The sequence below is a fragment of the Nocardiopsis sp. CC223A genome (assembly GCF_030766825.1).
GTDB lineage: Bacteria > Actinomycetota > Actinomycetes > Streptosporangiales > Streptosporangiaceae > Nocardiopsis.
Genome location: NZ_JASFDV010000058.1, coordinates 1 through 46,559 on the forward strand (window position 1 = coordinate 1; position 46,559 = coordinate 46,559).

A 46,559-nucleotide genomic window follows, 5' to 3' on the forward strand; every position below is an offset into this window, starting at 1 on the left:
ACCCGGGCCCGACCCGGCCTCCAACAGCGGCCCCCTGAGCGGTCCGCACCCGGGTATGGGCGGCCCGAGCGGCCCGTACACCCCGGCGCGGCCGTTCCCACCTCAGGGTCCGACACCCCAAGGCGCGCCCTACGGCCCCTCACAGCCGCAGCCCTACGGGGCGCCCACCGCGCCCTACAACCCATACAGCGCTCCGGGCGCACCGCAGCGGAAGCAGGGCATGTCCACCGGCGCCAAGGTCGGCATCGGCGTGGGCGGGGGCATCCTGGGCCTGATGGTGATCATGGTGGTGGCCGTCGTACTCATCGCGATGTCCGCTGGCGATGAGGGCGGCGGCACCTCGTCCGCCTCCCCCACGGCCTCCCAGACCACCTATCCGGACGCTCCCACCGACACCCCCACCGACGCCCCCACCGAGGCTCTGGCCGAGCCTCCGGCCGAGGGCGGGGTCACCGTGACGGCGACCCACGCGGGCACCGTGAACGGCACCCTCGACCCCGCCGAGACCTACACCGCGCTCGACGTGACGTTCGTGAACGACTCGGGCGAGCCGTTCTCGGTCAACCCGCTGTACTTCACCTTCATCCTGGACGACGGCACCGAGGTCGTCGACTGGGAGCTCTTCGCCGACATCACCCAGTTCGAGGCGGCCGATCTGGCCCCGGGCGAGCAGGTCAGCGGCCAGGTCGCCATCGCGGGCGAGGTGACCGTGGCCGAGGTGCACTACGACCCCTCCTTCGGCATGGAGGAGCCGATCGTGGTGCCCGTCCAGTAGGGGCGGACGACCACGGCAGGCGTCTTCGGGCCCCGGTCCGCGCGGTGCGCGGGCGGGGCCCTTCCCCGTGCCCGGGGTTCACACGCCCAGGGCGGCCAGTGCGGTGACGGCGCCCAGTTCGCGACAGGCGTCGCGGTCGGCGGCGGCCGGGGCGCCTACGACGGAGACCGGCGGCCGGTGGCGGGCCCAGCCCATGCCCTTGGCGATGCCCTCGACGGCGCGCACCGCCCCCGCGGTGTCGTCGTTGCCGTGCACGTACAGGGCGTAGGGCACGGTGCGGCCGGCCGACAGGGCCGGGTAGTAGACGAGGTCGAACCAGTACTTGAGGGCGCCCGACATGTACCCGATGTTGGCGGGCGTCCCCAGGACCACGGCGTCGGCCGACAGCGCGTCGGCGACCGAGGCCGCCAGTGCCGGGCGGGCGACGACCTCCACGTCCTCGATCTCGTCGTCGCGCGCCCCCTCCAGCACCGCCTCCAGCAGTTCCTGGGTGGCCGGGGAGACGGTGTGGTGAACGATGAGCAGTTGTGCCATGCCGTCACCCTAGGGCTTCGCCCGAGGACGCCCCGAGCTGTGGAGGGAAGTATGAAATCCACGCACCGCAAAGCGGTAAAACCTGGATCTTCCTCCAAATAGTTGCACTCAGAAAAAGGACATCCGCCCCTATTGGGCGTTTTTGCGAAATCGTGCAACACGGAGGAATCCTGTTCGCAAGGATGTCGGATATTGACCCGCCATTCCCCTCTCTCTATGGTGCGATTCTCATAGCGCACCGCCCCGCCGACACCCCGCGTGCCAGCAGGGCATACGCGGACGCACCGACCGTTCCGGGCCGACCACGACGGCCACGGAGGAACGAGGGGAACCATGCCGCACATCGTCCGTGCCGCACTCGTCCAGACAGAGTGGACCGGCGACACCGATTCCATGCTCGCCGCCCACGAGAAATACGCGCGCGACGCCGCCGCCCAGGGGGCGCGGATCATCGGCTTCCAGGAGGTGTTCAACGCCCCCTACTTCTGCCAGGTACAGGAGGCCGAGCACTACCGGTGGGCCGAGAGCGTCCCCGACGGCCCCACCGTCACCCGCTTCCAGGCCCTGGCCCGGGAGCTGAACATGGTGATGGTGCTGCCCGTGTTCGAGATCGAGAAGCCCGGGTTCTACTACAACACCGCCGCCGTCATCGACGCCGACGGCACCTATCTGGGCAAGTACCGCAAGCACCACATCCCGCAGGTCAAGGGGTTCTGGGAGAAGTACTACTTCCGCCCCGGCAACCTGGGCTGGCCGGTGTTCGACACCGCGGTCGGCCGGGTGGGCGTCTACATCTGCTACGACCGCCACTTCCCGGAGGGCTGGCGGGCGCTCGGGCTGGCCGGGGCACAGCTGGTGTACAACCCGTCGGCGACCAGCCGTGGCCTGTCCGCGTACCTGTGGCAGCTGGAGCAGCCCGCCTCGGCGGTCGCCAACGAGTACTTCGTCGCCGCCATCAACCGGGTCGGTCGGGAGGAGTACGGCGACAACGACTTCTACGGCACCAGCTACTTCGTGGACCCGCGCGGGCAGTTCGTGGGGGACGTCGCCTCCGACACCGCCCCCGAGCTGGTCGTGCGCGACCTCGACTTCGACCTGATCGACGAGGTCCGCACCCAGTGGGCCTTCTACCGCGACCGCCGCCCGGACGCCTACGGGCCCCTGGCCGAGGGTTAGGGGACGGCCATGGGACGCACCCTCATCACCGGCGGCCTGGTCGTCACCGCCGCCGACGAACTGGAGGCCGACGTCCTCATCGAGGACGGGAAGGTCGCCGCCCTGGCCCTGCCCGGCACCTGGGCCGGGATGGACGCCGAGGTCATCGACGCCGCCGGGCACTACGTCATCCCGGGCGGGGTGGACGCGCACACCCACATGGAGCTGCCGTTCGGCGGCACCTTCGCCTCCGACACCTTCGAGACCGGGACCCGGGCGGCCGCCTGGGGCGGCACCACGACCATCATCGACTTCGCGGTGCAGAGCCCGGGGCAGGCGGTGCGTTCCGGGGTGGACGCCTGGCTGGCCAAGGCCGAGGGCAACTGCGCGATCGACTACGGGTTCCACGCGATCCTGTCCGACGTCAACGAGTCGTCGCTGAAGGAGATGGACGTGCTCGTGGACGAGGGCATCACCTCGTTCAAGATGTTCATGGCCTACCCGGGCGTGTTCTACAGCGACGACGGGCAGATCCTGCGGGCCATGCAGCGCGGCGCCGCCAACGGCGCGCTGACCATGATGCACGCCGAGAACGGCATCGCCATCGACGTGCTCGTCGAACAGGCGCTGGCGGCCGGGAAGACCGACCCCCGCTACCACGGCGAGGTCCGCAAGGCCCTGCTGGAATCGGAGGCCACCCACCGCGCCATCCAGCTGGCCCGGGTGGCCGGGGCGCCGCTGTACGTGGTGCACGTGTCCGCGGGCGAGGCCGTGGAGGAGCTGGCCCGCGCCCGCGACCTGGGGCTCAACGTGTTCGGCGAGACCTGTCCGCAGTACCTGTTCCTCTCCGTGGACGACCTGGCCCGGCCCGACTTCGAGGGCGCCAAGTACGTGTGCTCGACACCGCTGCGGCCGCAGGAGCACCAGGACCTGCTGTGGCGGGCGCTGCGCACCGACGACCTGTCCGTGGTCTCCACCGACCACTGCCCGTTCTGCTTCAGCGGGCAGAAGGAACTGGGCCGGGGCGACTTCTCCAAGATCCCCAACGGCCTGCCGGGGGTGGAGAACCGGATGGACCTGCTGCACCAGGCGGTCCTGGACGGCCGCATCGACCGCCGCCGGTGGATCGAGCTGGCCTGCGCCACCCCGGCCCGCATGTTCGGGCTCTACCCGCGCAAGGGCACCATCGCCCCGGGCGCCGACGCCGACATCGTGGTCTACGACCCGAACGCCGAGCACGTGATGTCCGCCGAGACGCACCACATGAACGTGGACTACTCCGCGTACGAGGGCAGGCGGGTGACGGGCCGGGCCCGCACCGTGCTCTCCCGCGGCCGGGTCGTCGTGGACGGCGGCGAGTACCTCGGCGCGGCCGGGCACGGCCGCTACCTGACCCGCGGCACCTGCCAGTACCTGATCTGAGAGGGAGCACATGGACATCGGACTCGTCCTCCAGACCGATCCGCCCGCCGACCTGCTGGTGGACCGGATGGCACGGGCCGACCGGCTCGGCTTCACCCACGGGTGGACGTTCGACTCGGTGGTGCTGTGGCAGGAGCCGTTCGTCATCTACAGCCGCGTCCTGGAACGCACCGAGAACCTCGTGGTGGGCCCGATGGTGACCAACCCGGGCACCCGCACCTGGGAGGTGACCGCCTCCCTGTTCGCGACCCTGAACGACATGTTCGGCAACCGGACGGTGTGCGGGATCGGCCGCGGCGACTCGGCGATGCGGGTGGCCGGGCGCAGCCCCGCCACCCTGGCCCGGCTGTCCAGGGCCATGACCGCCATCAAGGACCTGGCCGAGGGCCGGGAGGCGGACGTGGACGGGGCGGCCATGCGCATCCCGTGGGTGCGCGACGGGTCGCTGCCGGTCTGGATGGGCGCCTACGGGCCCAAGGCCCTGGAGCTGGTGGGGCGGCAGGCCGACGGGTTCATCCTCCAGCTGGCCGACCCGTACCTGACGGAATGGATGGTCAAGGCGGTGCGGTCGGCCGCGGCCGACGCGGGCCGCGACCCGGACGACATCACGGTGTGCGTGGCCGCCCCGGCCTACGTCACCGACGGGTCGGAGCAGGGGCTGGCGCACGCCCGCGAGCAGTGCCGCTGGTTCGGCGGGATGGTGGGCAACCACGTCGCCGACCTGGTGGCGCGGTACGGGCACACGGGGGCGGTCCCCCAGGAGCTGACCGACTACATCGAGGCCCGGCAGGGCTACGACTACAGCCACCACGGCCGGGCCGACAACCCCGACACCGAGTTCGTCCCCGACAGCGTGGTGGACCGGTTCTGCCTGCTGGGTCCGGTGAAGGAGCACGTGGCCAAGCTGGAGCGGCTGCGCGCGGTGGGCGTGGACCAGTTCGCGGTCTACGCGATGCACGACGACGTGGACGGGGTCATCGACGCCTACGGGCGCGACGTGGTCCCCGCCGTATCCGGGATCTGATCCGCCCGCCCCGGGGTCCGCCGGACCCCGGGGCACGGGATTTCACCGACGGGTGCCCCGCCCGGAACACGCAGGACGTACGGGGCGCGCACAATGCCGGAGCGGGTACGGCGGCCACCGCACTCCCCCGGAACATCCACGGTGACGTGCCGGGATGTCCGACGGTCCGCAACGGGTCCGGCGGACCCCACGCTCCGCCGCGACCCGCGACCCGCCACCGGTGGGCCCGACGCCGTGCCCACCCCCGATCCCCCGTATCACCGAAGAGCAGGTGACCCGTGACCCAAGCCCCACCCTCCCCGGAACCCAGCGCCGTCACCCACCCCGACGGCCGCGTCTCCCTGGCCGAGGGCGCGTCCATGCCCGAGAGCCCCTACGTCAACGAGGACCTCCAACCGGTGCCGATGTCCCGGCGCACCTGGGGAACCGGCAGCTTCACCGCCCTGTGGGTGAGCATGTCGGTGAGCATCCCCGCCTGGACCCTGGCCAGCGGGCTGATCGCCGCGGGCATGGACTGGCGCCAGGCGATGCTCTGCATCCTCCTGGGCAACGTCATCGTGCTGGTGCCGATGGTGCTGACCGGCCACGCCGGCGCCAAGTACGGCATCCCCTTCCCGGTGTTCGCGCGCGCCTCCTTCGGCCTGCGCGGCGCCAACCTCCCCGCGCTGCTGCGCGGCGCCGTCGCCTGCGGCTGGTTCGGCATCCAGACCTGGGTGGGCGGACAGGGAGTGTACGTGCTCGCCGGTCGGCTGTTCGGCGAGGGCTGGCTGGACGCCGCCGAGGTCGGCGGCAACCCGTGGACCCTGTGGCTGTCCTTCGCCGTGTTCTGGGTGGTGCAGGTGGCCATCATCCTGTGGGGCATGGAGGGTGTCCGCAGGGTGCAGGTGTGGGCGGCCCCGCTGATGATCGTCGGCGGCGCGGCCCTGCTGGTGTGGATGGCCGTGGAGGCGGGCGGCGCGGGCGCCATGCTCGCCGCCGCCCCCGAGGGCCTCGACTGGAGCCCGGCGTTCTGGGCGCTGTTCTTCCCGTCCCTCATGGGCGTCATCGGCTTCTGGTCCACGCTGACCCTGAACATCAGCGACTTCACCCGCTTCTCCGGCTCCCAGCGCGCCCAGACGGTGGGCCAGTCCCTGGGCCTGCCCACCACGATGACCCTGTTCTCGCTGCTGGCGGTCATGGTGACGGCGGGCACCGCCGTGGTGTACGGCGAGCCGCTGTGGAACCCGATCGACATCGTGGCGCAGATGGGCAGCGGCCTGGGCCTGCTGTTCGCGATCTTCGTGGTGCTGCTGGCGACGATCTCCACCAACATCGCCGCGAACCTGGTGGGCCCGGCCTACGACCTGGCCAACCTGGCGCCGCGCCTGATCGGCTTCCGCACCGGGGCGATCATCACCTGCTTCCTGGGCGTGCTCATCTTCCCGTGGCGGCTGCTGGAGAACGAGAACATCTACATCTTCACCTGGCTGGGCACCGTCGGCGGTGTCCTGGGCACGGTGGCGGGCATCCTGCTCGCCGACTACTGGGTGGTCCGCCGGACCCGGCTGGACCTGACCGGCCTGTACCGGCGCGGGTCGCAGTACTGGTACGGCGGCGGCTGGAACTGGCGGGCGCTGGCCGCGTTCGGCACCGGCACCCTGTTGGCCGTGGGCGGCTCCCACTCGGGTGTGGACGCGGCCACCGGCGCCCGGCTGGGCCCGTTCCCCGAGGACGGCCTGATCCCGCTGCTGTCCCCGCTGGCCGACTACGGCTGGGTGGTCGGCCTCATCAGCGCCTTCCTGCTGTACTGGGTGCTGAACCTGGTGGCACCGGTGCGGATCACGGACGGCGGCACGGCCGGGGCGGCCCCGGCCGCCGCCGGACCCGGTCAGGGCGAGCCGGAGAAGACCGGCGCCTGACCCTCCCGGGGCACCGCCCCGATCCGCTCCCGCGGGGGCCGCACCGTCCGGTGCGGCCCCCGCGCCGTTCCCCGCCGTCGGGTTCCGTACCGCCGCCTTTCGCGTCACCGTGACGTGGAGCATGCGTTATCCGGTCGTGACCGGTGTCCGAGCGCGGGTACCGTCGAAAACCAGACCACCCCTGGCGGCATCTGACCAGGTCAACAGGGTTTCTCCTCGGGCGACACCCGATGGGGGCCACTCGGCGCGGCGAAGACCCCCATCGACGGCGGACAACCCGCCGACCGGGATCTTCGTCCCATTCACACCGGAACCCGAACAACGGGTTAAGGCGATAGGAACAGCGAACCGATCTACGACGAACGGCGCACGGCGTGCGGCCCCCGACCGGGGGCCGCCCCGTGCCCCTCGACCTCTCGTGCCCGGAACCCGCACGTTTCCCCCAAGGTCGGGCAGTACATCCCCCAACTCTTCGCGAAGAGGGAGACGACCTTGCCTGAGAACAGCACCTTTCCACGGCCCGCGCCCGCCACGAGGACGGTCGCGGTCGTCCTGGCCGGCGGCAGCGGCCAGCGCATCGGCCTGGCGACGCCCAAGCAGTTGCTGAAGATCGCCGGGAAGACGATCCTGGAGCACACGCTCGACGTCTTCGAGCGGGCTCCGCGCGTGGACGAGGTCATCGTGATGATGAACCCCGGCTTCGTGAGCGATGCCGAGGCCATCGTGCGCAAAGCCGGATTCACCAAGGTGACCCGGGTGCTGCCGGGCGGGACCTCCCGCAACGCCACCACCCAGCTCGCCCTGGACGCCCTGGCCCACCTGCCCGTGGACACCACCAACCTGCTCTTCCACGACGCGGTGCGCCCCCTGCTGTCCCAGCGGGTCATCGACGACTGCGTGGACTCCCTGGACCGCTTCACCGCGGTCGACGTGGCGATCCCGTCCTCGGACACCATCATCGAGGTGGACGACGACGTCATCACCGAGGTGCCCACCCGCTCCCGGCTGCGCCGCGGCCAGACCCCGCAGGGGTTCCGGATGTCCGCCATCCGCGACGCCTACGAGCGCGCCTGGGCCGACCCGGGCTTCGAGGCCACCGACGACTGCACCGTGGTCCTGCGCTACTCCCCCGGCACCCCGATCCACGTGGTCGCGGGCGAGGAGCAGAACATGAAGGTGACCCAGCCGGTCGACATCTTCATCGCCGACAAGCTCTTCCAGCTCTCCTCGTCGGACACCCCCGAGTTCACCGACCAGGACCGCGACCGGCTGCTCGGCGGGCGGACCGTGGTGGTGTTCGGCGGCAGCCACGGGATCGGTGCCGAGGTCGCCGACCTGGCGGAGAAGCACGGCGCCCGGGTCTTCCGCTACTCGCGCAGCGCCACCCGCACCGACGTGGCCGACCCCGCCCAGGTCGCCGCCGCCCTGGAGCAGGCGCACTCCGCGACGGGCCGCGTCGACCACGTGGTCAACACCGCCGGGGTGCTGCGCATCGGGCGGCTGGACGCCACCGCCCCGGAGGCGATCGAGGAGGCGCTGCGGGTCAACTACCTGGCCCCGGTGCACATCGCCCGCGCCGCCTTCCCGTACCTGGCCCAGACCGAGGGGCAGCTGCTCCTGTACACGTCCAGCTCCTACACCCGGGGCCGGGCCGAGTACAGCCTGTACTCCTCCACCAAGGCCGCCACGGTCAACCTGACCCAGGCCCTGGCGGACGAGTGGTCCGAGGACGGCGTGCGCATCAACTGCATCAACCCCGAACGCACCCGCACCCCGATGCGGGTGAAGGCCTTCGGCGAGGAGCCCGCCGGGACCCTGCTCAGCGCCGAGAAGGTGGCCCGTACCTCCCTGGACGTGCTGCTGTCCGACCTCACCGGCCACGTCGTCGACGTCCGCCGCGAGGACCCGGTGGCCGCCGCGCGGACACGCGGGACGGGGGAGGCGAAGTGAACCGGCTCCGTCATCTGGGGGTGGACGGCACCGCGCTGGCGGTCCTGGCTGCCATGGGGGCGTCCCTCCTGCTCCAGGCCGTCGAGGTGGCCATGGCACAGGTCTGGGTGTTCGGGGTGCTGGCCCTGGTCCTGTACACCACCGAGTGGCTGGTCGCCCAGCGCGTCACCGTGCTGACCAAGGTGCTCAGCCGCATCCGGGTGGGGCTCACCGTGCGGATGCTGCTACGGCAGATCCTGCTGATCGCCCTGTACGTGTCCGTGGGGGCGATCGGCACCGCCGCCTACTGGTCGACGTTCGCGGGGATGGCCGCGTTCTTCGTCCTGTCCCTGGGCTACGACCTGATGCGGATGCAGATCCTGCGCCGCTCCCGGCTGCCGGTGCGGACCCGCAACCTGGACCTGTCGGCGCTGAACCTGCCCCGGGTCCCCCGGTTCGTGCACGGGCTGCCGATGAACCGCGTCTTCCTCGCCGACATCGCCCTGGTGACGGGCGGGGTGGCGCACCTGGCCGGCGGCCCGGAGTGGCTCGCGATCGGTGGCGCCGCCCTGAGCGCGGGCGCGGTCCTGGTGCTGGCGCTGGCCACCGTGCCGACGTTCCTGGCGCACCTGCGCTTCCCCTCCGACGCGCAGGTCATCGAAGAGGTCAACGAGCGGCTGCGCGCGTACCGGCCCGAGGTGGTCCTGTACTTCACGTTCGGCGTGGGCAGCCAGAACGGCGTCTACCAGGCCAACATGTGGCTGGAGGCGATCGAGCGGCTGGACCGGCGGGCCCTGGTGGTGTTCCGCGAGCACGCCAACCTGCCGCACCTGGAGCCGACGTCCCTGCCGGTCGTGTGCGTGCCGCGCGCCGACGACCTGGCCGCCCTGGACCTGTCCACGGTGCGGGTGGCCCTGTACCCGGGCAACGCGGGCAAGAACATCCACCTGGTGCAGCGCGCCGAGATCAAGCACGTGTTCATCGGGCACGGCGACAGCGACAAGCTGCCCAGCAGCAACCGGGTCAGCCGGATCTTCGACGAGATCTGGGTGGCCGGCCGCGGCGGGCGCGAGCGCTACCGCCGGGTCCGGCACGCCATCGACGACCGCGACGTGGTGGAGGTGGGCCGCCCGCAGCTGGACGTGGTCGAGGGTCCGCGCTCGGCGGCCGAACGGTCGGTGCCCACCGTGATCTACGCGCCCACCTGGGAGGGCGTGGACGACAACAACTACCTGACCTCGGCCGACACCGTGGGCGTGGAGCTGGTGGAGCGGCTGCTGGCCGGCGGCGAGCCGGTGCGGCTCATCTACAAACCGCACCCGCTGCTGGGCAAGCGGTCCCCGCGCGCCGCGGCGGCGCACCGGCGGATCGTGGAGGCGGTCACCGCGCACAACCGCCGCCTGGACCCGGTACCTCCGGAGGCCGAGCGGCTGCTGGCGGAGCTGCGGGCGCGGATCGAGGGGTTCCGGGAGGAGTCCTCGGAGCGGAACCTGACCGGGGCCGACCTGGCCGGATACCGGGACCTGCTGCGGCAGTGGCACGACCTGTACTGGAGGTCGGCCGGGCCGCTGCGCCACCACGTGGTCACCGACCCGTTCCCGACGCTGTTCTCGTGCTTCAACGAGTCGGACGCGATGGTCAGCGACATCTCCAGCGTGGTGGCCGACTTCATCGCCAGCGGCAAGCCGTACGCCATCGCGGACCTGTGGGACACCGCGGACGAGGAGTTCCGCGCACAGTACCCGTCCGCGGGGGCCGGGTACCTGCTGCGGCCCGGGCTGTCCGGCCTGGACGAGGTCCTCTCGGCCGCCCGGGAGCCGGCGGACGACGCCATGGCTCGGCGCCGGGAGATCCTCAGGGAGTACCTGCTGGGCCCGGACGAACCGGACGCCCAGACCCGGTTCTCCGCGGCCGTGGACGACCTGTACGGGCGGGGGCTGCGGGACTTCCCGCCCGGCACCTTCGCCGAGCCGGTCCCGGCCGACCCGTTCCGCGGGGAGGATCCGGGCGAGAGGACGGGCACCGCGGTCCCGGTCAACGTGCCCGACGCGGGGAAAGCGGTCTGAAACCCGTTCCGGAACCGTGATGAGGGGGCCGCGCGAACAGCGCGCGGCCCCCTCTCGTCATCCTCGTCCTCACACCGCTTCCTGTGACCTGATCGTCACCTGAATCGGTCCGTGAGTCATCTAACTCACAAACCACAGGTAAACCCCATATCCTGTTAAAGCGTCTTTTCATCTGCCCGGTGAAGTCTCCCAGAGCAGGGGCCGGTCGTGCATCGACCTCCCCGAGCTTCCCCTGAGGCACCACCCCGCCCTTACTTCCCTTATCGGAGTCCACCCTTGTCCAGTCATGCCACCGAGCCCGTAGCCCGATCCGTGACCCGCACCGTCGCCGTCGTCCTGGCCGGCGGCAGCGGCCAGCGCATCGGTCTGGCTACGCCCAAGCAGCTCCTGAAGATCGCCGGGAAGACGATCCTGGAGCACACCTTGGAGCTGTTCGAGCAGGCTCCACGGGTGGACGAGGTCATCGTGATGATGAACCCCGGTTTCGTGAACGACGCCGAGGCCATCGTGCGCAAGGCCGGTCTGGGGAAGGTCACCCGGGTGCTGCCGGGCGGGACCTCCCGCAACGCCACCACCCAGCTCGCCCTGGACGCCCTGTCGCACTACTCGGCGGAGAACACCAACGTGCTCTTCCACGACGCGGTGCGCCCCCTGCTGTCCCAGCGGGTCATCGACGACTGCGTCACCGCCCTGGAGACCTACCGGGCGGTCGACGTGGCCATCCCGTCCTCGGACACCATCATCGAGGTGGACGACGACGTCATCACCGACGTCCCCACCCGCTCCCGGCTGCGCCGCGGCCAGACCCCGCAGGGGTTCCGCCTCTCCACGATCCGCGACGCCTACGCCAAGGCGTGGGCCGACCCGGGTTTCGAGGCCACCGACGACTGCACCGTGGTCCTGCGCTACGCGCCCGAGGTGCCGATCCACGTGGTCGCGGGCGAGGAGCAGAACATGAAGGTGACCCAGCCGGTCGACATCTTCATCGCCGACAAGCTCTTCCAGCTCTCCTCGGCCGCCACCCCCGAGTTCACCGAAGAGGACTACGCCGCCCGGCTCTCCGGCAAGACGGTGGTGGTGTTCGGCGGCAGCTACGGCATCGGCGCGGGGATCGCCGACCTGGCGGAGAAGCACGGCGCCCGGGTCTTCCGCTACTCGCGCAGCGCCACCCGCACCGACGTGGCCAACCCGGCCGACATCGCCGGGGCACTGGAGCAGGCGCACTCCGCGACGGGCCGTATCGACTACGTCGTCAACACCGCCGGGGTGCTGCGCATCGGCCGCCTCGACCAGACCGACGACTCCGTCATCGAGGAGGCGCTGCGGGTCAACTACCTGGCCCCGGTGCACATCGCCCGCGCCGCCTTCCCGTACCTGGCCCAGACCAAGGGGCAGCTGCTGCTCTACACGTCCAGCTCCTACACGCGCGGACGCGGCGAGTACAGCCTGTACTCCTCCACCAAGGCGGCGACCGTCAACCTGACCCAGGCCCTGGCCGACGAGTGGTCCGAGGACGGCGTGCGCATCAACTGCATCAACCCCGAGCGCACCCAGACGCCCATGCGGGTCAAGGCGTTCGGCGAGGAGCCCGCCGGGACGCTGCTCAGCGCCGAGAAGGTGGCCACGACGTCGCTGGACGTGCTGCTGTCCGACCTCACCGGCCACGTCGTCGACGTCCGCCGCGAGGACCTGCCCGGCATCGGCACCGGGAGCGCCAAGTGAACAACTTCCGCAACCTCAGCCGGGCCACGCTCCTGGGGGCCGCCCTGCTCGGGCTCACCTACCTGGTGATGCTCACCGGCGTCATCGCCGAATCCTGGTGGGTCTTCGCCGTCGGCGCGGCGGGCAGCTACGCCATGGACGCGCTGCTGCTGCACCGGCTCCAGGACCTGGCCAAGCTGATCCAGCAGATCCGCCTGGGCATCACCTCGCGTGCCCTGCTGCGCCAGCTGCTCGCTCTGGGCCTGCTCATCACCACGACCACGGCCACCTCCACCGGCATCGGCATGGTCCTGTTGGTGTTCCTGCTGCTCTTCGGTCTCCAGTTGGTCGCGGGCATCGCCGCCCGGGTGCTGCGCGCGGAGCGCAAGCTGCCGATCGTCACCCGCAACATCGACCTGAGCGCGCTGAACATCCCCGACAGCCCGCCGATGCCCCTGGTACGCGAGCCGATGAGCCGGCTGCTGCCGCTGGACGCCTTCCTGGTGTTCGGCGTCGTGGGGTACGTGTGGTTCGGGTCGGCCTGGGCCGTCGCGGCCGGTGCCGTGCTGACCCTGGGCGTCACCGTCCTCGGACTGCTGATGCTGGCGTGGCACATCCGGCGCGCCCGCACCATCCCCTCCCCTGAGAAGGTCATGGAGTTCGCCCAGTCCTGGCTGGACTCCTACCGGCCCGAGGTCGTCCTGTACTTCTCCGGTTCGGCCGACTCTGCCTACCAGGTGAACATGTGGCTGGACACCATGGCGCGGCTGCCCCGGCGCGGGGTCATCGTCCTGCGCGAGCGCGTGATCGCCGCCCAACTGGCGCCGACCTCCGTCCCGGTGCTGTGCGTCCCGGCCGCCACCGACCTGATGGCACTGGACTTCGGCCCGGCGCGGGTGGCCCTGTACCCGGCCAACACCGGCAAGAACATCCACATGCTGCGCAACCCGATGATCAAGCACGTGTTCATCGGGCACGGCGACAGCGACAAGATCGCCAGCGTCAACCCGTTCAGCAAGGTCTACGACGAGGTGTGGACCGCCGGCCGGGCCGGGCTGGACCGGTACGTGCGCGCCCAGGTGGGCGTGCGCACCGACGAGATCGTCGAGGTGGGCCGCCCCCAGCTGGACTCGGTCCGCACCGACACCGCGCCCAACGCCGTCCGCACCGTGCTGTACGCGCCGACCTGGGAGGGGTGGACCGACGACCCCGGCAACACCTCCCTGATCGACGCGGGCCCCACCCTGATCGCTCAGTTGCTGAAGGCCGAGCCCGGGGTGCGCGTGCTGTACAAGCCGCACCCGTTCACCGGCATCCGCTCGGACCGGGCGCGCCGGGCGCACCAGAAGATCGTCGCGCTGTTGGAGGCCGCGAACAGGGCCGCCGGGCACGGCGAGCGGGACACCCGTGAGCTGGCGGCGCTCGACCGCCGCCTGGCCGCCTTCGACGACGACCGGGGCACCACCGACGAGGCCCACAACTCGCGCGAGGAGGGCAAGGCCGACCCCGCGCTCATCGAGAAGCTGGCCGTCCTCACCGAGGAATGGCACCGGGTGTACTGGGAGGGCCGGCCCGACACCGCGCACCTGGTCATCCAGGGGCCGCGCCCGTCGCTGTACTCCTGTTTCAACCAGGCCGACCTGCTGATCAGCGACATCTCCAGCGTGGTGGCCGACTTCGTCGCCACCGAGAAGCCCTACGCGATCACCAACTGCGAGGGCATCACGCACGAGGAGTTCCGGGTCAAGCACCCGACGTCGAGTGCGGCCTACTTGCTCGGCCCCGACGGTACCGGGCTGGACACCGCCCTGGCCGCCGTGCACCTGGAGGGCGCCGACGATATGGAGGAGCACCGCCGTGAGCTGCGCACCTACCTGCTCGGGCCGTCGGACACCAGCTCCATGAGCCGCTTCACCGCCGCCGTGGACGACCTCTACGAACGCGCCGCGGAGCTGCGGCCGCTGGACTCCACAGAGTCGGACAACACGTCTGTCGGCGTCTGACTCCCGGAAGGAACCGAATTCCCCAGATGGCAACGAAGACGTCGATCCCCGACGACCTACAGCGCCTGATCCGCCACATCCCCGAAGCGGACGAGGAGGAGCGCGCCCGGGCACAGGACGCCGCCGGCGCGTTCCTGGCAGGTCTGCCCCAAGGCGCCCTGTCCTCTCTGCTCCCCTGACCCGAAGCCGGTTGTGGCTGGTGGCGCAGGGACGGTGGGACGAGGCCGTCGCCATCATCGTGTTCGAGCGCGAGAACCCCGGCGCCTTCCGGATCCGGGGGCTGTTGTCTCCGTCGCTGGAGGTGCCCGGTGTGGCTTCGGGCGTCCTGCCCAAGGAGGTCGCCGCGCTCTCCGACGAAGAGATCCCACTGGTCGCCCGGCTCACCGAGATGGTGTGGGAGGGCGGGGTACTGCGGGTACGCGGCTATGCCCACGTGCGTAACGTCCCCGTACCGGAGCGGCCCCGGATCCCGACGCTGGCCTGGCTCACCCGGAAGGGTTCGCGCAAGCGGATCCCGCTCCGGGTGACACCGCGCGTCGAACCGTTGGCCACCCTCCATTCCAAGCAGGCGCTGCACTGCTACGACGGTTCCGGCTTCGAGATCTCCGTGGACCCCGGGCGGCTGCGCTCTGGCGGGAAATGGGCGAAGGGCACCTGGTCGCTGACCCTGGCGGTATGGGCTTTCGGCAAGGCACGTAAGGACGGCATCGCTCCCGGCGATATCGGTACCTCCGGCCACGCGCACTCCCACCGGCTGGACGAGGGCACACGATGGGTGAGCGACTTCGTCAAGAAGCGCCTGGAGTTCCGGGTGGAGCCGGTCCGCACCGAGTTGCGCGGCCACTCCGTCAACGGTGACCACCTCGCCCTTGACCTGTCCGGCGCGGTCGAGGGCCTGGTCGTCTCCTTCAAGGGAGAGGACGGCGAGCAGGTGGAGCGGGTCCACCCCGTCTCCACCGAGGCGGGGACCGCCCGGGCCCTGCTCCCCCCTCGACGACCTGTGGACGCCCGGTGCCGCCACCCGGGAACTGCGCGTCCGGGCGGCGGTCGGCGACCGGCGACTCCCCGTGGTGGTCCCCGACGGCGCTCTGGCGTCGGCCCACCCGGTGGGTGAGGACCGCGAGGTCTCGGTGGGCGTGACCGCGGACGGAGCCCTGGTGCTGCACGACCGGGTGCGTCAGCCGGTGGTCGACACCCTGCGCTGGGAGGACGGACGGCTCCACCTCTCAGGCGCCTACACCGGCCCGGACCGGGACCGGGTGCTGGTGCTGCGGCACGGCGAACGGTTCGAGGAGATCCGGCAGTCCGTCACCATCGATGACGGTCGATTCGAGGCCGTCATCGACCCCGAGCACCAGGACTTCTTCGGGGCTTCTCTGCCGCTGTCCCGCGGCCGGTGGTACCTGTCCCTGCGCGGCGCCGACCGGTGGGACAACAGCGAGGACGCACCTGTCAAGCTCCGTCCGGACCTGATCGCCGCGCTGCCCGCCGTCCACGAGGGGGTGCACAAGACGTACTCGGTGGACCGGCGCTTCCACGACCGGATCTTCCTGGCAGCGGGGAGCGTTCTGGACTCCTCGGAGCTGGGGCCCTACCGGCAGCGCGTGCTGCGCGACGAGTACCTGGCGGCGCGCGAGCGCGACCCGCTGCGCGAGGCCGTGTTCTACAGCAGCTTCGAGGGCAAGCAGTTCTCGGATTCACCCCGGGCGGTGTACGAGGAACTGGTGCGGCGCGGTGTGGATGTCGAGCACATCTGGACGATCCGGGACCGCCAGGTGGTGCTGCCCCAGAGGGTCACCGCCGTGGAGTACGGCAGCCGGGAGTGGGCGCTGGCCATGGCCCGCAGTCGATACGTGGTGAACAACGTCAAAATGGAGGACTGGTTGCTGCGCCGCGAGGGGCAGATGGTCGTACAGACCTGGCACGGCACCCCGCTCAAGCGGATCGGCGCCGACCTGTTGGGCACGCCCAAGGCGAACCGGGCCTACATCGCGAGCCTGCCGCACCGGTCGCGCCAGTGGGACTTCCTGGTGTCCCCGAACACGTTCACCACTCCGATCATGCGCGACGCCTTCCTCTGCGAATCGGAGATCCTGGAATCGGGCTACCCGCGCAACGACGTCTTCCACGCCCCGGACCGGGAAGCACGGGCCGAGCGGACGCGAGAGGCCCTTGGGCTTCCGAAGGGGCGCAAGGTCGTCCTGTACGCCCCGACCTGGCGTGATGACCAGCGATACGCCTCTCAGAGGTTCAAGCTCGATCTACAGATCGACCTGCCCTCACTGCGCGAGGAACTGGCCGACGACCACGTGCTGCTGTTCCGCAAGCACCCCAAGGTGCTGGACAGCATCCCCGGCGCCGGCCAGGGCTTCGTGTGGGACGTGACCAAGTATCCCGACATCGCCGACCTGTACCTGATCGCGGACGTGCTGGTGACGGACTACTCGTCAGCACTCTTCGACTTCGCCCACTCGGGCAAGCCGATGCTGTTCTACACCTACGACCTGGAGCACTACCGGGACACGCTGCGCGGGTTCTACTTCGACCTGGGCGAGCGTGCGCCGGGGCCGCTGTTGAAGACGTCCGGGGAGCTGATCAAGGCGATCCGCGACCTTGACACGGTGGCCGAGCAGTACCAGGAGCGGTACGAGGAGTTCGTACGGGACTTCTGCGACCCGTCGGACGGCCGGGCCGCGGAGCGGGTGGTGGACCGCATGCTGAACGGGCGCGGCTGAGCCCACCGCCGGCGCGCGGAGGCCCCGGACCTGGCCTTGGGTTCTAGTGGTGGTCGCAACACCCTGAACTTTCAGGAAGTTGCGACCACCATGTCGTTCGCCAAGCAGGAACTTGTCCGCCTCAGGAAACAGTTCCTGGAACTGATGGCCGAGCTCACCGACGTCAATCCGTTCAGCAAGGTCTACGACGAGGTGTGGACCGCCAGCCGGGTGGGGCTCGACCGGTACATGCGCGCCCAGGTGGGAGTGCGCACCGACGAGATCGTCGAGGTGGGCCGGCCCCGACTCAATTCGATCCGCCCGGACACCGCGCCCAACGCCGTCCGGACCGTACTGTACGCGCCGACCTGTTTCGTACCGGGTGGCCTCCTCCAACAACCAGACCTCCTGGATCGGTGAGGGCTTCAACTACAGCCCCGGGTTCATCGAGCGCCGGTACGCGCCCTGCTCCGACAGCCAACCCGACTCCGGCAAGACCGGGGACCTGTGCTGGTCGCGCCACAACGCCACGTTCTCCCTCAATGGTCGCTCCGGCGAGATGTTCCTGGATGAGGACGGCACCTGGCGTATGCGCCACGACGACGCCTCCAAGATCGAACGGCTCACCGGTACCACCAACGGTGACAACGACGGCGAGTACTGGCGCATCACCACTACCGACGGGACCCAGTACTACTTCGGTATGAACCGTCTGCCCGGCTACTCCAGCGGCAAGGCGGAGACCAATTCCACTTGGACGGCCCCGGTTTTCGGAGACGACTCCGGTGAGCCCTGCAACAAGTCCGCCTTCGCGGACTCCTGGTGCCAGCAGGGCTGGCGGTGGAACCTGGACTACGTGGTGGACGTGCACGGCAACGTGATGACGTACTACTACACCGAGGAGAGCAACTACTACGGCCGCAACATGAAGGCCGACTCCCCCACCGTCTACACCCGCGGCGGGTATCTGAACCGCATCGAGTACGGGCTGCGCTCGGACAACGTCTACGGAACCGCGCCGGGCCGGGTGAAGTTCACCGTCGGGGAGCGATGCATCCCCACCGACTCCTTCGACTGCGCGGAGGACAAGTTCACCAGTGCGAACGCGAGCCACTGGCCCGACGCCCCCTTCGATCAGCACTGCGCCCAGGGACAGAACTGCACCAACCGCTTTTCGCCGACCTTCTGGACCCGCAAAAAGCTGAACAGCATCACCACCCAGGTCCACGACGGCACCGCCTACCGCAACGTCGGCTCCTGGGAACTGACCCACGCCTACCCCCAGACCGGCGACGGCACTCCCCCGGATCTGTGGCTGCACTCGATCGAGCACACCGGCCACGTCGGCGGCGAAGAGAGCATGCCGCTGCTGGAGTTCGGCGGCACACCGATGGAGAACCGGGTCGACACCACCGACGACGGCTTCGCCCCCATGCTCAAGTGGCGGATCACCAAGATCCTCACCGAGAGCGGCAGCCAGATCGACATCACCTACTCGGGCGGTGAGTGCGAACCGGGGCAGACGCCGGAGCCCCACGACAACGGCACTCGCTGCTTCCCCGTCGTGAACACGACCGCCGACGGCAAGAGCGAGTACACCGACTGGTTCCACAAGTACGTGGTGACCCAGGTCAGCGAGTTCGACCTGGTGACCGACCAGCCCGAACAGCGCACCACCTACGACTACGTCGGTGACGCCGCATGGCGTTACCGGGATGCCGACGGGTTCATCCGGGACAAGCTCCGGACCTGGTCCGACTGGCGCGGATACGCACAGGTACGGGTGACCGAGGGCCTGCCGGACGAGACCCGATCGGAAACCGAGCACCGCTTCTTCCGCGGTATGCACGGCGACCGCCAGCCCACCGGAACCCGCACGGTCAAGGTGACCGACAGTGAGGGCAACGAGCACACCGACCTCAACGAGTACAACGGGTTCACCCTGGAAGAGATCACCCGCAACGGACCCGGCGGGGACATCGTCGAAAAGACGATCTCCCTGCCCTGGAGCCGGGTGACCGCACAGCGCACCTACTCCTGGGGCACCCTCGAGTCACGCATTACCGGGATGGCCTCCACCACCCAGTACATCGCGGTGGACGGCGGCTGGATGCGCACACGGGAGACCGCCGAATACGACACTCTGGGGCGTACCACTCAGGTCCATCACCACGGTGACGTTGACGACGCCGGTGATGACCAGTGCACCCGCTACACCTACGCCGACAACACCACCCTGCGAATCCTGGACGCCGTGGCGCGGACGGAGAAGGTCGCCGTGGGGTGCGGCGCCACTCCTTCCCGCCCTGACGATGTCATCAGCGATGAGCGGGTCCACTACGACGGTCGCGGCTACGGGCAGGCGCCTACGGCCGGGCTGCCCACTGCCACCCAGCGCATCGAGGACTACGACGGATCCACCCCCGTCTACCAGACGGTCCAGGAGACCGAGTACGACGCCTTCGGCCGGGCGGTCTCCGAGAGCGATGCACTGGGTAACACCACGGTGACCTTCTACTCCCCGGAAACAGCAGGAGGCGTGGCGACCACCGTCACCACCACCAACCCGCTGGGGCACATCGACACGGAGCACTTCGACCCCCTGCGCGGACTGCCCGTCGCGGAGATCGATCCCAACGGCAACCGCACGGACATGGCCCACGACCCCCTCGGCCGCCTCACCCAGGTGTGGACACCCGAGCGCAAGAAGGCGGACGGTGTCGACCCCGCCATGCGGTTCGAGTACCACGTGCGCAACGACGCTCCATCTGCCGTCATCTCGCACACCCGTCGGGAGGATGGCACCTATGCCTCCACCTACCAGCTCTACGACGGGCTGCTGCGCCTGCGCCAGGAGCAGGCACCGGCGGCCGTCGGCGATGGCCGACTGATCAGCGACGTCTTCTACGACAGCCGTGGCCTGAAGATCAAGGAACGCCACGGCTACCACAATGAGGAGGCCGGGCCCGGGCAAACGCTCTTCCACCCGGACCAGGGGGACGACCGCATCCCCCGGTACACCGAGACCGTCTACGACGGAACGGGACGTGCCGTCGAGGTCATCTCCCTCTCCCGCAGCAGGGAACTGTGGCGCACCAACTCCCAGGACCTGGGTGACCGCCTGCTGGTGACCCCGGCCGACGGCGCCATTCCGACCACGACCATCAAGAACGCCCTGGGCCAGACGGTCGAGCTGCGCCAGCACTCGGGTGACACCCCCCAGGCCGACTACACCGCGCTGACCTACACCTACACCGACACCGGTGAGGTGGCCACCATCACCGACGAGGCCGGCAATGTCTGGCGCAACCACTACGACCTGCGCGGCCGCAAGACCAAGACCGAGGACCCCGACCGGGGAACGACCACCTACACCTACGACGACGCCGACCGCCTCGTCTCCCGCACCGACGCCCGTGGTGAAACCGTCTCCTACGTCTATGACGCACTGGGGCGCAAGACCGGCCAGCACCAGGGCGGAACGGACGGGCCGCTGCTCGCCTCCTGGACCTTCGACACCGTGGCCAAGGGCCAGCTGAGCAACGCTGTCCGCCACGTCGACGGGCAGCAGTACACCACCACGATCCACGCCTATGACCCCTTGGGGCGGTCCACGGCCACCACCGTCTACATCCCGCGGACGCCGGAGAACGGAGGGCTCGGCGGACCTTACCGGTTCCGCACCACGTACAACTCCGACGGCACCATCAAGTCGAACACCTTCCCCGCGGGCAGTGGTCTGCCGGAGGAGACGGTGAGCTACACCTACAACAACGCGGGCCTTCCGGTCTCCATCCGGGGCCTGAGCGAGACCTTCCAGATGAGCTACCTGCACGACGTCGTCTACTCCAGCCGTGGTCAGGTCCTTCAGCGCACCTTCTACCGCAACGACGGCAACAACCAGGCCAATGAGACCTGGGACACCCGCACCTACGACCCCGCGACCGACCGCGTGACGGTGGCGAGGATCCACCCTGAGGTCGGCCACGGCACCCTCGTCGAGCAGACCTACACCTATGACGACGCCGGCAACGTGCTGAGCATCAAGGACGAGCCCACCGCTGAGGGCCTCCTCCCGGACGTGCAGTGCTTCGCCTACGACGACATGCGACGCCTCACCGACGAGTGGACCTCCCTACAGGGCGGCGAGCAGGCCTGTGACGGGGGACCGGCACGGGAGAACGTCGGTGGCGCCGCGCCGTACTGGAACAGCTACACCTATGACGCGCTCGGCAACCGCACCTCCGAGACGCGCCGCGGCCTGATCGAGGCCGGGGACATCGAAAGCACCTACCACCGCCCCGGAGCGGGGGAGGACCGCCCGCACGCGGTGACCCAGGTCGACTCCAACGGCAACAGCGGTCTCGCCACCTACACCTACGACGAGGCCGGGAACATGACCTCCCGGCGCAGTGCCACCCGTGACCAGACCCTGGAATGGAACGCCGAGGGCCAGCTCACCGCCGTCCGGGAAGGCGACAGCACCTCTCGGTTCGTCTATGATGCCGAGGGCGAACGCCTGATCCGCGACGACGGCAACGCGGTGACGCTGTTCCTGCCCGGAATGGAGGTCTCTTTCAACAAGGAGGAGCTCACCAGCCAGGGGACGCGCCTGTACGAGCACGAGGGCGCAGTCATCGCCAGCCGCTCCAGCACCGGGGACGTGCACTGGATCTTCTCCGACCACCATCAGACCGGACAGTTGGCGATCAACTCACTGACCGGCGAGAGCGTTCGCCGCAGGTTCACCGCTTTCGGTACCGAGCGCGGAACCGCCACCGGGAGCTGGCCGAACTCGCGCGGTTACGTGGGTGGAGTGATCGACGAACAGGCCGGCTTCACCCGGCTGGGGGCACGCTCCTACGACAGTGAAACGGGGATGTTCATCTCGGCTGACCCGGTCGTCGACTTCAGCGACTCGCAGCAGATGAACGGGTACGCGTACGCGAACAACAACCCGACGTCGTTCACCGACCCCGACGGGTTGTACTACCGCAAGAGCTTCTCCAAGGCACGCAAGTGGGCCGCTGCCTACCGCGCTCGCCAGGCCGCGATCCGCGCTTACCAGGCCCGGATGGCCGCGATTCGCGCTTACCGGATCCGTCAGGCCGCAATCCGTGCCTACCGGATCCGCCAGGCTGCCATCCGCGCTGCGAAGATCCGTGCTGCACACATCCGCGCGGCGAAGGCCGCCAACGCCGCCCGCAAGGCCGCGGCGATGCGCGCCGCCGCCGCCCGCAAGGCCGCCGCAAGAAAGGCCATGCGCGACCGCGCCGCCCGAGAAAACGCTGCCAGAAGAAGGATCTCGAGAGACAAGAACCTTGGCACGCATGACGGGCCCAAGGGGTTCTCTTCTGGGAACCCAAAGAAGCCGGAGCATCTCGGCCTATCGAACGGGCGACACGAATGGCCTGAAATTTCCCCTCAAAAGCACAGCAAGGGCAGTGGCGCGAATCATGTAAAAGTTATCGTTGAAAGGACATCAAGCCCTTACGGAAATTGCACGGCTATGCAATATGAGACCATTGTCTGGATGAATCGAGCGTCTGGGACTGCTATTGGTGCTTACGTGGGGGCGGGAGTTGGAGCGGGGGTTGGTTTTATTCCGGCTTTTGCTCCCGTTGGAGGGCCGGTCGGTGTCGGCCTGGCCGGATTTGGAGTAGGAGTTGGCCTGGGCTACGCAATTGGTGACGGAGTGGGCCAGAGTATGCTCAGGGCGGTATGCTAGGTATCTGCTGAGGTAAATTTAATCAGCGGATAAGTTTTGTCTTCAGTGGTTGATCTTGCCCCGTCTCCCCGGTGGTGAAATTCGAGCTTCCCAGGAGGCGGGGTTTTAATTGAGGCTAGGGAAAAATTGAAAAGTTGATTTCTTGAATTTAAAAGCTGGGTTTCTGGGGTGCAAGCTGTTCTCTCGGGGTGCTGCGGATTTCCCTGCTCTCGGGTGGCCTAGGGATGGTTCGAGTGATCTGAGTTAGGGTTATTTCGTGAGGTTTTGTTAGTGCTTCAGGTTGATTAAAATTTATGGAGAAAAAGTGAGTAACTCCAGCCCTCGGGATAATTTCTCTAAAGTAGTCTTTTGGTTGGTCGGCGCCGGCTTTGGGTTGCTTATATTTTTGATACTTTTGCTTCTTTTCTTTCTGGGGAGGGTCGGTGCTGATCCGAGCGCGGCTCCGTCGCTGGCGATGTCGGGATTGGTGAGCGTGGCTGGAGGGGTGGTTTGTGGATTTTTTGTTTCCGTTGCCCTGAGCTATCTTGCGCGGAGTGTGGCTGGGCTTCCTTTGCCTTCGGGTATGAATTGGTCGGTTAGGAGATCTGCTGGGAGGGTGATTCGCCAGAAGATTCTTACAGGCGATTTTCTGATCGATGAAGCGGCTAGATGTATGGCTGAGCGCAGAGTGGCCTATAGCGTTCCTCCTTGGTTTGTTTTTCTTGTTTTTCTTGCTCTCGTGAATTTTGTGGTGATGTTGCCCCGGCTCTGGGATCCTGGATTTGATCCTGTGGGTTCCCCTTTTTGGGTCTATTTATTTCTAGTCTTGGTGGGTTTCTTTTGTCTACTGTTCACGGCTCGCAATAAGAGGCGTGCTCGCGATTTTCTCATATTCGTCCGAACTCAAGGGCGTCCTGGGTGATGTCTTAGTATTGGTTTGCTGGTGGGTTGATCTGCTGTTCTGAACCGCTGTGTCGCTCATGATGAGGAGCCTTTTTCGCCCTGCCTCGCCAAGCTGAAGAACCAGAACAGCACGGATGGTCTTCCTGGCCTGCTGAGGGCAGCAGCGTAGGCGGCACAGGAGGTCCCACTGCTTGAGCTGGGCGCTCGCGCGCTCACCCGGCACGAAACACTTGGTGTGGGTGGAGTTGGCGTCGCTCCACTGCGGCTTGCAACGCCCCTTGAACGGGCAGAGCACCATCTTTGCCAGCTTCATGTAGCCCTTGTCGCCCAGGCCGATCACCCCGCTGGCTTTGATGCGCTCGGCGATCTTCCACACCCGGGCCGCGGTCAACGAGCGCGAGGTGGTCCAGGACCTGCGGGAGGAGGCCGCGCTGCCCGTCAGGCTGCTGCTGACCGCGGGCTTGCCGGGCGGGACTTCACCCACGCCCAGGCTGAGCGGGGGACACGGGTTTTGCTCGTTCCCAGGCGGGCCGAGCAACGTACCGACCCGGATGCCTCTCAGCTTTTTGTTTAACCTGTCCGGTTCTTGTGTTCTGTCAAAGTCACAGCGCGTTTGACGGTCTTTCCGACCTCGTGTCGGGACGCGGGACCGCGGTTCTTCGATCCGAGCGGGCGACCGGGACCGGGCCGGGAGGGTTTGGGCGCACCGGCCGGACAGGCCACCCTCGCTCGGAGGTGGCGAAACCCCCGCCGCACCCGGGCCGGGGTGAGTCGGCCCGGCCGGGCCGGCCGTTCCCAGGGGCGGCGTAGGTCCTCGGCCAGCGGGCGGGCCAACCGCAGCTGGGTGTGGGCGGCGATCACCAGCCAGGTCCACCGGTCGGCCGCCTCGGGCGAGCGGACCTTCGGGCTGGTCCAGCCCAGGGTCTGCTTGAACAGGCGGAAGGTGTGCTCCAGGTCGAAACGGCGCAGGAACGCCTGCCAGAGCCGGTCCACATGGTCGGCGTCCACTCCGGTGGCCGAGGACCACAGCCACACCGGCTCGGGGTCGCGGTCACCGGGCAGGTGTTCGACCTGCAGGCGCACCAGGGTGCCCTCGACGATGGGCAGGTCCCCGTCGTGGTCGAGCCAGGGGCCGCGGTGGGACAGGCGGGGGTGGAGCCGGTCCCAGGCCATCGCCACGGCGGTGCCGTAGCGGGTGGTGTCGGTGGTGGTGGCCTGGTCGGGGGCGTGCCAGCTGCCCTGCTCGGCCAGGGTGAAAGCGGGGCCGTGCTTGCGGGGGCGGCCCGTGCGGGGGCCGGGGCGGTAGGGCGGCGCGGGCCGCAGCATGACGCGGTCGGAGCGCAGGCGACCCACCAGTTCCACGGGAAGGTCGGCTAGGACGAAGGCCAATCGGCACACGTCGTAGCCGGAGTCCATGACGATGAGGACATCCGGGTCGCCCTGGCGGTGGTGTCCGGCGGTGATGAGGCGGCCCACGACTTCGCGCAGCTGGGCGGCGGTGAGGGCGGTGGCGTCGTCGGCCGGGCCCAGCCTGACCGCGTCCAGGACCTGGGTCCAGCAGGTGCGCCCGGTCTCCAGGGCGGCGACGAAGGAGTAGGGCCGGCCCGGGATGAACTGCGAGGCGTTCTTGGACCGGCCGTAGACGTGGCAGAACAGCCGGTCCGGGCTGGTGGGCGCATCGGGGCGCAGCCAGGGGGAGGCGTCCACGGCCAGCACGATGCGGCCGTCGGCCGCCCGGGGCAGCGGCAGGCGGGCCAGGGATCGGCGCAGCCGGTCGATGTGGACGCGGCCGTGGTTGAGGGCGTCGTACATCGCCCCGTGGCCGCGCTGGTGCTCGGCCACCAGGGTCAGCTCGGCTGGAGAGGTGACCGGTCCATCTGCGCACAGCACCGCGTCGCACAGCTCGAACAGCGCGTCGGCGCGGCGGGGCAGGCAGGCGTGCAAGTCGGTCCGGAAGCGGGACAAGGCGGACAACGACTCGACGTGGGCGTTGTCATAGGCAAGACTCGTCATAGCGGCCGTTTCTTGTTGCTTCGTTACTCGACATCTCGAAGCATGGGGGACGGCCGTGTCTGTTGTCGGGGGAACGACGAAACCCGTGGCCGGAGCGGTGTCCGGGCCACGGGCCGAGGTTAAACAAAAAGCTGAGGCGGCGGCCGCAAGCAGACCGGATTTCACCCCTCTGCGGCGGGAGTCGCGGTTTTTCCTCCGGTCTGGGGTCGGGGTCGCGGGTGCGTGCGGCTCTCACCCTCTGGAGCAGAGGCGAGCGAGAACGCCTTCCTCCACCCCCCGGTACTGGCGGGAAGGCGGGCACCGCTGGGGTCACCCCACCTGTGGTCGGGCTTTCAAGCGAGCGTGGAGCGCTCCTCTGTTCGCAGGCGGACCATTGCCTCCCTTTCCGAGCGGTGCGGGTGTGCACGCTCCACGTGCACCCGGCTCCGGCGATCACACCCCCACCACCCCGCACGGGCGCCCAACGATTCCCTCCACCGATCTGCCGGTGCGCCGACTGCGGCCGGGGCCGGGCCCACGCGTAGCGCCCCGTCCGTTTCCAAGCGGCTGAGCTTTTGGAAACCTTCACCTCTGTCGCGAACCCCCCTGGGGCCGGGCACCCCACTGGCCTGACACGGCTATGGCCAGGTTGCCGGGCGGGTGGGCAACCCCCTGGGGTTCAGGCCGCGGGAGGCTTTCCGGCTGGGGCCGGGCGCTGCGGCGAAGCGATTGACCGCACGGTGCATGTCCGTTTCCGGGCCCTGACCGATGTGGGGGCGCGGCCACGCCGCACCGACCGGGCGGGCGGTGCCGGGCGAGTACGCGATGCGCTGTGGAGGAAGCGGCGGACGAGCTCACGGCGCTGGAGGCCGACCCGAGCGTCGGGGGTCTTCTGCCTGAACGACTTCGGCGCCCCGCCCGAGAAGCAGGAAGAGGGCACCGCCATGGTCCACCGCTTCCCCTTCCCGTCCTGCTTCGAGTCGATCGCGTGCCGGACGGGCAAACCACCGACGTACGAGGGCCGCGGGCCCTAGCGGTCCGGGGCTTTGCACGCTCGGGGTCACCAGCCGGTGTCGGGCTCGTCGGCTTCCAGGGGTGCGAGCACTCCGAAGGTGCCCTCGTCGTCGTAGAAGTGCTCCTCCCCCTCCTCGTACTCGTCCTCCTCGAAGTGCGGCGGCGCCATGCGTGTACTCCCCTGTCGTCCCGGTCGGCCGTGAGCTGGACGCGGTTTCGGGCAAATGGGTTGTCATAAATGCCTCATATGCCAATAAAAGTCGTATCCAGCCCTGAAGGGTACCGGGCGCCGGAGTGTGAGTTGGCGCACTGTTTCCGCAGCTCAGGGCTACGTGTTAACACAGATTTCATTTCGACTGGGCAACGTCAACCCATTTCTGGCCAGATACGGACAAAGCCACCGGATACTGAAGCGGCAGGGCATTCCCCGGGCGCCGTCATCCCTCCGGCGCCCAGCCGCGCGCCCGGACCACGGCCGCCGCCCCCTGCCCCACCTTCACCGAGCCCAAGGCACACCCTTGTCCTCTTCTTCCGTCCAGAGCCCCGTGCTCGACACACTGCGCACGCCCGTGTCCCGACGTCGCGACGACATCGAGGGGCTCCGGGCGGTCGCCGCCGTACTGATCGCCGTGTACCACATCTGGTTCGGCACGGTCTCCGGCGGCGTCGACGTCTTCCTGCTGCTCACCGGCTTCCTCGTCACGGGTTCGATGGTGCGGTCGCTGGAGCGCGACGGCCGCATCGGCATCGGCGCCTTCTGGAGCCGCACCGTCCGGCGGCTCTTCCCCGCCGGGGCCGTGGTGCTCGCGGCGGTGCTGGCCGGGGCGTTCCTGTTCCTGCCGCGCTCGACGTGGACCGCCGTCATCGCCGACGTGCAGGCGGCGGCGCTGTACCACGCCAACTGGCACCTGGCGCTGGGCTCGGTCGACTACATGGCGCGGGACTCCGCCTCCAGCCCCGTCCAGCACTTCTGGTCTCTGGGCGTGCAGGGGCAGTTCTACCTGCTGTGGCCGCTGCTGCTCACCCTCGTCGCCCTGGTGGCCGTGCGGTCGGGCGGCCGGGTGCGGACCGCCGCGACGGGCGCCGTCGCGGCGGTGTTCGCGCTGTCGTTCGGGTACTCGCTGTGGATCACCGCCGCCGAGCCGACCTGGGCCTACTTCGACACCGGCGCCCGCCTGTGGGAGCCCGCCCTGGGCGGTCTGCTGGCCCTGTTCCTGCCCCGTCTGCGGCTGCCCCGTGTGGTGCGCCTGGTCGCGGGCTGGATCGGCCTGATCGCCCTCATCGCCTGCGGCGCGGTCATCGGGGACTCGCTCCCCTACCCCGGGTTCGCCTCACTGTGGCCGGTGCTGGCCGCGGTCCTCGTCCTGGTCGCGGGCGCCGGGGACGGCCGGTGGTCCGCCGGCCGGCTGCTGGGACTGCCCCCGCTGGTGTGGCTGGGCAAGCACTCGTTCCCGCTGTTCCTGTGGCACTGGCCGGTGCTCGTCTTCTACCTGGAGGTCACGAACCGGGTGAAGCCGTCGATGACCGGCGGCCTGCTGGTGCTGGGCACGTCCCTGGCCGCCGCCCTGGCCACCTCGTGGATCCTCGAAGGCGGCATCGACCGGGTGCTGCGCGACCGGCGGGCGCCGTCGTGGTCGCTGGCCGCGGGCGTGCTGTTCGCGGTTCCGGTGCTGGTGGGCTCCCTGGCCTGGGGCGCGGGCATCGAGCACGAGCGGGAGGTGCGCGCCCGGCTCAGCGACGACCCGACCGCCTACCCCGGCGCCGCCGTGCACCTGAGCCCGGAGCTGGCGGCGAACCTGCCGTCGCTGCCGGTGTATCCGGACACCACCACGGTCAAGCAGGACACCATCGCGCAGACCAGCGAGTGCAACGTGACCATCCCCTCCACCGAGCTGATCTCCTGCGAGTTCGGCGACGTGGACTCGGAGTACACCCTGGTCCTCACCGGCAGCTCGCACGCCCGCCACTGGTTCCAGGCGCTGCGGCCCATCGCCGAACACCACGGGTGGCGGCTGGTCATCATGACCAAGAACGCCTGCCAGTTCAGCTCCGCGGAGCAGGAGTTCGAGGGCGAGGTGTACGAGGAGTGCACCGCCTGGAACGACCAGGTCGCCTGGGAGATCGAGGAGATGGCACCGGACGCGGTGTTCGGGATGGGCACCATCACCCAGCAGGGCGACGGATCGCTGGAGCACGTGCCCGCCGGGTTCGTGCAGCGGTGGGAGTGGCTGGAGGGGCTGGGCGTCGACGTGGTCGCGGTCCGCGACACCCCCCGCTTCTCGTTCGACGTGGCCGACTGCGTCGACCGCGGCGGCCGCTGTGCCCAGGACCGGGCGTACACGATGGCCGAGTCGTCCCCGCTGGCGGCCGCCGCCGAGGCCGGCGACCTGCCGGGCAACGTGCGGACCGTGGACCTGACCGACTACCTGTGCGGCGAGACGGAGTGCCCGGGGGTGATCGGCAACCAGCTGGCCTACTACGACGACAACCACTTCTCGTTCGCGTTCTCGTCGTCGCTGTCGGTCCTGCTGGAGCCGCTGCTGCTGGAGGCGCTGCCCGACGCACCGGTGGCCGACACCACCCTCGCCGATCACACCTTCGCCCGCATCGGCGGCCTCGAAGAGGTCGCCGCCGAACCGGCCGCCACCATCCGCTGACGGCCCCGGGCGGAGCCGGGTCAGGGAGTGTTCCAGGGGGCGCGGGGGCCCTGGCGGAGCAGGGACGGGGCGGCGCCGAGGTCGGCCAGCACCCGGCGGCGGGCGCGGCGGTGCGCCCCCGCATCGAGCAGGGCCGGGCGGGCCGGGAGGTCGCCGAGCCGGGCGCGGTGGACCAGCACCGCCAGGCGGCGGGTCCAGTCCTCCCGCTCGGGCGGGTGGAAGTGGTTCTCCCGCGCCCACGCCGGGTAGGGCGCCCGGAAGCGCAGGGCGCGCAGGTCGTCGAGGGTCCCGAAGACGCCTCCGTCCTGGAACACCGTCGCCCCCGGGTCCTCGCCGACGTCGCCCAGGACGATCACCGGGATGTCCAGGGCGACGGCCTCCAGTGCCGCCGGGGAGCCGACGGTGATCAGGCCGCGGGCCCGGTCCAGCTGGTCGGCGACCGGCCCGGGGCGGAAGAGCACCGTGTGGTCGTGGACCCGCCCGGCGGCGACCAGGCCGCGCCACAGTTCCGCGTAGTCGCCGCCCGGCGCCTCGGTCCGCCGTTCGCCCGGGCACACCACGACCTCCAGGTCGGAGCGGCTCTCGGCCAGGTCGGCCAGCGCCTCCAGGATGCGCTCGCGCTGTCGCGTGGTGCCCGGGAACCGGTCCTGGGCGGCGAACACGACCCGGTGCGGGCGCCCCCGGCGGCGTTCGCGGGCCGTGGGCAGCGGCAGCCCCGCCAGGGCGACCCCGGTGCCCACCCCGAGCTTCTCGCCCAGCTCGGAGAACGCGGCGACCTCCCGCAGGCTGTGCAGGACCAGCAGGTCGGTGCGGGCCCGGTGGAGCCACTCGTGTTCCCCCGCGGGCAGGGCGGGCCCGGGCAGGGTGGAGACCACCACGGGTCGGCGCCGACCCGTCGGCAGGATGTCGCCCAGGGCGTCGGTGACCCGGGCGGTGCAGTTGAGCATGACGACGTCGGGCACCCGGCGGCGGATCAGGCGGCGCAGTTCGGGCAGGGTCAGAACGGGGACCCGGCGGCCCGCCAGCCCGCTGTCGGCGACGGCCCGGCGCAGCTGCGCGGGCGCCGGGGTGATCGGTGACCGCACGACGGCGAGGCCGACGGTGTGACCGTGGCCGGGCAGGGCGTCGAACATGGCCGCGGACAGGCGAACGTACGGTTCGGAGTCCGCAACGGCCACGACCGTCAGGTCCATGCCGCCGAGGTCGGGGTCGGTCACGTCGGTCCTCCTGGATGGGTCCGCGCGGCACCGGGAACGCCGACGGGGCCGCGGTGGGTTCGGGATACGCCGACAGACTACACACCCGAAGTATTCGCCCGGATACCCTTCGAAGTAATGGCTGTTCGTGCGGGTGGTCATCATCTCCCCTGGAGGAATCGGGCCCCGATCGAACCGCCGCGCTCACCGGCCGCGTTGATCGCTGTGCAAACGGACCGACGAAGCACGGGGGATGTGCATGGCCGCAGTCGAGGGAGTGGGGACCGCCGCCGGGGACGGCCGGCCGCCGGAGGCCTCGCCACCGGATCCGGCGCCGCCGGAGGCGGTGGCACCGGAGGTCGGGCGCACTGCGCCGCGCCAACGCCTGCCCGGCGTGGACACGGCGCGGGGCATCGCCCTGCTCGGGGTCTTCATCGCGCACATGGGGGTGCCGCTGACCCTGCTGCTGACCGGGGCGCCCGACATCGACGCCGTCTGGGACGAGGGCCGCTCCGGTCCCGGGATGCTCGTCGTGGAGCTGGTGTCGGGTGCGGTGAGCGGCCGCTCGGCGGCGCTGTTCGCGTTCCTGGCCGGGGTGTCCCTGGTGCTGCTGGCCGGACGCACCCGGCCCGGGACACGCGTGGAGCGCAACCGGGTGCGGGTCCGGGTGGCGGTGCGGGCGCTGCTGCTGATCGCCGTCGGGTACGGCCTGGCGACGCTGGGGTCGCTGTCGGTGATCCTGCACTTCTACGGGCTGTTCTTCCTGCTGGCGATCCCCGTGCTGTGGCTGCGCACCCGCCACCTGGCGGTGCTGGCCGTGGCGGTGGCCCTGATCGGCCCGCAGGCGACGCTGGCCGCCCAGGAGGCACAGGCCGGGTTCGGCTGGTTCGGCGGCGGGTCCGTCGAGGAGGAGTGGACGCCCGAGGAGGAGGCGGAGTGGGAGGCCACCTGGGGCGACCCCGAGTGGGTGGAGGAGAAGGAGGCGTACTGGGCCTCCCTGGAGGAGAGCGACAAGGACCCCTTCGCCGAGGAGGAGTTCGCCGAGGACATGCCGCTGTTCTCCCTCGGGATGCTGGAGAGCCCGCTGGACCTGCTGGTGTTCGGCCTGTACCCGGCGACGGTGTTCCTCGCCTACGTCCTGGCGGGGATGGCGGCCGCCCGCACCGGGCTGCGCTCGCGGAGGGTGCGCTGGTGGCTGGTGGGCGGCGGGGCCGGGCTGGCCGTACTGGGCTACGGGTCGTCCTGGCTGCTGCTGGGGCCGCTGGCCCGGTTCCTGCCCGGTGAGGACGGGTACTCGCCGTGGCGGACGGCACTGGAGGCCTACTCCCACGGCAACACCACCTTCGAGGTGGCGGGCAACACCGGGGTGGCGATGGCCGTGCTGGGCCTGTGCCTGCTGCTCGCCGGGACGCGGCCGATGCGCGTCGTGCTCTACCCGGTGGCGGCCATGGGCGCGATGACCCTCACCCTGTACACCGCGCACGGGGTCGTGCTGTGGGCGGTGTTCGGCGGGCTCCTGCCCGGGTGGGCCGGCTGGGTGGAGACCTACACGGTGGAGGCCGTCCTGGTGTTCTCGCTGGTGTTCGCCACGGTGTGGCGGCTCACCCTGGGCGCCGGGCCGATGGAGCGGCCGGTCACCGCCGCCGCCCGGGCGGTCGCCCGGTGGGTCGTGCGCGATCGGGCCGTACCGCCGCGGGAGGGCGCGAACACGGTCGGGCCCGCGGCCTGACGCGACGGAGGCCGCCCCGGTCGGGGCGGCCTCCGGATCGCCGTGCCGGTGGCGGGGCTACTCGCCCTTCCACACGGGGGCGCGCTTCTCGGCGAAGGCCGCCGCGCCCTCCATGGCGTCCTGGCTGACGAAGACCGGGCCCGCCAGCTCGTTCTGCTTCTCCCACATCTGGGAGGTGGACCAGTCGTCGGACTCGGTGATGATCTGCTTGGAGATCCGCACCGCGAGCGGACCGTTGGCGGCGATCCGCGCGGCCAGCTCCCTGGCACCCTCCAGGGCACCGCCCTGGCCGGTGACCCGGTTGACCAGGCCCAGTTCGGCCAGGCGCGGGGCGTCGACGAAGTCGCCGGTCAGGGCGAACTCCATGGCCAGGTTGCGCGGGATGCGGTGGTGCAGGCGCAGCAGGCCGCCCGCGCCGGCGACCAGGCCGCGCTTGGCCTCGGGGATGCCGAACTTCGCATCCTCGGCGGCCACGACCAGGTCGCAGGCGAGCACCGCCTCGAACCCGCCGGCCAGGGCGTAGCCCTCGACCGCGGCGATCAGCGGCTTCTTGGGCGGGGCCTCGGCGAAGCCGCCGAACCCGCGGCCCTCGACCAGCGGGACCTCGCCCTTCATGAACGCCTTCAGGTCCATCCCGGCGCAGAACGTGCCGCCCGCGCCGGTGATGATGCCCACCGCCAGGTCCTTGCGCGCGTCCAGGTCGTCGAGTGCCTCGGCGATCCCGCGGGCGACCGCGGCGTTCACCGCGTTCTTGGCCCGGGGCCGGTTGATGGTGATGACGGCGACGCCGTCCTCGGCCGTGTAGAGAACCTCGTCGGACACGGTGTCCCCCTACTTGGGCGGCATGCGGAGGGCGCCGTCGATGCGGACGACCTCACCGTTGATGTAGCTGACCTCCAGCAGGGTGCGGGCCAGCTTGGCGAACTCGGCGGCGGTGCCCAGGCGCTTGGGGAAGGGCACCGGGGCGGCCAGGCGCTGCTTGAACTGCTCGGACGCCTCGCCCTCGCCGTAGATGGGGGTCTCCAGGATGCCGGGGGCGATCGTGTTGACCGTGATGCCGACGGCCGCGAGGTCGCGGGCCGCGGGCAGGGTCATGCCGATGACGCCGCCCTTGGAGGAGGAGTAGGCGATCTGGCCGATCTGGCCCTCGATGCCGGCCAGGGAGGCGGTGTTGACGATGGAACCGCGCTCGCCGTCCTCGTTGACCGGCTCGGTCTTGGCGATCTCGGCCGCGGACAGCCGCAGCACGTTGAAGGTGCCGATGAGGTTGACCTGGATGACCTTCTGGTAGCTGGCCAGGTCGTGGGGGTTGCCGGACTTGTCGACGGTGCGGGTGGCCCAGCCGATGCCCGCGCAGGACACCGCGACCCGGAAGGGGGCACCGGTGTCGACGGCGGCCTGGACGGCGGCCTTGACCTGCTCTTCGTCGGAGACGTCGGTCGCGACGAAGACGCCGCCGATCTCCTTGGCGATGGCCTCGCCGCGTTCGGCGTTGAGGTCGGCGACGACGACGGTGGCACCGGCGGAGGCGAGTTCCCTGGCGGTGGCCTCACCGAGGCCACTCGCGCCGCCCGAGACGAGGGCGGAGATTCCGTTGAGATCCATGGGCCGCACTCTACAGAGGATGTGACCCACGCACTAGAACCGGGTTCGGTCAATCACCCCCGGCCTCTTCGCCGACCGGGGCCGCCCGCCCGCCGGAAGCCCCGCCGCGAGCCGAATGTGATGCATGACACACCAGGAAATATGCAACGACAAGGGTCCGGCGACCCCTCGGACAGGGTGGAACATAACAAATTCATATATGCCGTAAACCAAACGGCGAACCTAGGAGTGTCGAGCAGGGAACCCGGTACCATCAGGGCATTCGAGAACCCTCCGGAGTTCCACGGTAAACCTTTGAAACCAGCGGGCAACACAGACGCCAACTGGAGAAAAGCCTTGCCGGGAAGGCGTAGCCGACCGTAGGCGGACGGTCACAGAACCACCGAAGCCGGGGCGTGCGATAAACAAGAAGCGCCCATCCGATGCAATCGGCATAATCGACCCGGGCGCCCCCGCACCACCCTTCCCTCCCTCGTCGACCCCTGGAGTTGTGCTTTGCGTGTCACCGCGATCATTCCCGCGCGGGGCGGTTCCAAGGGAATTCCCCTCAAGAACATCGAGCCTGTGGGCGGCGTCCCCCTCATCGCACGCGCCGTCCGCTCCTGCCTCCTGGCCGACGGCGTCACCGACACCGTCGTGTCCACCGACCACCCCGCCATCGCGGCCGCCGCCCGCGCCGCCGGGGCCCGCGTCCTGGAGCGCCCCGCCGACCTGGGCGGTGACACCGTCTCCTCCGAGGCCGTCCTGCTCCAGGCCCTGGACACCCTGGAGGCCGCCGGGGAACTGCCCGACGTGACCGTGTTCGTGCAGTGCACCAGCCCCTTCATCGACCCCGCCGACCTGGACGCCGCCATCGCCCGCGTCACCGCGCACGAGGCCGACAGCGTGTTCTCCGCGGTGCCCACCCACGCCTTCCTGTGGGCCCGCCGCCCCGAGGGCGCCCGCGGGGTCAACCACTCCCACACGCACCGGCCCCGCCGCCAGGACCGCGAACCCCACTACCGCGAGACCGGCGCGTTCTACGTCGTCGACACCGCTGGGTTCCGCGCCCACGCCCACCGGTTCTTCAGCCGCATCGACCTGCGCGAGGTCCCCGACCTGCACGCGTTCGAGATCGACACCCCCGACGACCTGCGCCTGGCCCGGGCCCTGGCCCCCATCGCGGCCCCCGAGACCGACCCCGTCGACATCGACGCGCTGGTCACCGACTTCGACGGAGTCCACACCGACGACCGCGTCACGGTCTCCCAGGACGGCACCGAGTCGGTCACCGTCAGCCGCTCCGACGGCATGGGCGTGCGCCTGCTGCGGGAGGCGGGCGTACGGGTGCACATCCTGTCCACCGAGGCGAACCCGGTCGTGCGCGCCCGCGCCGACAAACTCGGTGTCACCGTCCTGCACGGGCTCTCCGACAAGCGGGCCGCCCTGGCCTCCTGGCTGTCCGACGAGGGCCTGGACCCCTCCCGCGTCGCCTACCTCGGCAACGACGTCAACGACCTGGGGTGCATGGCCCTGGTCGGCTGGCCCGTCGCCGTCCCCGACGCGCACCCCGCAGTGCTCGCCGCCGCCCGGCTGGTGCTGACCCGCCCCGGCGGGTCCGGCGCCGTGCGCGAACTGTGCGAGCACGCCCTGAACTCCCGTGCGCAGCGCACGGACACGAACTCCCCCACGGACGAAACGAACGAGAAGGACGCCACATGAGCAACGGCACCGCCACCGCCGACCTCAGAGCAGAGATCCCCGCCCTGCGCATCGGCCGCCACATGGTGGGCCCGGGCCACCCGGTGTACGTCATCGGCGAGATCGGCATCAACCACAACGGCGACCTCGACATCGCCAAGCAGCTGATCGACGTCGCCGCCGAGTCCGGCTGCCAGGCCGTCAAGTTCCAGAAGCGCACCCCCGAGATCTGCGTCCCCGTCGAGCAGCGGGACAAGATCCGGCAGACGCCCTGGGGCGAGATGACCTACATGGAGTACAAGCACCGCGTCGAGTTCGGCGAGGCCGAGTACGCCGAGATCGCCAAGTACTGCGACGTCCTGGGCCTGGACTGGTTCGCCTCCCCGTGGGACGTGCCCTCGGTCGACTTCCTGGAGAAGTTCGACGTGCCCGTCCACAAGGTGGCCTCCGCGTCCATCACCGACCACGAGCTGCTGCGGGCCCTGGCCGCCACCGGCAAGCCGGTCCTGCTGTCCACCGGCATGTCCACGCTGGACGAGATCGACGCCGCGGTCACCATCCTGGGCGCCCGCAACCTCGTCATCATGCACTCCACCTCCACCTACCCGATGCCGCCGGAGGAGGGGAACCTGCGCACCATCGAGACCCTGCGCGACCGCTACCGCGTCCCCGTGGCCTACTCCGGCCACGAGCGCGGGCTCCAGATCTCCGTGGCCGCCGCCGCCCTGGGCGCCGTCGCCATCGAGCGGCACATCACCCTGGACCGCACCATGTGGGGCTCGGACCACTCCGCCTCCCTGGAACCCACCGGGCTGCGCAACCTCGTCCGCGACATCCGCGTCATCGAGCAGGCCCTGGGCGACGGCGTCAAGAGGGTGTTCCCCGGCGAGGAGGAGCCCCGCAAGCGCCTGCGCCGCACGACCGCCTGATCCCCGCCCATCATCCCCCGCCGAACACGCGCCCGGGGGCCCGCACGGGTCCCCGGGCGGAGGAGTACCCCGTGACCGCCCTGTCGGTGATCATCCCCGCCAAGGACGTGGCGCCCTACATCGGCGACACCCTCGCGAGCCTGGTGCGCAACGACCGCCCCGACTTCGAGTACATCGTCATCGACGACGGCTCCAGCGACGACACCCCGAACATCGTCGACGACTTTCGCAAGCGCCTGCCCAACCTGCGCATGCTCCGGAACCCGGCGCCCACCGGGCTGTCCGCGGCACGCAACCAGGGCGTCGCCGACTCCACCGGCAGGTACATCACCTACCTGGACGGGGACGACTGGCTGGCCCCCGGTTACCTCGCCCTCGCCCTCGAAACCACAGAGCGGCTCGGGGTGGACTTCTCCAAGACGGACCAAGTCCAGGTCTTCGGCCGCCGCCGGGTTTTCAAACCGGCTCCCGAAGGCCGTGTGAACCAGGCGCTCGATCCCCGCTCCGGAATTCTTCCGGCGAACGGGGAGAGCATGGTCGACTACCCCAACGCCTGCACCGGTATCTACTCCCGTGCCCTGGTCGACCAGGGCCTGATGCGGTTCGACCCGGCACTGCGCACCTGCGAGGATCGCCCCTGGGCCTGGGGGCTTCACCTCAAGGCGGCTTCGTACGCGCGGGTTCCCGTCATCGGTGTCTTCTACCGCCGTCAAGTGACCGGTTCCCTCACCCAGATCGGTGACGAACGCCAGCTGCACTTCCTGGACGCCTGTGACCGCATCATGGCCATGGCCGCGGCGGACCCCGAGAGCGACCGGTTCCTTCCCAAGGCGCTGCGCACCTACTGCGCCCTCATGCTCTTCCAGATCGACAAGCGCGACCGCCTTCCACGGCACCTTCAGCAGGAGCTGGTCACCCGCTGTACCGAAGCTCTACGCGCCTTCCCCGCCGAACACCTCGAACGCCTCTTCATCGAGATCGATCGCAAGCGGAGCAAGCGGCTGATCCGGCTCAAGGACGGCGACTACAAGGACCTGAAGCTCTGATCCGCGTCCTTCATCGCTTCCTGTCACCCAACCCGGATTGGCACGTCACCCATGACCCAGATCTTCGTCATCACCAAGTTCTTCGGTGCGCTCCACCTGGCCGCCGCCATCGATTCGGGCCTGTTCGGTGAGCAGAGGCGTGTACTCCTGACCGCCGATTGCTCCGACAACCCCGAAACGGCGCCCCGGCTCGACGAAACCCCCGGGTTCGAGGCGGTGCGCAGCAGGTTCGACGAGGTCATCTCCTACAACGACCTCATCTGGCCCTATCACCCGGCGCACTGGCAGGCGCACGACACGGACCAGGCGCTGCTGCGAAGGCTCCTGGGAAGCCATCTCTCCCTGGGGACGGATGTCCCCGAGCTGATCGTGGAGTCCGTACAGGCCCATCCCGCCCGGGCGCTGACCCGGCTCTTCGACGATGCGCGCCTCACCGTCTACTCCGACGGCCTCATGTCGTACGGCCCGACCCGTACGACCCTGCCCCGACACGTGGCCACTCGGATCGAGCGCCTGGTCCACATGGACCTCGTCCCGGGCGTGCGACCACTCGTACTGAGCGAACACGGCGTCGGGTCCGCCCTGGTGCCCTCGGAGGCGTTCCGCCGGGTCGTGGCCGAGGTGTCGGCCACGACCGACATCACACCTACGGGCGAAGGCCCCTCGGCGCTCTTCGTCGGCCAGTACCTCTCCTCTCTCGGGCTGCTCACCGAGGAGGAGGAAACAGAGATGTCCGTGCGCACCGTCACCGCCTGCGCCCGCGCGGGCTACCGGTCGATCGCGTACAAACCGCACCCCGCGCACGCGCCGTCCCTGACCCGAAGCGTGCAGTCGGCCGCCGAGGCGGCCGGCGTGCGGTTGCGCCTGCTGGAGGGGGTCCTTCCGGTGGAGGCGTGGTTCGAACGTTCCGCCCCCGACCTGGTCGTGGGGTGCTTCTCCACCTCGCTCAGCACTGCGGACAAGATCTACGGGATCCCCGTGGCCACCATGGGGACCGAACTCGTCCTGGAGCGGCTCACCCCGTATGAGAACAGCAACCGCATGCCGGTGACCATCGCCGACACCACCATGCCCCGACTGCTCGACTCCGGCGAGATCACCCCGCCGGTCATCACCGAGGACCGGTACGAGCAGGGGCTCCTCCCCCTCATCCGGGCGGTGGGCTACTGCATGCAGGCCGCCGCCTACCCGCACCTGCGGGAGGAGGCGGCCGCCTACCTGGCCGAGTACGACGGCGACCTGCTGCGCCACTTCAAGCGCAAGCGGATCGCCGCCCTGGGCATGACCGCCCCCGGGGTGCGCCCCTCCGGTCAGCCGCGCGACGCCAGCGTGCCGCGCAGGTTGGCGCGCAGGGCGCGCAGCCTCCTGCGGGCCCGGCCCAGCTGACGCACGGCGGTCGGGGGCAGCGACAGCCGCATCAGGGAGCGCGTGCGCCTGCGCTGCTGTTCGGGCCCCGTCAGCAGGGACTCCCGCTGTGGCAGCTCCCCGCGGCGTGCGGCGGCCACCAGCGCGGTGAGCCGCCGCACCCAGTCGTTCTCGTGGACCGGGTGGAAGTAGTTGGCCCGCAGCCAGGCGCCGTCCACCCGGCGGAACCGGGCGGCGCGCACGTCGTCCAGGGTGCCCAGCACCCCGCTGCCCTCGAACACCAGGTTGATCTGCTCGGCGTTCAGCCCGAAGTCGGTGAGCACCAGCGTCGGCACGTCCAGCGCGAACGCCTCCAGGGCCGCGGTGGAGCTGACCGTCACGAACCCCGCCGCGTCCTCCAGGTACTCCACCATCGGCCCGGTGCGGAACGCGACCGCGTCGGGGCGGACCTCCCCGCGGGCGGCCATGTACCGCCACAGGGCCTCGTAGTGGTACTTCTCCTTGTGGGTCTGCGCCTCGTCCTCCCGGGCCCGGAGCTTGACCACCACCTCCAGGTCGGGGCGGGCCTCGGCGAGCGCGGCCAGCCCCAGCAGCACCTGTTCGCGCTGCCCGCGCTCCGCGGGCACCTTGGCCTGGGAGGCGAACACCACCCGGGGGCGCCCGCCGCCCGTGCCCGCGCGCGGCCGGGGCTCGGGCAGGAACGGCAGGGTGGCCAGGCCGACCGCACCGGTGGCGCCCAGCCGGGCGCCCAGATCGGTGAACTCGGCGACCTCCCGGTGGCTGTGCAGCACGAACAGGTCGGCAGTCGAACGGTACAGCCAGGCGCGTTCGGTGGCGGGTACCGAGATGCCGGGCAGCCCGGAGACCAGCACCGGGCGCCGCTCGCCGACCAGCGCGTGGGCGAGGGCGTCCACCACCGGGCCGGTGCAGTTGAGCATGAGCACGTCGGGACGCTCGCGCAGCAGTCGGCTCCGCAGTTCCAGGGCGCCGCGCACCGGCACCTCGCGACCGGCCAGCGGCGTCCCGGCGACGGCCGCCCGGACCTGGTCGGCGGACGGGGCCACCGGGGAGCGGACGACCGCCAGGTCGGTGTCCCAGCCCTCGCCGGGCAGGGCGCCCAGCAGTGCCGCCGACCACTTCAGGTAGGAGTCGGAGTCGGCGATCGCCATGACCCTGATCCGCCCGTCGCCGTCACGTTCCACCCGCGTGCTCCTCATCGTTGACCAGGGCGGTGGTCACCGCCAGATCCTCGCGCAGTCCCGGCGAGGCGAGTTCCGTCCACCAGTGTCCGGGCACCCCGTCCGTGCGGATGGACGCCCCGCGCACCAGCAGCCGCAGGGACACCAGCGCGGTGGAGGGCAGCGACCGCACGGTGTGCCCGGGGCCCAGCCCGCGCAGCGACAGCTCGACCGGCACCCCGCTCCCCGCCAGCCGCGCCCGCGGGTCCGCGGCCAGCAGCTCCAGTACCCGCGGGTCCTCCCGCCGGTGCGGGAGGTAGGCCACCGGCCCCTGTACGAGCTGCCGCTCCAGCCAGCCCAGGTAGTCGGGCAGCCGGACCAGGCCGTCGTTGACCAGGGCGGTCCCCAGGACGATCCGCCGCTCGGCGGGGTGATCGTACTCCGGCAGGGAGCGCAGCAGCGGGAAGTCGTGGCGCATCACCCGGATCCCCGCGGCGGCCGCCGCCTCCCGCAGGTCGCCGGGGAGCGGCAGCATGGTGAAGACGGTGAGGCGGCCCTCCTGGGCGGCGCGGCGCAGGACGCGCGCGGCCGCCGTGCCCAGGGCCAGGCGTGCCGGGGTGCGCCGCACCCGGGCGCGCAGCACCGGCTGGACGGACGGGGCGCTGAGCAGCCGCAGCAGGTGCCACACGGCCAGGCCGTCGTCGACCAGGACGATGCGGCAGCGGGGGGCGCGCAGCAGGGGCCGCTGCACCTGGCCGGAGAAGGCGTCGCCGATGACCCAGGTGAAGTCCGCGCTGCGGGGGCGGGTGGGACGGCGCGCGAGCGCCGCCGGCGGGGTCGCGGGGAACAGGCCGCGCAGGGCGGTGTGGACATCGGGCAGGCCGACGGCGTCCTGCCGCAGCAGGATGCACCCCTGGGTGGACAGTCCGTGCGCCGCGTAGGCCTCCACGGCGGACAGGAACTGGAGCGGGGATTCCACCCACGCCGACCCGTGCCCCTCGAAGGCCCAGGGAACGTCCGTGGGAAGAAGGTTCACGACGTGGCTTTCCGGGATTGATCAGACACGTGGGTTTCCAGCGTACACAGTGCATATAACGACCACTTCACCGAAGTACGCCCGTCAGGCCCTGTCCGGCCGCTATGTTCCCCCCAGGGTGACGACGACCGGATTGCAGTGGGCTCAGGAATCGACTCCGGAGGCTTCGATGACCGCAGAGCCGCTCCCCGACTGGTTCATGCCACCGCCCGGCGGATGGACCGCCGATGCCATGGACGACCTCCCTCCGGGCGCCCCCCGGATGGAACTCATCGGCGGAGCCCTCATCGTGCCGTCCCCCCAAACCGTTTTCCACTCCAAGGTCATGTTCCGCCTGGCCCACCTCCTGGAGGAGACCGTGCCGGAGGGCTTCGACGTCCTCCAGGAGATGACGATGAAGCTCGGGAAGTACCAGCGGCCCGAGCCCGACCTGCTGGTCTACCAGTACGAGGCGAACGACGAGGAGCACCTCGACTGGACGCGGACCACCCACGTCCCACCGGAGGACGTGGTCCTGGTCGTGGAAATCGTCTCACCGGAGTCCCGGGACCGCGACCGCACCACCAAGTTCTTCAAGTACGCCCAGGCGGGCATCCCCCACTACTGGATCATCGAGCCCGAGGAGCACGGCGCGGCGATCCACGCCTACGAACTGGACGGCGTCCGGGAACCCCGGTACGTGCCGGTGACCGTCGCCCGGGACCGCCTCAAGGTGGACACCCCCTTCCCCCTCGACATCGACGTGCGGGATCTGCTGCGGCGATGAGCCCCGCCGCCGGTCAGCGGCGGCGGGTGGGGCGGCGGCGCCGGGCGGGCAGCGCGTCGCGGGCCAGGGCGGCCGCGCCGACCAGGCCCGCCTCGTTGCCCAGGGCCGCGGCCACCACGCGGGCCTCGGGGCGGTAGCCCCGGCCGGTGAGTCCGCGCTCGAACGCCTCCCGGGCGGGACCCAGCAGCAGGTCGCCCGCCTCCGAGACACCGCCGCCGATGACGAACAGCTCCGGGTCGAAGGCCGCCGCGAGGTTCGACAGGCCCGCCCCCAGCCAGTGGCCGGCCTCGCGCATCAGCTCCGTGCAGGCGCGGTCGCCCTTGCGGGCCAGCTCGCTCACCAGCGGCCCGGTGATCCGCCGCGCGTCGCCCGCCACCGCCTGGTGCAGCGCACGCGCCACCGGCGACTCGGCGGCCACCAGCTCGCGCGCCTCCCGGGTGAGCGCGTTGCCGCTGGCGTACTGCTCCCAGCAGCCCCGGTTGCCGCACTCGCAGCGGTGCCCGCCCGGGACCACCGTCATGTGCCCGAACTCACCCGCCAGGCCGTACCGGCCGCGGTACAGGCGCCCGTTCAGGACGATCGCCCCGCCGATGCCGGTGCCCAGGTTGACCACGACCACGTCGTCGACCCCCTGGGCGGCGCCCGCGCTCACCTCCGCCCAGGCGGCGGCGTTGGCGTCGTTCTCCACCACCACGGGCAGGCCCAGGCGCGAGGACAGCGCCTCGCGCAGCGGCTCCTCCCGCCAGGACAGGTGGGGGGCGAACAGCACGTTCGCGCGGTGCTGGTCCACGAACCCCGCCGCCCCCACGCCGACGGCGCGCACCGGGTACCCCGAGCGCAGCTCCTCGACCACCGAGACGATCGTGTCCTCCACGACCGCCGGGCTCTTGCTGCGCTCGGGCGTCTCGGTGCGCACCCGCGCCAGTACCCGCCCGCTCGGGGTGACCACTCCCGCGGCGACCTTCGTCCCGCCGATGTCCACCCCGACCGTCAGGGCGTGCCCGTACCGCGCCCGGTTCATCCGGTTCCTCCGGTCAGCCCAGCGCCGAACGGACCACCCCGGCAAGGCGTTCGGCGATCGCGTTCGCCTGCGCCTGCTCCGGGGCCTCCACCATGACGCGGACCTTGGGCTCGGTGCCGCTGGGCCGGATCAGGACCCGGCCGGTGCCGCCCAGCTCCTTCTCGGCCTCGCGCACCGCGGCCCACAGCTCCGCGGAGTCGGCGGCGCGGGACTTGTCCACGTCGGGAACGTTGATGAGCACCTGCGGCAGGCGGGTCATCACCTTGGCCAGCTCCGCCAGCCCCTGCCCGCGGTGCGCCATGGCGGCCAACAGGTGCAGGCCGGTGAGCACACCGTCGCCGGTGGTGGCGTGGTCCAGCAGGATGACGTGCCCGGACTGCTCCCCGCCCAGGGAGAACCCGCCGCGCTTCATCTCCTCCAGCACGTAGCGGTCGCCCACCGCGGTCTCCACGACGGCGATGCCCTCGCGCTCCATGGCCAGTTTCAGGCCGAGGTTGGACATGACCGTCACCACGAGGGTGTCCTCGGCCAGTCGGCCTTCCTCCTTGGCCTCCGAGGCCAGGATCGCGAGGATGTGGTCGCCGTCGATCACGTTGCCCCCGGCGTCCACGGCCAGGCAGCGGTCGGCGTCGCCGTCGTTGGCGATGCCCGCGTCGGCACTGTGCAGCCGCACCGTCTCCTGGAGCAGCTCCAGGTGGGTCGAACCGCACCCCTCGTTGATGTTGTGGCCGTCGGGCGCGTCGCCGATGGCGATGACCTCGGCGCCCGCCCGGCGCAGCACCTCGGGGGCCACCAGCGAGGACGCGCCGTTGGCGCAGTCCACCACGACCTTGAGCCCGGCCAGGGAGTGCGGGGCGGAGGCCAGCACGTGCCGGATGTAGCGCTCGGCGCCGTCGTCGGCGTCGGTGACCCGGCCCACGGCCGTGCCCACCGCCGGGGTCGAGGGCACGTCCAGCAGGCCCTCGATCTCGTCCTCCAGGGCGTCCTCCAGTTTGCGGCCGCCCCGGGCGAAGAACTTGATGCCGTTGTCCGGCGCGGGGTTGTGGCTCGCCGACAGCATCACGCCGAAGTCGGCGTCGAGGTCGCCGGTGAGAAAGGCCACCGCCGGGGTGGGCAGCACCCCCACCCGGACCACGTCGACACCGGTGCTGGCCAGCCCGGCCACCACCGCGGCCTCCAGGAACTCACCGGAGGCGCGCGGGTCGCGGCCCACGACGGCCTTGGGGCGCCGCCCCTCGATCCGAGCCGCGAGCACCCGCGCCCCGGCGATGGACAACTCCAGGGCGAGCGTGGCGGTCAGGTCGCGCCCGGCGACCCCGCGTACACCATCCGTACCGAACAGCCGTCCCACAGGCGACAGCCCCCTTCAGAAGTGGCGCCACGTCAGGCGCCGAGAAGATCAGTGTGACCGACAAGCCACGCGAAAAGGAAAAACCCGTACGACGTCCCCGGGTGTCGGGGACGGCGTACGGGTCGAAGCTCAGCCGAGCACGAGCCGGCGCATGAGCCTTAGCGCTTGGAGAACTGCGGCGCCTTGCGGGCCTTCTTGAGACCGGCCTTCTTGCGCTCCACCTCACGGGCGTCGCGGGTCAGGAAACCGGCCTTCTTGAGGGTCGGGCGGTTGTTCTCCGGGTCCAGGGAAGCCAGCGCGCGGGCGATGCCGTGGCGCAGGGCGCCGGCCTGGCCGCTGGGGCCGCCGCCGCTCATCCGGGCGAAGACGTCGTAGGCGCCCTCGAACCCGAGCGAGACGAAGGGCTCCTTGATGGTCTGCTGGTGGACCTTGTCCGGGAAGTAGACCTCAAGCGGCTTGCCGTTGATCTTCCACTCACCCGCGCCGGGCGTGATGCGCACGCGGGCGATGGCCGTCTTGCGGCGGCCGGTGCCGGCGCTGGGGCCGGAAGCGGTCGGCACGTAGGCGGCGACCGTCTCCTCGGACTCGCTCGTGTACTCGGAGGGGAACTCCTCCGGGTTCTCGGCGTACTCCTGCTCGATGTCTTCGATACCGGTGGGCTCGACCACGGTTCTCCTCGTGTTCTCTGTGAAGTCGCGCGAACGCCTAGGCGGGCTGCTCGATCTTGGTGATTTCGAACGGGACCGGCTGCTGGGCCTGGTGCGGGTGCTCCGAACCGGAGTACACCTTCAGCTTCTTGGCCATCTGGCGACCGAGAGAGCCCTTGGGCAGCATGCCCTTGACGGCCTTCTCGATGGCCCGCTCGGGGTTCTTCTCCAGCAGCTCCGCATAGCCGACGGAACGCAGACCGCCGGGGTAGCCGGAGTGCCGGTAGGCCCGCTTCTGCTCCAGCTTCTTGCCGGTCAGGGCGACCTTGTCGGCGTTCACGACGATCACGAAGTCGCCGGTGTCGATGTGGGGCGCGTAGTACGCCTTGTGCTTGCCCCGGAGGAGCGTGGCAACCTGGCTCGCCATACGCCCGAGCACGAGATCGGTGGCGTCGATGACGTGCCACTGACGCTGAACATCGTTTGGTTTGGGGCTGTAGGTGCGCACGATCGTTTGCCTTCGCTCTTCAGTCGGCTGCCCCATCCCCCTGGTTCGGGATGGTGGACTCGTAATTACGAAACACACCCGCGGGCGCGGGGCGTTTGGACCGGACGTCCCGTGCCACATCGTCAGGACGATCCGGTGGTGAGTGCGCAGACGATGGTGCGTGGATCGGCTCCGGGTCGGTGAACGACCCGGGGCCCACGGCAACTCAAACGCACGACGAAACATCCTACTGGCCACCGTAGCGCAGGTCAAAGCCAGCGGTTGGGGCAGACCGGCAGGACCACGCACGGCGGGGAAAGCGCCGGCACGGGGTCACATCCGTGACCTCTCCGTCTTTCATTATGCCCGTTGCGTGGAGTGCTTCGTCCTTTCCGCGCCCGGGTGTTGGTTACCCTTGCACCGAAAGGCCGGTCTCCGCCCGGAACGACGGGCGCCGACGAGATGCCCGTCACCCCGGCACGCCAGCGGAAACACCGCGGGCACGGGCTTTGGTCAAGTCCCAACCCCCAACGCCTCCGGAGACTCCCATCAGTACCCATCCGAACCCGCCGCAGTACGGTCCCGACGGGCCGGAGCCCGGTGACGGCCAAGACCTGCTCGGCTCAGCCCCCGCACACCCCCACCAGTACCCGGCCGACCCCCGGGTGCCGCAGGGACAGCCACCGCAGCCCCTTCAGGGCGGATCGCCCCTCCCCGGGCACGGCGGGCCCTCCGGGCCGCAGCCGCCGAGCGCCCCATTCACTCCGAGCGGGCCGTACCAGGCCCACCCCGGACATCAGCCGCCCTCCGGCCCGCAGGTGCCGCAGGCGCCGACGCAGGGCCCCGTGGGCGCCCCCGGAGCACCCTCGGGCCCGCAGGCGCCGCAGAACCCGTACGCGCGGCCCGCGGGGACCCCGCCGACCGGACAGTACCAGGGCGCCCCCCTCCCCCCCGCCCCCCACCCCCCCCTCCCCCCCGCCCCCACGGCCCGGCCCCCGCGGCCCCCTCCTCCACCGCCCCCCCGCTCGA

General features: G+C 70.3%; 34 protein-coding genes. 21 read left to right on the forward strand and 13 right to left on the reverse strand.

Going from position 1 to position 46,559, the window contains the following annotated elements:
* Positions 1–775, forward strand: a 775-nt coding sequence (locus QJS33_RS21145) for a hypothetical protein (protein WP_306369773.1), incomplete at its 5' end; no start/stop codon positions are given.
* A gap of 78 nt (positions 776–853) precedes the next feature.
* Here the strand turns inward: QJS33_RS21145 and QJS33_RS21150 are convergent.
* Positions 854–1,309: a flavodoxin family protein gene (locus QJS33_RS21150; RefSeq protein ID WP_306369774.1), complete on the reverse strand. Its 456-nt coding sequence runs from the start codon at positions 1,307–1,309 to the stop codon at positions 854–856.
* A 333-nt stretch (positions 1,310–1,642) separates the two neighbouring features.
* On the opposite strand from QJS33_RS21150, the gene QJS33_RS21155 reads away from it, so the two are divergent.
* The 13 genes from QJS33_RS21155 to QJS33_RS21215 all read left to right on the forward strand — a co-directional run bounded on the left by QJS33_RS21155 (position 1,643) and on the right by QJS33_RS21215 (position 22,949).
* Entirely contained in the window at positions 1,643–2,485 is an 843-nt protein-coding gene (locus tag QJS33_RS21155) for a nitrilase-related carbon-nitrogen hydrolase (RefSeq protein WP_306369775.1), read from the forward strand.
* A gap of 9 nt (positions 2,486–2,494) precedes the next feature.
* Positions 2,495–3,886, forward strand: a complete 1,392-nt coding sequence (hydA, locus tag QJS33_RS21160; RefSeq protein ID WP_306369776.1) for a dihydropyrimidinase — start codon at positions 2,495–2,497, stop codon at positions 3,884–3,886.
* A 10-nt stretch (positions 3,887–3,896) separates the two neighbouring features.
* On the forward strand, positions 3,897–4,910 hold the full coding sequence (locus tag QJS33_RS21165; protein WP_306369777.1) for a TIGR03842 family LLM class F420-dependent oxidoreductase: 1,014 nt from the start codon (positions 3,897–3,899) through the stop codon (positions 4,908–4,910).
* 278 nt (positions 4,911–5,188) lie between these two features.
* Positions 5,189–6,808, forward strand: coding sequence for an NCS1 family nucleobase:cation symporter-1 (locus QJS33_RS21170; protein WP_306369778.1), 1,620 nt, complete (start codon positions 5,189–5,191; stop codon positions 6,806–6,808).
* A 492-nt stretch (positions 6,809–7,300) separates the two neighbouring features.
* Positions 7,301–8,758, forward strand: coding sequence for a bifunctional cytidylyltransferase/SDR family oxidoreductase (locus QJS33_RS21175; RefSeq protein ID WP_306369779.1), 1,458 nt, complete (start codon positions 7,301–7,303; stop codon positions 8,756–8,758).
* On the forward strand, positions 8,755–10,803 hold the full coding sequence (locus tag QJS33_RS21180) for a glycerophosphotransferase (RefSeq protein ID WP_306369780.1): 2,049 nt from the start codon (positions 8,755–8,757) through the stop codon (positions 10,801–10,803). The genes QJS33_RS21175 and QJS33_RS21180 overlap by 4 nt, the downstream gene beginning before the upstream one ends.
* Before the next feature lie 312 nt (positions 10,804–11,115).
* On the forward strand, positions 11,116–12,525 hold the full coding sequence (locus QJS33_RS21185; RefSeq protein ID WP_306369781.1) for a bifunctional cytidylyltransferase/SDR family oxidoreductase: 1,410 nt from the start codon (positions 11,116–11,118) through the stop codon (positions 12,523–12,525).
* On the forward strand, positions 12,522–14,507 hold the full coding sequence (locus QJS33_RS21190) for a glycerophosphotransferase (protein ID WP_306369782.1): 1,986 nt from the start codon (positions 12,522–12,524) through the stop codon (positions 14,505–14,507). The genes QJS33_RS21185 and QJS33_RS21190 overlap by 4 nt, the downstream gene beginning before the upstream one ends.
* Positions 14,508–14,533: 26 nt before the next feature.
* Positions 14,534–14,686, forward strand: coding sequence for a hypothetical protein (locus QJS33_RS21195; protein ID WP_306369783.1), 153 nt, complete (start codon positions 14,534–14,536; stop codon positions 14,684–14,686).
* Between the two features lie 20 nt (positions 14,687–14,706).
* On the forward strand, positions 14,707–15,621 hold the full coding sequence (locus tag QJS33_RS21200; protein WP_306369784.1) for a hypothetical protein: 915 nt from the start codon (positions 14,707–14,709) through the stop codon (positions 15,619–15,621).
* Complete coding sequence (locus tag QJS33_RS21205) at positions 15,578–17,242, forward strand: CDP-glycerol glycerophosphotransferase family protein (RefSeq protein ID WP_306369785.1); 1,665 nt, start codon at positions 15,578–15,580, stop codon at positions 17,240–17,242. Before QJS33_RS21200 ends, QJS33_RS21205 begins: the two co-directional genes overlap by 44 nt.
* Before the next feature lie 90 nt (positions 17,243–17,332).
* Positions 17,333–17,641 carry a hypothetical protein gene (locus QJS33_RS21210; RefSeq protein WP_306369786.1) on the forward strand — a complete coding sequence of 103 codons (309 nt, stop codon included), beginning with the start codon at positions 17,333–17,335 and terminating at the stop codon, positions 17,639–17,641.
* The gene (locus QJS33_RS21215) at positions 17,604–22,949 is read left to right on the forward strand and encodes an RHS repeat domain-containing protein (RefSeq protein ID WP_306369787.1); all 5,346 of its coding nucleotides are present in this window, start codon (positions 17,604–17,606) and stop codon (positions 22,947–22,949) included. The genes QJS33_RS21210 and QJS33_RS21215 overlap by 38 nt, the downstream gene beginning before the upstream one ends.
* Before the next feature lie 823 nt (positions 22,950–23,772).
* Here the strand turns inward: QJS33_RS21215 and QJS33_RS21220 are convergent.
* The 3 genes from QJS33_RS21220 to QJS33_RS21230 all read right to left on the reverse strand — a co-directional run bounded on the left by QJS33_RS21220 (position 23,773) and on the right by QJS33_RS21230 (position 27,006).
* Positions 23,773–24,315 (reverse strand): hypothetical protein, encoded by a 543-nt coding sequence (locus QJS33_RS21220; protein WP_306369788.1) that lies wholly within the window; start codon positions 24,313–24,315, stop codon positions 23,773–23,775.
* A gap of 86 nt (positions 24,316–24,401) precedes the next feature.
* Positions 24,402–25,844 (reverse strand): NF041680 family putative transposase, encoded by a 1,443-nt coding sequence (locus QJS33_RS21225; protein ID WP_306369789.1) that lies wholly within the window; start codon positions 25,842–25,844, stop codon positions 24,402–24,404.
* A 1,039-nt stretch (positions 25,845–26,883) separates the two neighbouring features.
* A complete protein-coding gene (locus QJS33_RS21230; RefSeq protein WP_306369790.1) occupies positions 26,884–27,006 on the reverse strand; it encodes a hypothetical protein in 123 nt (40 codons plus the stop codon).
* Positions 27,007–27,406: 400 nt separating this feature from the next.
* Here QJS33_RS21230 and QJS33_RS21235 point away from each other — a divergent pair, with 400 nt between their 5' ends.
* Positions 27,407–29,494, forward strand: coding sequence for an acyltransferase family protein (locus tag QJS33_RS21235; protein WP_306369791.1), 2,088 nt, complete (start codon positions 27,407–27,409; stop codon positions 29,492–29,494).
* A gap of 20 nt (positions 29,495–29,514) precedes the next feature.
* Here the strand turns inward: QJS33_RS21235 and QJS33_RS21240 are convergent, their stop codons facing one another.
* Complete coding sequence (locus QJS33_RS21240) at positions 29,515–30,711, reverse strand: DUF6716 putative glycosyltransferase (RefSeq protein ID WP_306369792.1); 1,197 nt, start codon at positions 30,709–30,711, stop codon at positions 29,515–29,517.
* Between the two features lie 238 nt (positions 30,712–30,949).
* Here QJS33_RS21240 and QJS33_RS21245 point away from each other — a divergent pair, with 238 nt between their 5' ends.
* A complete protein-coding gene (locus QJS33_RS21245) occupies positions 30,950–32,419 on the forward strand; it encodes a DUF418 domain-containing protein (protein WP_306369793.1) in 1,470 nt (489 codons plus the stop codon).
* A gap of 57 nt (positions 32,420–32,476) precedes the next feature.
* Here QJS33_RS21245 and QJS33_RS21250 read toward each other — a convergent pair whose 3' ends face one another.
* On the reverse strand, positions 32,477–33,241 hold the full coding sequence (locus QJS33_RS21250) for a crotonase/enoyl-CoA hydratase family protein (protein WP_306369794.1): 765 nt from the start codon (positions 33,239–33,241) through the stop codon (positions 32,477–32,479).
* 9 nt (positions 33,242–33,250) lie between these two features.
* Positions 33,251–34,024, reverse strand: coding sequence for an SDR family NAD(P)-dependent oxidoreductase (locus tag QJS33_RS21255; RefSeq protein WP_306369795.1), 774 nt, complete (start codon positions 34,022–34,024; stop codon positions 33,251–33,253).
* Between the two features lie 564 nt (positions 34,025–34,588).
* Between QJS33_RS21255 and QJS33_RS21260 the strand changes: the two genes are divergently transcribed.
* The 4 genes from QJS33_RS21260 (at position 34,589) to QJS33_RS21275 (ending at position 39,065) form a co-directional block, all read left to right on the forward strand.
* Positions 34,589–35,725 (forward strand): acylneuraminate cytidylyltransferase, encoded by a 1,137-nt coding sequence (locus QJS33_RS21260; protein ID WP_306369796.1) that lies wholly within the window; start codon positions 34,589–34,591, stop codon positions 35,723–35,725.
* Positions 35,722–36,633 carry an N-acetylneuraminate synthase family protein gene (locus tag QJS33_RS21265; protein WP_306369797.1) on the forward strand — a complete coding sequence of 304 codons (912 nt, stop codon included), beginning with the start codon at positions 35,722–35,724 and terminating at the stop codon, positions 36,631–36,633. The genes QJS33_RS21260 and QJS33_RS21265 overlap by 4 nt, the downstream gene beginning before the upstream one ends.
* Before the next feature lie 71 nt (positions 36,634–36,704).
* Complete coding sequence (locus QJS33_RS21270; RefSeq protein WP_306369798.1) at positions 36,705–37,679, forward strand: glycosyltransferase family 2 protein; 975 nt, start codon at positions 36,705–36,707, stop codon at positions 37,677–37,679.
* Between the two features lie 51 nt (positions 37,680–37,730).
* A complete protein-coding gene (locus QJS33_RS21275; RefSeq protein ID WP_306369799.1) occupies positions 37,731–39,065 on the forward strand; it encodes a polysialyltransferase family glycosyltransferase in 1,335 nt (444 codons plus the stop codon).
* Here the strand turns inward: QJS33_RS21275 and QJS33_RS21280 are convergent.
* A complete protein-coding gene (locus QJS33_RS21280; RefSeq protein WP_306369800.1) occupies positions 38,990–40,246 on the reverse strand; it encodes a DUF6716 putative glycosyltransferase in 1,257 nt (418 codons plus the stop codon). The genes QJS33_RS21275 and QJS33_RS21280 overlap by 76 nt on opposite strands.
* Positions 40,236–41,258 (reverse strand): hypothetical protein, encoded by a 1,023-nt coding sequence (locus QJS33_RS21285; protein WP_306369801.1) that lies wholly within the window; start codon positions 41,256–41,258, stop codon positions 40,236–40,238. The genes QJS33_RS21280 and QJS33_RS21285 overlap by 11 nt, the downstream gene beginning before the upstream one ends.
* A gap of 169 nt (positions 41,259–41,427) precedes the next feature.
* Here QJS33_RS21285 and QJS33_RS21290 point away from each other — a divergent pair, with 169 nt between their 5' ends.
* Positions 41,428–42,024: a Uma2 family endonuclease gene (locus QJS33_RS21290; protein WP_306369802.1), complete on the forward strand. Its 597-nt coding sequence runs from the start codon at positions 41,428–41,430 to the stop codon at positions 42,022–42,024.
* Between the two features lie 13 nt (positions 42,025–42,037).
* Here the strand turns inward: QJS33_RS21290 and QJS33_RS21295 are convergent, their stop codons facing one another.
* The 4 genes from QJS33_RS21295 to rplM all read right to left on the reverse strand — a co-directional run bounded on the left by QJS33_RS21295 (position 42,038) and on the right by rplM (position 45,551).
* Positions 42,038–43,045: an ROK family glucokinase gene (locus QJS33_RS21295; RefSeq protein ID WP_306369803.1), complete on the reverse strand. Its 1,008-nt coding sequence runs from the start codon at positions 43,043–43,045 to the stop codon at positions 42,038–42,040.
* Positions 43,046–43,058: 13 nt separating this feature from the next.
* Positions 43,059–44,396, reverse strand: coding sequence for a phosphoglucosamine mutase (glmM, locus tag QJS33_RS21300; RefSeq protein ID WP_306369804.1), 1,338 nt, complete (start codon positions 44,394–44,396; stop codon positions 43,059–43,061).
* A gap of 158 nt (positions 44,397–44,554) precedes the next feature.
* Positions 44,555–45,064, reverse strand: coding sequence for a 30S ribosomal protein S9 (gene rpsI, locus QJS33_RS21305; RefSeq protein ID WP_220563377.1), 510 nt, complete (start codon positions 45,062–45,064; stop codon positions 44,555–44,557).
* 37 nt (positions 45,065–45,101) lie between these two features.
* A complete protein-coding gene (rplM, locus tag QJS33_RS21310) occupies positions 45,102–45,551 on the reverse strand; it encodes a 50S ribosomal protein L13 (protein ID WP_306369805.1) in 450 nt (149 codons plus the stop codon).
* Positions 45,552–46,559: the final 1,008 nt, after the last annotated feature.

Excerpts from the sequence above, each read along its gene's own strand:
- QJS33_RS21150 (WP_306369774.1), bottom strand. The coding sequence starts at position 1,309 with ATGGCACAACTGCTCATCGTTCACCACACCGTCTCCCCGGCCACCCAG.
- QJS33_RS21155 (WP_306369775.1), top strand. The coding sequence starts at position 1,643 with ATGCCGCACATCGTCCGTGCCGCACTCGTCCAGACAGAGTGGACCGGC.
- hydA (WP_306369776.1), top strand. The coding sequence starts at position 2,495 with ATGGGACGCACCCTCATCACCGGCGGCCTGGTCGTCACCGCCGCCGAC.
- QJS33_RS21165 (WP_306369777.1), top strand. The coding sequence starts at position 3,897 with ATGGACATCGGACTCGTCCTCCAGACCGATCCGCCCGCCGACCTGCTG.
- QJS33_RS21195 (WP_306369783.1), top strand. The coding sequence starts at position 14,534 with ATGGCAACGAAGACGTCGATCCCCGACGACCTACAGCGCCTGATCCGC.
- QJS33_RS21210 (WP_306369786.1), top strand. The coding sequence starts at position 17,333 with ATGTCGTTCGCCAAGCAGGAACTTGTCCGCCTCAGGAAACAGTTCCTG.
- QJS33_RS21225 (WP_306369789.1), bottom strand. The coding sequence starts at position 25,844 with ATGACGAGTCTTGCCTATGACAACGCCCACGTCGAGTCGTTGTCCGCC.
- QJS33_RS21230 (WP_306369790.1), bottom strand. The coding sequence starts at position 27,006 with ATGGCGCCGCCGCACTTCGAGGAGGACGAGTACGAGGAGGGGGAGGAG.
- QJS33_RS21245 (WP_306369793.1), top strand. The coding sequence starts at position 30,950 with ATGGCCGCAGTCGAGGGAGTGGGGACCGCCGCCGGGGACGGCCGGCCG.
- QJS33_RS21255 (WP_306369795.1), bottom strand. The coding sequence starts at position 34,024 with ATGGATCTCAACGGAATCTCCGCCCTCGTCTCGGGCGGCGCGAGTGGC.
- QJS33_RS21265 (WP_306369797.1), top strand. The coding sequence starts at position 35,722 with ATGAGCAACGGCACCGCCACCGCCGACCTCAGAGCAGAGATCCCCGCC.
- QJS33_RS21275 (WP_306369799.1), top strand. The coding sequence starts at position 37,731 with ATGACCCAGATCTTCGTCATCACCAAGTTCTTCGGTGCGCTCCACCTG.
- QJS33_RS21290 (WP_306369802.1), top strand. The coding sequence starts at position 41,428 with ATGACCGCAGAGCCGCTCCCCGACTGGTTCATGCCACCGCCCGGCGGA.
- QJS33_RS21295 (WP_306369803.1), bottom strand. The coding sequence starts at position 43,045 with ATGAACCGGGCGCGGTACGGGCACGCCCTGACGGTCGGGGTGGACATC.